This is a genomic window from Acinetobacter sp. UC24323 (assembly GCF_024151445.1).
GTDB classification, from domain to species: Bacteria; Pseudomonadota; Gammaproteobacteria; order Pseudomonadales; family Moraxellaceae; genus Acinetobacter; species Acinetobacter baumannii.
Window position 1 is genome coordinate 173,014 of the sequence record NZ_JAHIBY010000007.1, and the last position, 55,889, is coordinate 228,902.

Annotated in this window: 67 protein-coding genes (2 of these 67 only partly in view); 43 read left to right on the top strand and 24 right to left on the bottom strand. The window is 38.6% G+C overall.

Annotated features, from left to right (window positions below; genetic code table 11):
* Together KNQ97_RS11285 and KNQ97_RS11290 are read right to left on the bottom strand one after the other, a co-directional pair.
* A protein-coding gene (locus KNQ97_RS11285) for a hemolysin family protein (RefSeq protein ID WP_000051871.1) crosses the window boundary here: on the bottom strand, positions 1-559 show its start. Its footprint begins 767 nt before the window's first position; only the first 559 of its 1,326 coding nucleotides appear in the window; its start codon is at positions 557-559; its stop codon lies beyond the left edge, outside the window.
* Positions 560-682: 123 nt separating this feature from the next.
* The gene (locus KNQ97_RS11290; protein WP_001047619.1) at positions 683-1,672 is read right to left on the bottom strand and encodes a LysR family transcriptional regulator; all 990 of its coding nucleotides are present in this window, start codon (positions 1,670-1,672) and stop codon (positions 683-685) included.
* Between the two features lie 588 nt (positions 1,673-2,260).
* On the opposite strand from KNQ97_RS11290, the gene KNQ97_RS11295 reads away from it, so the two are divergent.
* Entirely contained in the window at positions 2,261-3,865 is a 1,605-nt protein-coding gene (locus KNQ97_RS11295; RefSeq protein ID WP_000214787.1) for an isocitrate lyase, read from the top strand.
* Between the two features lie 62 nt (positions 3,866-3,927).
* On the opposite strand, the gene KNQ97_RS11300 is transcribed toward KNQ97_RS11295, so the two are convergent.
* Together KNQ97_RS11300 and KNQ97_RS11305 are read right to left on the bottom strand one after the other, a co-directional pair.
* Positions 3,928-4,407, bottom strand: coding sequence for a copper resistance protein NlpE (locus KNQ97_RS11300; RefSeq protein ID WP_002132529.1), 480 nt, complete (start codon positions 4,405-4,407; stop codon positions 3,928-3,930).
* A 202-nt stretch (positions 4,408-4,609) separates the two neighbouring features.
* Complete coding sequence (locus KNQ97_RS11305) at positions 4,610-4,933, bottom strand: hypothetical protein (RefSeq protein ID WP_000688341.1); 324 nt, start codon at positions 4,931-4,933, stop codon at positions 4,610-4,612.
* A gap of 194 nt (positions 4,934-5,127) precedes the next feature.
* Here KNQ97_RS11305 and KNQ97_RS11310 point away from each other — a divergent pair, with 194 nt between their 5' ends.
* The 10 genes from KNQ97_RS11310 to KNQ97_RS11355 all read left to right on the top strand — a co-directional run bounded on the left by KNQ97_RS11310 (position 5,128) and on the right by KNQ97_RS11355 (position 11,841).
* Positions 5,128-6,003, top strand: coding sequence for an urease accessory protein UreD (locus tag KNQ97_RS11310; RefSeq protein WP_001079965.1), 876 nt, complete (start codon positions 5,128-5,130; stop codon positions 6,001-6,003).
* 101 nt (positions 6,004-6,104) lie between these two features.
* On the top strand, positions 6,105-6,407 hold the full coding sequence (ureA, locus tag KNQ97_RS11315) for an urease subunit gamma (RefSeq protein ID WP_065717920.1): 303 nt from the start codon (positions 6,105-6,107) through the stop codon (positions 6,405-6,407).
* Between the two features lie 12 nt (positions 6,408-6,419).
* Positions 6,420-6,740 carry an urease subunit beta gene (locus tag KNQ97_RS11320; protein WP_000612143.1) on the top strand — a complete coding sequence of 107 codons (321 nt, stop codon included), beginning with the start codon at positions 6,420-6,422 and terminating at the stop codon, positions 6,738-6,740.
* The gene (locus KNQ97_RS11325) at positions 6,730-7,188 is read left to right on the top strand and encodes a GNAT family N-acetyltransferase (RefSeq protein ID WP_002156405.1); all 459 of its coding nucleotides are present in this window, start codon (positions 6,730-6,732) and stop codon (positions 7,186-7,188) included. The genes KNQ97_RS11320 and KNQ97_RS11325 overlap by 11 nt, the downstream gene beginning before the upstream one ends.
* Before the next feature lie 12 nt (positions 7,189-7,200).
* Positions 7,201-8,901: an urease subunit alpha gene (gene ureC / locus KNQ97_RS11330; RefSeq protein WP_253612232.1), complete on the top strand. Its 1,701-nt coding sequence runs from the start codon at positions 7,201-7,203 to the stop codon at positions 8,899-8,901.
* A 69-nt stretch (positions 8,902-8,970) separates the two neighbouring features.
* A complete protein-coding gene (gene ureE, locus KNQ97_RS11335; RefSeq protein ID WP_000708730.1) occupies positions 8,971-9,453 on the top strand; it encodes an urease accessory protein UreE in 483 nt (160 codons plus the stop codon).
* Positions 9,440-10,105: an urease accessory protein UreF gene (locus KNQ97_RS11340; RefSeq protein WP_000103638.1), complete on the top strand. Its 666-nt coding sequence runs from the start codon at positions 9,440-9,442 to the stop codon at positions 10,103-10,105. Before ureE ends, KNQ97_RS11340 begins: the two co-directional genes overlap by 14 nt.
* Positions 10,106-10,128: 23 nt before the next feature.
* On the top strand, positions 10,129-10,743 hold the full coding sequence (gene ureG / locus KNQ97_RS11345; protein ID WP_000140200.1) for an urease accessory protein UreG: 615 nt from the start codon (positions 10,129-10,131) through the stop codon (positions 10,741-10,743).
* Positions 10,744-10,752: 9 nt separating this feature from the next.
* Entirely contained in the window at positions 10,753-11,322 is a 570-nt protein-coding gene (locus KNQ97_RS11350) for a HupE/UreJ family protein (protein ID WP_111850081.1), read from the top strand.
* A gap of 60 nt (positions 11,323-11,382) precedes the next feature.
* Positions 11,383-11,841: a hypothetical protein gene (locus tag KNQ97_RS11355; RefSeq protein ID WP_249668509.1), complete on the top strand. Its 459-nt coding sequence runs from the start codon at positions 11,383-11,385 to the stop codon at positions 11,839-11,841.
* 74 nt (positions 11,842-11,915) lie between these two features.
* Here KNQ97_RS11355 and rsmD read toward each other — a convergent pair whose 3' ends face one another.
* Positions 11,916-12,461, bottom strand: a complete 546-nt coding sequence (gene rsmD, locus KNQ97_RS11360) for a 16S rRNA (guanine(966)-N(2))-methyltransferase RsmD (protein ID WP_253612233.1) — start codon at positions 12,459-12,461, stop codon at positions 11,916-11,918.
* Positions 12,461-14,479, bottom strand: a complete 2,019-nt coding sequence (mrdA, locus tag KNQ97_RS11365) for a penicillin-binding protein 2 (RefSeq protein ID WP_000809155.1) — start codon at positions 14,477-14,479, stop codon at positions 12,461-12,463. Before mrdA ends, rsmD begins: the two co-directional genes overlap by 1 nt.
* Before the next feature lie 236 nt (positions 14,480-14,715).
* Here mrdA and KNQ97_RS11370 point away from each other — a divergent pair, with 236 nt between their 5' ends.
* The 4 genes from KNQ97_RS11370 to KNQ97_RS11385 all read left to right on the top strand — a co-directional run bounded on the left by KNQ97_RS11370 (position 14,716) and on the right by KNQ97_RS11385 (position 17,558).
* A complete protein-coding gene (locus KNQ97_RS11370; RefSeq protein WP_001227325.1) occupies positions 14,716-15,234 on the top strand; it encodes a hypothetical protein in 519 nt (172 codons plus the stop codon).
* Positions 15,235-15,295: 61 nt separating this feature from the next.
* On the top strand, positions 15,296-16,609 hold the full coding sequence (locus KNQ97_RS11375) for a membrane protein (protein ID WP_000895449.1): 1,314 nt from the start codon (positions 15,296-15,298) through the stop codon (positions 16,607-16,609).
* 86 nt (positions 16,610-16,695) lie between these two features.
* On the top strand, positions 16,696-17,349 hold the full coding sequence (gene adk / locus KNQ97_RS11380; protein WP_001220244.1) for an adenylate kinase: 654 nt from the start codon (positions 16,696-16,698) through the stop codon (positions 17,347-17,349).
* A 71-nt stretch (positions 17,350-17,420) separates the two neighbouring features.
* Positions 17,421-17,558, top strand: a complete 138-nt coding sequence (locus tag KNQ97_RS11385) for a hypothetical protein (RefSeq protein WP_253612234.1) — start codon at positions 17,421-17,423, stop codon at positions 17,556-17,558.
* 29 nt (positions 17,559-17,587) lie between these two features.
* Here the strand turns inward: KNQ97_RS11385 and nth are convergent, their stop codons facing one another.
* Both nth and KNQ97_RS11395 read right to left on the bottom strand, forming a co-directional pair.
* Positions 17,588-18,280: an endonuclease III gene (gene nth / locus KNQ97_RS11390; RefSeq protein ID WP_000279329.1), complete on the bottom strand. Its 693-nt coding sequence runs from the start codon at positions 18,278-18,280 to the stop codon at positions 17,588-17,590.
* The gene (locus KNQ97_RS11395) at positions 18,281-19,072 is read right to left on the bottom strand and encodes an RnfABCDGE type electron transport complex subunit B (protein WP_001069886.1); all 792 of its coding nucleotides are present in this window, start codon (positions 19,070-19,072) and stop codon (positions 18,281-18,283) included.
* Between the two features lie 271 nt (positions 19,073-19,343).
* Between KNQ97_RS11395 and gdhA the strand changes: the two genes are divergently transcribed.
* The gene (gdhA, locus tag KNQ97_RS11400; RefSeq protein WP_253612235.1) at positions 19,344-20,747 is read left to right on the top strand and encodes an NADP-specific glutamate dehydrogenase; all 1,404 of its coding nucleotides are present in this window, start codon (positions 19,344-19,346) and stop codon (positions 20,745-20,747) included.
* A 55-nt stretch (positions 20,748-20,802) separates the two neighbouring features.
* On the opposite strand, the gene KNQ97_RS11405 is transcribed toward gdhA, so the two are convergent.
* The 4 genes from KNQ97_RS11405 to lon form a co-directional block, all read right to left on the bottom strand.
* Positions 20,803-21,912 carry an META and DUF4377 domain-containing protein gene (locus KNQ97_RS11405; protein WP_000696025.1) on the bottom strand — a complete coding sequence of 370 codons (1,110 nt, stop codon included), beginning with the start codon at positions 21,910-21,912 and terminating at the stop codon, positions 20,803-20,805.
* Positions 21,913-22,082: 170 nt separating this feature from the next.
* On the bottom strand, positions 22,083-22,859 hold the full coding sequence (locus KNQ97_RS11410; RefSeq protein WP_005129308.1) for a dioxygenase: 777 nt from the start codon (positions 22,857-22,859) through the stop codon (positions 22,083-22,085).
* 112 nt (positions 22,860-22,971) lie between these two features.
* Positions 22,972-23,451: a 23S rRNA (pseudouridine(1915)-N(3))-methyltransferase RlmH gene (rlmH, locus tag KNQ97_RS11415; RefSeq protein ID WP_000702193.1), complete on the bottom strand. Its 480-nt coding sequence runs from the start codon at positions 23,449-23,451 to the stop codon at positions 22,972-22,974.
* 303 nt (positions 23,452-23,754) lie between these two features.
* Complete coding sequence (gene lon, locus KNQ97_RS11420) at positions 23,755-26,184, bottom strand: endopeptidase La (RefSeq protein ID WP_001292274.1); 2,430 nt, start codon at positions 26,182-26,184, stop codon at positions 23,755-23,757.
* Between the two features lie 777 nt (positions 26,185-26,961).
* On the opposite strand from lon, the gene ata reads away from it, so the two are divergent.
* Positions 26,962-33,468, top strand: coding sequence for a trimeric autotransporter adhesin Ata (gene ata, locus KNQ97_RS11425; RefSeq protein ID WP_253612236.1), 6,507 nt, complete (start codon positions 26,962-26,964; stop codon positions 33,466-33,468).
* A gap of 57 nt (positions 33,469-33,525) precedes the next feature.
* On the top strand, positions 33,526-34,305 hold the full coding sequence (locus KNQ97_RS11430; protein ID WP_253612237.1) for an OmpA family protein: 780 nt from the start codon (positions 33,526-33,528) through the stop codon (positions 34,303-34,305).
* Between the two features lie 110 nt (positions 34,306-34,415).
* Here KNQ97_RS11430 and KNQ97_RS11435 read toward each other — a convergent pair whose 3' ends face one another.
* On the bottom strand, positions 34,416-35,000 hold the full coding sequence (locus tag KNQ97_RS11435; protein WP_002057441.1) for a 5-formyltetrahydrofolate cyclo-ligase: 585 nt from the start codon (positions 34,998-35,000) through the stop codon (positions 34,416-34,418).
* Between the two features lie 241 nt (positions 35,001-35,241).
* Here KNQ97_RS11435 and KNQ97_RS11440 point away from each other — a divergent pair, with 241 nt between their 5' ends.
* The 3 genes from KNQ97_RS11440 to KNQ97_RS11450 all read left to right on the top strand — a co-directional run bounded on the left by KNQ97_RS11440 (position 35,242) and on the right by KNQ97_RS11450 (position 36,194).
* A complete protein-coding gene (locus KNQ97_RS11440; RefSeq protein WP_065707872.1) occupies positions 35,242-35,583 on the top strand; it encodes a hypothetical protein in 342 nt (113 codons plus the stop codon).
* A 107-nt stretch (positions 35,584-35,690) separates the two neighbouring features.
* Positions 35,691-35,804, top strand: coding sequence for a hypothetical protein (locus KNQ97_RS11445; protein ID WP_001166305.1), 114 nt, complete (start codon positions 35,691-35,693; stop codon positions 35,802-35,804).
* Positions 35,805-35,876: 72 nt separating this feature from the next.
* On the top strand, positions 35,877-36,194 hold the full coding sequence (locus tag KNQ97_RS11450) for a hypothetical protein (protein WP_000669357.1): 318 nt from the start codon (positions 35,877-35,879) through the stop codon (positions 36,192-36,194).
* 421 nt (positions 36,195-36,615) lie between these two features.
* Here the strand turns inward: KNQ97_RS11450 and KNQ97_RS11455 are convergent, their stop codons facing one another.
* The 10 genes from KNQ97_RS11455 to KNQ97_RS11500 form a co-directional block, all read right to left on the bottom strand.
* Positions 36,616-36,879 (bottom strand): hypothetical protein, encoded by a 264-nt coding sequence (locus KNQ97_RS11455; protein WP_000088975.1) that lies wholly within the window; start codon positions 36,877-36,879, stop codon positions 36,616-36,618.
* Positions 36,880-37,602, bottom strand: a complete 723-nt coding sequence (locus tag KNQ97_RS11460; RefSeq protein WP_253612238.1) for a hypothetical protein — start codon at positions 37,600-37,602, stop codon at positions 36,880-36,882.
* Positions 37,599-37,967, bottom strand: a complete 369-nt coding sequence (locus tag KNQ97_RS11465) for a hypothetical protein (protein WP_253612274.1) — start codon at positions 37,965-37,967, stop codon at positions 37,599-37,601. The genes KNQ97_RS11460 and KNQ97_RS11465 overlap by 4 nt, the downstream gene beginning before the upstream one ends.
* A 2-nt stretch (positions 37,968-37,969) precedes the next feature.
* Positions 37,970-38,215, bottom strand: coding sequence for a hypothetical protein (locus tag KNQ97_RS11470; RefSeq protein WP_000654847.1), 246 nt, complete (start codon positions 38,213-38,215; stop codon positions 37,970-37,972).
* Between the two features lies 1 nt (position 38,216).
* Positions 38,217-39,209 (bottom strand): hypothetical protein, encoded by a 993-nt coding sequence (locus tag KNQ97_RS11475; RefSeq protein WP_253612239.1) that lies wholly within the window; start codon positions 39,207-39,209, stop codon positions 38,217-38,219.
* A gap of 14 nt (positions 39,210-39,223) precedes the next feature.
* Complete coding sequence (locus KNQ97_RS11480; protein WP_253612240.1) at positions 39,224-39,991, bottom strand: hypothetical protein; 768 nt, start codon at positions 39,989-39,991, stop codon at positions 39,224-39,226.
* Positions 39,992-40,002: 11 nt separating this feature from the next.
* The gene (locus KNQ97_RS11485) at positions 40,003-40,326 is read right to left on the bottom strand and encodes a hypothetical protein (protein WP_253612241.1); all 324 of its coding nucleotides are present in this window, start codon (positions 40,324-40,326) and stop codon (positions 40,003-40,005) included.
* A complete protein-coding gene (locus KNQ97_RS11490) occupies positions 40,319-40,609 on the bottom strand; it encodes a hypothetical protein (protein WP_253612242.1) in 291 nt (96 codons plus the stop codon). Before KNQ97_RS11490 ends, KNQ97_RS11485 begins: the two co-directional genes overlap by 8 nt.
* Positions 40,609-41,049 (bottom strand): hypothetical protein, encoded by a 441-nt coding sequence (locus KNQ97_RS11495; RefSeq protein WP_253612243.1) that lies wholly within the window; start codon positions 41,047-41,049, stop codon positions 40,609-40,611. Before KNQ97_RS11495 ends, KNQ97_RS11490 begins: the two co-directional genes overlap by 1 nt.
* A gap of 222 nt (positions 41,050-41,271) precedes the next feature.
* Positions 41,272-42,057, bottom strand: a complete 786-nt coding sequence (locus KNQ97_RS11500; protein ID WP_253612244.1) for a LexA family transcriptional regulator — start codon at positions 42,055-42,057, stop codon at positions 41,272-41,274.
* 129 nt (positions 42,058-42,186) lie between these two features.
* Between KNQ97_RS11500 and KNQ97_RS11505 the strand changes: the two genes are divergently transcribed.
* The 17 genes from KNQ97_RS11505 to KNQ97_RS11585 all read left to right on the top strand — a co-directional run bounded on the left by KNQ97_RS11505 (position 42,187) and on the right by KNQ97_RS11585 (position 51,956).
* Positions 42,187-42,408 (top strand): hypothetical protein, encoded by a 222-nt coding sequence (locus tag KNQ97_RS11505; protein ID WP_009392811.1) that lies wholly within the window; start codon positions 42,187-42,189, stop codon positions 42,406-42,408.
* Positions 42,409-42,416: 8 nt separating this feature from the next.
* On the top strand, positions 42,417-42,773 hold the full coding sequence (locus KNQ97_RS11510) for a hypothetical protein (protein ID WP_000041060.1): 357 nt from the start codon (positions 42,417-42,419) through the stop codon (positions 42,771-42,773).
* A gap of 60 nt (positions 42,774-42,833) precedes the next feature.
* Complete coding sequence (locus tag KNQ97_RS11515) at positions 42,834-43,121, top strand: hypothetical protein (RefSeq protein ID WP_057065241.1); 288 nt, start codon at positions 42,834-42,836, stop codon at positions 43,119-43,121.
* Positions 43,118-44,671: a DNA cytosine methyltransferase gene (locus KNQ97_RS11520; protein ID WP_253612245.1), complete on the top strand. Its 1,554-nt coding sequence runs from the start codon at positions 43,118-43,120 to the stop codon at positions 44,669-44,671. Before KNQ97_RS11515 ends, KNQ97_RS11520 begins: the two co-directional genes overlap by 4 nt.
* Complete coding sequence (locus KNQ97_RS11525; protein WP_253612246.1) at positions 44,668-45,618, top strand: YdaU family protein; 951 nt, start codon at positions 44,668-44,670, stop codon at positions 45,616-45,618. Before KNQ97_RS11520 ends, KNQ97_RS11525 begins: the two co-directional genes overlap by 4 nt.
* Positions 45,611-46,360 (top strand): hypothetical protein, encoded by a 750-nt coding sequence (locus KNQ97_RS11530; protein ID WP_253612247.1) that lies wholly within the window; start codon positions 45,611-45,613, stop codon positions 46,358-46,360. Before KNQ97_RS11525 ends, KNQ97_RS11530 begins: the two co-directional genes overlap by 8 nt.
* A complete protein-coding gene (locus KNQ97_RS11535) occupies positions 46,357-46,824 on the top strand; it encodes a DNA N-6-adenine-methyltransferase (protein WP_032008150.1) in 468 nt (155 codons plus the stop codon). The genes KNQ97_RS11530 and KNQ97_RS11535 overlap by 4 nt, the downstream gene beginning before the upstream one ends.
* Complete coding sequence (locus tag KNQ97_RS11540) at positions 46,821-46,949, top strand: putative phage replication protein (RefSeq protein ID WP_253612248.1); 129 nt, start codon at positions 46,821-46,823, stop codon at positions 46,947-46,949. Before KNQ97_RS11535 ends, KNQ97_RS11540 begins: the two co-directional genes overlap by 4 nt.
* Positions 46,942-47,166 (top strand): hypothetical protein, encoded by a 225-nt coding sequence (locus KNQ97_RS11545; protein WP_001288422.1) that lies wholly within the window; start codon positions 46,942-46,944, stop codon positions 47,164-47,166. The genes KNQ97_RS11540 and KNQ97_RS11545 overlap by 8 nt, the downstream gene beginning before the upstream one ends.
* Positions 47,166-47,558 (top strand): DUF559 domain-containing protein, encoded by a 393-nt coding sequence (locus tag KNQ97_RS11550; protein ID WP_253612249.1) that lies wholly within the window; start codon positions 47,166-47,168, stop codon positions 47,556-47,558. Before KNQ97_RS11545 ends, KNQ97_RS11550 begins: the two co-directional genes overlap by 1 nt.
* A complete protein-coding gene (locus KNQ97_RS11555) occupies positions 47,555-48,052 on the top strand; it encodes a hypothetical protein (protein ID WP_031981199.1) in 498 nt (165 codons plus the stop codon). Before KNQ97_RS11550 ends, KNQ97_RS11555 begins: the two co-directional genes overlap by 4 nt.
* A gap of 114 nt (positions 48,053-48,166) precedes the next feature.
* The gene (locus tag KNQ97_RS11560; RefSeq protein WP_000890354.1) at positions 48,167-48,802 is read left to right on the top strand and encodes a hypothetical protein; all 636 of its coding nucleotides are present in this window, start codon (positions 48,167-48,169) and stop codon (positions 48,800-48,802) included.
* 61 nt (positions 48,803-48,863) lie between these two features.
* Complete coding sequence (locus tag KNQ97_RS11565; RefSeq protein WP_253612250.1) at positions 48,864-49,082, top strand: hypothetical protein; 219 nt, start codon at positions 48,864-48,866, stop codon at positions 49,080-49,082.
* Between the two features lie 134 nt (positions 49,083-49,216).
* Complete coding sequence (locus tag KNQ97_RS11570) at positions 49,217-50,449, top strand: hypothetical protein (protein ID WP_253612251.1); 1,233 nt, start codon at positions 49,217-49,219, stop codon at positions 50,447-50,449.
* A gap of 190 nt (positions 50,450-50,639) precedes the next feature.
* Complete coding sequence (locus tag KNQ97_RS11575; protein WP_253612252.1) at positions 50,640-50,858, top strand: hypothetical protein; 219 nt, start codon at positions 50,640-50,642, stop codon at positions 50,856-50,858.
* A 35-nt stretch (positions 50,859-50,893) separates the two neighbouring features.
* Positions 50,894-51,085 (top strand): hypothetical protein, encoded by a 192-nt coding sequence (locus KNQ97_RS11580; protein WP_253612253.1) that lies wholly within the window; start codon positions 50,894-50,896, stop codon positions 51,083-51,085.
* Between the two features lie 196 nt (positions 51,086-51,281).
* On the top strand, positions 51,282-51,956 hold the full coding sequence (locus tag KNQ97_RS11585; protein ID WP_171073233.1) for a hypothetical protein: 675 nt from the start codon (positions 51,282-51,284) through the stop codon (positions 51,954-51,956).
* A gap of 86 nt (positions 51,957-52,042) precedes the next feature.
* Here KNQ97_RS11585 and KNQ97_RS11590 read toward each other — a convergent pair whose 3' ends face one another.
* A complete protein-coding gene (locus tag KNQ97_RS11590; RefSeq protein WP_065708818.1) occupies positions 52,043-52,378 on the bottom strand; it encodes a hypothetical protein in 336 nt (111 codons plus the stop codon).
* Between the two features lie 28 nt (positions 52,379-52,406).
* Here KNQ97_RS11590 and KNQ97_RS11595 point away from each other — a divergent pair, with 28 nt between their 5' ends.
* The 5 genes in view from KNQ97_RS11595 to KNQ97_RS11615 are tightly spaced (at most 58 nt apart) and all read left to right on the top strand, a layout consistent with a single transcriptional unit that may run on beyond the window.
* The gene (locus KNQ97_RS11595; protein WP_253612254.1) at positions 52,407-52,874 is read left to right on the top strand and encodes a hypothetical protein; all 468 of its coding nucleotides are present in this window, start codon (positions 52,407-52,409) and stop codon (positions 52,872-52,874) included.
* On the top strand, positions 52,843-53,484 hold the full coding sequence (locus KNQ97_RS11600; RefSeq protein ID WP_253612255.1) for a putative metallopeptidase: 642 nt from the start codon (positions 52,843-52,845) through the stop codon (positions 53,482-53,484). The genes KNQ97_RS11595 and KNQ97_RS11600 overlap by 32 nt, the downstream gene beginning before the upstream one ends.
* Positions 53,485-53,542: 58 nt before the next feature.
* Positions 53,543-54,013: a DUF2280 domain-containing protein gene (locus tag KNQ97_RS11605; protein WP_000212566.1), complete on the top strand. Its 471-nt coding sequence runs from the start codon at positions 53,543-53,545 to the stop codon at positions 54,011-54,013.
* Entirely contained in the window at positions 54,003-55,430 is a 1,428-nt protein-coding gene (gene terL / locus KNQ97_RS11610; RefSeq protein ID WP_015451442.1) for a phage terminase large subunit, read from the top strand. The genes KNQ97_RS11605 and terL overlap by 11 nt, the downstream gene beginning before the upstream one ends.
* On the top strand, positions 55,427-55,889 hold the 5' portion of the coding sequence (locus KNQ97_RS11615) for a DUF4055 domain-containing protein (protein ID WP_163049091.1). The gene runs 983 nt beyond the window's last position; 463 of the gene's 1,446 nt are visible here — the first part of the coding sequence; the start codon lies at positions 55,427-55,429; the stop codon falls past the right edge of the window. The genes terL and KNQ97_RS11615 overlap by 4 nt, the downstream gene beginning before the upstream one ends.

Below are 55,889 nucleotides of genomic sequence, written 5' to 3' on the forward strand. Positions count from 1 at the left end.
CCATCACTGCTGAAATATCATCAAAAGTAATATTGTCTTCGCGTGTGGTATTTACTTTAAACAAGCGGAATAGCAAATTGGCAATTGCATTAATTCCCCATGCTAGAGGCTTACAGATTTTGATAAAAATCTGAATAGGGTTAATTACACTAATTGCAATTTTTTCAGGTGCGATCATTGCCAAGCGCTTTGGCATTAAATCGGCGAATAAAATAAACAAAGAAGTTACCAATGTGAAAGATAGGGCGAATCCAATAGTTTGCGTCCAAGGTCCTTCATAGAAACGGTCAACTAAGTTCACAAAAAAAGGACGAAACGCAGCTTCACCCAATATACCGCCTAAGATTGCAACAGCATTTAAGCCGATTTGGGACGCTGCAAAAAAGTCTGCAGATTGTTCTTGTAAATCAAGTACTTTTTGAGCACGTTCTTCGCCAGCTTCGGCTAAAATCTTTAACTTTACTTTTCTGGCACCAGCTAGAGCAATTTCAGTTAAAGATAAAAAGCCTGCTGCGATGATGAGCAGTACGATGATAATGATATTTTGAAAGAGACTCACAAATCACCCGAGGATCATCATTATTATGACTATGTTTTAACACAAAAAAGCGCTGAGGTAATCAGATTGATTGCTCAGCGCTTAAAGATAATGTTTGAAAGAGACAATTAAATTAAAACTTATTTAATAGTGGGAAAATTGTGAATTATTGGTTAGGAATTCACGATTTTCCTCTTCGATCATTTGGCGAGCAACAAATAGAATGAGTTGGCGTAACCAGCGATGAGCTGGGTGATGGTGCAATAATGGACACCAAGCCATTTTAAGTTCAAACTCAGGAATGTAAAACGGTGGATCTTTAATAACTAATTTTGGATTTTGTGCTTGTAAACGCGCCATCCGAGTTGGAAGAGTAGCGATCAAGTCAACATTTTGAGCAAGTAATGCCGGCATCTGATAGTGACGCGTAAATACAGAAATTTTGCGGCGTTGACCAATACGTTCTAATGCTTGATCAATCCAGCCCAAGCCACCTTGTTTATCTGGGTTTACCCCAAAGCCAACACCCATACCCGTTTTAGATACCCAAATATGTTGAGCATCTAAATAGCTTTTTAGATTTAAATGAGTCACAGCAGGGTGTTTGTCATTTAAAATACAGCTAAAGCTATCACGCCAAACCAAAACTTGGTGGAAGCTTTGCGGGATTTCATTGAAGCGGTTAATGGCTAGATCAACTTTACCCTGTTCCATGTCTCTATATGACACATCACTTGGAGTAAGAAAATCGAGTACAACGTTTGGTGCTTCTGAGCGGAGGGCTTTAACAAGACGAGGGACTAAGGTGGCTTCTGCATAGTCAGAAGTCATAATACGGAAAACGCGATTACTGGTATAAGGGCGGAATTCGGTACGCGGTTCCAAAATCATTGAAAGGTCAGAAAGAGCATCACGAATACGCGGTTGTAATTCAAGTGCACGTTCTGTCGGTGTCATCCCTTCAGATGAGCGGATCAGGAGAGGGTCATTAAATAAATTACGCAAGCGGCGTAAAATATTACTCATGGCAGGCTGAGTAACACCAAGCTGTTCGGCTGCGCGAGTAACGTTTTTTTCACGAAGAAGAACATCAAGATATATTAATAGATTAAGATCTACCCGCTCCAGATTCATAAAAAAAATACCGAAAATAAAACCCTAAAATTGTTTCAAATTATGCCATATTTAAAGAACATTGTGTGAAAAAATGATGAGAAAAGCGACATTTTTTGTTGAAATTAAGTATGGGCAAAAAGTATCTCAAATGCTGGATTCTATTATCGTTGATCTATTTTTATTTTTATAATTATTGAACAAAAATATTTTCTTAATATTTAGTACTGTTCTAGCATACTGATTGACATTTTGCATTGGCAAAATTCGCCTAATTTACAATTGACTTTTTATATTAAAAATGAATGGAAAATTTTCAAAAACTGTATAAAAATAAAGCTTGGAGTGTTTTTTAATCAAAATTCTATACTCCTTTAGGATTATTTTGTTTTTATAAACAAAGTGTTATGTTTTTTAGTTTTACTTATAATATCGATTTATTGGTATATTTTTTAAATAAATACTGAAGATTAACGAAGGATATTGGATTAATTGATTGGCTAAGTCTAAGCTGTGTACATGAAGAAGCAGCTGGTGTCATAGGGAATTTTCATAACATGACTCTAGGCTTCGATCGATGAAATCCTAAAATGAATACAGGACAATATCATGACTACATATCAAACAGCGATTGATGCAGTACGTGAATTAAAAGCAAAATTCGGCAACACTTGGGCAGACATTAGCCCAGAAGATGCTGCTCGTATGCAACTTCAAAACCGTTTCAAAACAGGTTTAGATATTGCTAAGTATACAGCTGCGATTATGCGTCGTGATATGGCTGAATACGATGCTGATTCAAGCAAATATACTCAATCATTAGGTTGCTGGCATGGTTTCATCGCTCAACAAAAAATGATTGCTAACAAAAAGTATTTCGGTACGACAAGCAAACGTTATATCTACCTTTCTGGTTGGATGGTTGCTGCTCTTCGTTCAGAATTTGGTCCACTTCCTGACCAATCTATGCACGAGAAAACTTCAGTACCTGCTTTGATCGAAGAAATCTACACTTTCTTACGTCAAGCTGATGCAAAAGAATTAAATGACTTGTTCCGTGCTTTAAATAAAGCAAAAGAAGCTGGTGACTCTGCGAAAGTAGCTGAAATCACAGCTCAAATCGACAACTTCGAAACTCATGTTGTGCCAATTATTGCAGACATCGATGCTGGTTTCGGTAACGAAGAAGCAACTTACTTACTTGCTAAGAAAATGATTGAAGCTGGTGCTTGTGCGCTTCAAATCGAAAACCAAGTATCTGATGCAAAACAATGTGGTCACCAAGCTGGTAAAGTAACTGTTCCACATGAAGACTTCATCGCTAAGATCCATGCACTTCGTTATGCATTCTTAGAAATGGGTGTTGAAGACGGTGTTATCGTTGCTCGTACTGACTCTGAAGGCGCTGACTTAACTCAGAAGATCCCTGTAGTTAAAGAGCCAGGTGATATCGCATCTAAATATATTAGCTACTTAGATACTCAAGAAATTGATATCTCAGAAGCTCAAGAAGATGAGATCTTAATTAAACGTGATGGTAAATTACATCGTCCAACTCGTTTAGCTTCTGGTCTATACCAATTCCGTGAAGGCACTCAGATTGACCGTGTTGTACTTGACTGTATCACTAGCCTTCAAAACGGTGCTGACTTACTTTGGATCGAAACTCCGACTCCAAACGTACAAGAAATTGCACACATGGTTAACCGTGTAAAAGAAGTAGTTCCGAATGCGAAGCTTGTTTATAACAACAGCCCATCATTCAACTGGACTTTAAACTTCCGTCAACAAGCGTACGATCGTTGGGTTGCAGAAGGTAAAGATGTATCTGCTTACGACCGTGCTAAATTAATGAGCGCTGAGTACGACAATACTGAATTAGCTGCTGAAGCTGATGAAAAAATCCGTACTTTCCAAGCAGATGCTGCGCGTGAAGCTGGTGTGTTCCATCACTTGATCACACTTCCTACATACCACACTGCTGCTCTTTCTACTCATGAATTAGCACAAGGTTACTTCGGTGACCAAGGTATGTTAGCTTATGTTGCTGGCGTACAACGTAAAGAAATCCGTGGCGGTATCGCATGTGTGAAACACCAAGCAATGGCTGGTTCTGACATCGGTGATGACCACAAAGAAATCTTCGCTGGTGAAAATGCACTTAAAGCTGGTGACGATGCTAAAAACACAATGAACCAATTCTCAGCTCACTAAGAATTGACTTCATAAAAAACCCGCTCATTTGAGCGGGTTTTTTATTTATATTAAAAAATAGATTAATCTTCTTTTTTCAAAACATAATGTTCAGCTAAAGAACCTTCAACTTTTTTACCTTCCATATCTAAAGCGGTCGCGGTATTTTCACCAATAAAGAATTTACGGCTTTGAGCTTTATCATCTAAGGTAATAACAGAAGTATTGTCTTTATCGAAAGTAAACTTACCATGGGTTTCAAATGGGTTTGCATCACCTTTACCAAGATAGGTTTCTGTTAGCTCATAAGTTTTATCATCTTTTAATTCTAATTCAGTTTTGATGCCTTCACAGTCTGCACAAGGAAGCGTACCTTTATATTTACCATCCCAGTCTAAAGAATTCTCGGCTGTATGTGCTGTATCTACCGCTTCATTATTATTTGTTTGAGCAGTTTGTACAGGAGTAGATGCATCAGAGGTTGTTTCTGTTTTATTTTCATGTTTATTACATGCGACAAGAAGAGTACTCATAAGTGCAATTGCTAATAATGATTTTTTCATAATGAATAAAACCTCAAAAAATAAATATAAAGTACTGACAGGCTAGGAAAAAAGCATCGAAAATAAAAGCTCTAGTATGTAGCTTAATTTTAACAAAAGGTAAAGTGAGTAAAAATTGCACAGATTGGGGCTATATTTTTTTATATTTTAGTTGAGAATTAAAAGTATCCACTAAAGTGATTTAATGAATACTTTTAAAAATTTATGGTTGGGCAGAAACCCCACCTAAAGAATCGCACGCTGCTTTATAAAGTTGATATTGCTGTTCTACGACTTCATCTAAGGGCATTGCAAATAATTCTTCACCATTTTTATAGCTTTCTACATAAGAGGTCGCTTTTTCCTTACTCACCGCTAAAGATTGCTGGTAATAAGAGTTGATTGAACTTGTAGAAATTTCACTTGTTTCAATATTTTTACATTGAAAGTTATTTAAAAGTTTTTCTGCACGTTTGACCTCACTTGATTGGCCAAAAATACACCCAGTTAAAAATACAAACGGTACTAACACGAAAAAGATTTTCATGGGAAAAATTTATAAGAGCGAGGATGGGCGCTATTGTATAAATAATTCCATGCTTTACTGTGGTTTTATGTTAGACATTGATGTTTTTTTGACTCATTAAAATAAAAAAATTGTTTCTAAGTTTGTAATAAGCACTTTTTGCTTTTGGTGCATATTTTGCTTATCAAAAAAGCCATTATCAAAAATGAGCCAAAATGAATCGAATTCAACAAACTTTTCAGACTTCTTCAGCACCATTTTGGTATGCCCAGTTAGAACTGGGGTTTTGTTATGAAAACTCGCGCACCATAATGAGTCACAGAAAGCATTATGGCCCCGTTCGGGTGCAAAAAATGCTCTGGCCCGAAAAAACAGGGGTTTGTCATGCCATTATTGTTCATCCACCGGCTGGAATTGCAGGCGGTGATCATCTTACTTTTCAAATTGAAACAGAAGGGCAGGCGCATGCTGTAATTACCACACCGGGAGCGGGTAAGTGGTATAGAACAAATGGAAAACAGGCTTTCCAGCATATTTATTTGAATGTAAAAGATGATTCTATTTTAGAGTGGATGCCGCAAGAAACAATGCTTTTTGATGGTGCTTTAGCCCACTCTGAAACAGATATCCATCTTGAACAAACAGCAAGTTTTATTGGATGGGATATGCTGGTCTTGGGGCGGCAGGCTCGGGCTGAGAATTTTGTTCAGGGAAGCTATCACAACCAGTTTAAATTATGGCGCAAAAACAAGTTATTAGTTGCCGATACTTTATATTTTGAGGGAGGCGATCGCTGGTTAAGCTCGTGTTTAGGAATGAATAATCAGGCGGTGATGGCCAGTTTTTGGGCCGTGCCCCCTGAAAAATTCCGTTCTTCATTTTATTTAGAGCAACATATTGAACTCATCCGTGAACTTATTATGCGTATGGATGTTCCCGTGACGTTGACCTTATTAGAAGATGTACTGTGTGCGCGTTTTTTAGGAAATGATGTACGACGATGTCATGATGCTTTCGCAGCTATACGGGCTAAATTAAGACGTTATTGGTTTGATTTAGATGAAGAATTTCCAAGAATTTGGAAAACTTAAGTTACGTTAAATTGCGTATTTTAAAAACGATTAAAACCGGTATGCTGCTTTTGAGCACGCATTTTGCTTAAAGAAAATTAGATGCTATTTAGGAAAGAGATATGGAACTCAATCCAACAGAAAAAGATAAGTTACTCATTTTTACTGCAGGCTTAGTGGCTGAGCGTCGTAAAGCACGAGGCTTAAAGTTGAACTATCCGGAAGCTGTTGCATTTATTTCCGCAGCCTTACTTGAAGGTGCACGGGAGGGTATGACGGTGAGTGAACTTATGCACTTTGGAACGACTTTATTAAAGCGTGAAGATGTCATGGATGGGGTACCGGAAATGATTGCTGAGGTGCAGGTTGAAGCAACTTTTCCTGATGGTTCGAAATTAGTCACTGTTCATCAGCCCATTGTATAAAAAGGAATACTTATGATTCCCGGTGAAGTTATTACTCCAGAAACTGACATTGAATTAAATGTTGGACGAGAAACTTTGAAAGTTGTGGTGGCTAATCTTGGCGATAGGCCTATTCAGGTCGGTTCGCATTTTCATTTTTATGAAGCAAACGATGCCTTACAGTTTGATCGTGAGGCAGTCAAAGGTTTTCGGTTAAATATTGCAGCAGGCACAGCAATACGTTTTGAACCAGGACAAAGTCGAGAAGTAGAGCTTGTTGCTTTAGCTGGTAAGCGAGAAGTATATGGTTTTGCTGGTCGGGTAATGGGACGTTTGGATGAAAATGTTGATTAGAAAAGCAACGAAAGATGACACAGATACTATCGTTGCCATAATTGCTCCATATGTAGATCAAGTGATTGCAAATGACGAAGGGCGCTCACGCTTTAAACCAGAAGTCATACAAACAATTTTTGATCGAGAAGATATTCATTATTTTGTTGGAGAGATTGATCAACAGATCGTGGGTATAGTCGCTTATATGCAACCCTCACATTTAATGCATTTTTTTATTAAAAAAACACATTTGAAACTAGGTCTAGGGCGACAGCTTTGGGATTTCATAGAAGAAAAAATTAAAAATGAAAATATAGACATTGAAAAAATTACGGTGAATTCAAGTTTTTATGCTCAAGATATCTATGAAAAATTTGGTTTTATTGTAAGTGGTGATGCTGCTGAAAAATGGGGAATCCGGTTTATCCCGATGACAAAATATTATGCTTTGCCATCAGAAAAATAAGGAACTAATCATATGAAAATGTCACGTCGTGCATACGCAGAAATGTTTGGTCCAACGGTTGGTGATCGTATTCGCTTGGCTGATACAGAGCTTTTTATTGAGGTTGAGCAAGATCTAACGACCTATGGTGAAGAAGTTAAGTTTGGCGGTGGCAAAGTCATTCGTGATGGAATGGGGCAATCTCAACTTTTAGCCGATGAAGTTGCCGACACTGTGATTACTAATGCTTTGATTGTAGATTGGTGGGGGATTGTAAAGGCGGATGTTGGCTTAAAAAATGGTCGAATCTGGAAAATAGGGAAAGCAGGAAATCCTGATATTCAACCTAACATTACCATTCCTTTAGGTGCTGCAACAGAAGTGATTGCGGGTGAAGGGCAAATTTTAACGGCAGGTGGTATTGATACTCACATTCACTGGATTTGCCCACAGCAAGTTGAAACTGCACTTATGTCGGGTACAACAACAATGGTGGGTGGCGGAACAGGACCTGCAGCAGGTACTTCGGCAACGACAGTGACTCCAGGGCCTTGGCATATTGCGACCATGTTGCAGGCGATTGATGATTTGCCTATGAATATTGGTCTATTGGGTAAAGGGAATTTAAGTTTACCTGACCCCATTCGCGAGCAAATTAAAGCAGGAGTAATTGGATTAAAACTACATGAAGATTGGGGATCAACTCCTGCGGCTATTGATAACTGTTTGAGCGTTGCAGATGAGTATGATGTACAGGTCGCAATTCATACGGATACTTTAAATGAAGGTGGTTTTTTAGAAGAAACGCTAGCGGCATTTAAAGACCGTACGATTCATACTTACCATACCGAAGGTGCGGGCGGCGGGCATGCTCCCGACATTTTAAAAGCAATTGGGCAAAGTAATGTGTTGCCATCTTCGACCAACCCAACACGACCTTATACGATCAATACCATTGATGAGCATTTAGATATGCTCATGGTATGCCACCATTTAGACCCTGCAATTGCTGAAGATATTGCTTTTGCAGAAAGTCGTATTCGCCGTGAAACCATTGCTGCTGAAGATATTTTACAAGACTTAGGTGCAATTGCCATGATGTCATCTGACTCTCAGGCAATGGGACGTGTGGGTGAAGTGATTTTAAGAACTTGGCAAACTGCCCACAAAATGAAAGTACAACGTGGTCCATTAGAGGGTGACAATGAGTTTCATGATAACAATCGCGTTAAACGCTACATTGCCAAATATACAATTAACCCGGCAATTACCCATGGTTTAAGTCATGAAATTGGTTCGGTTGAAGTCGGAAAACTTGCTGATTTAGTATTATGGAAGCCTGCGTTTTTTGGCGTGAAACCTTCCATGATCATTAAAGGTGGCATGATTGCGGCAGCGCCAATGGGTGACATTAATGCTTCAATTCCTACACCTCAACCAGTGCATTATCGTCCAATGTTTGGTGCTTATCCACGTGGTGTGCATAACACCTGTATTACCTTTTTATCTCAAGTCGCAATTGATGAAAAAGTTGCTGAGAAGCTAAATCTTAAAAAGTTAATCAGTCCGTGTAAAAACACGCGTTCAATTACCAAAGCCGATATGAAACATAATACATATTGTCCTGTTATGCAGGTTCATCCTGAGACTTACGAGGTGCGGGCCGATGGTGAATTACTAACGTGTGAACCTGCTGACGTATTACCGATGGCACAACGTTATTTCTTGTTTTAATGAATTTATAGAGGTGATTTGCCTCATTACCTTATATATGAAAGAAATAAGTAAGGAGAGAAAAGCTAAATGAAAATTTACACCCAACGTCTTGAAGATATTTCTCCTGATCAGGCATTTGAAACGGTTGAGCTAACGTTTGATACCCGCCAAAAATCACGTTTTCGAGCGGCTTTAGCGAGTGGCGTAGATATTGGTGCGGATTTGCCACGTACCGGCATTTTGCGTAGTGGTTCATATATTGCAACGCAAGAAGGGGATGTATTACGTGTCGATGCCAAACCTGAAAGGTTAATGCAAGTCACTGCTCAGACTGAATTTGATTTGCTTAAAGCGGCTTATCATTTAGGTAACCGACATGTGCCATTAATGCTGACACCAACAGCTTTATATTTTGAGCCTGATCATGTGCTTGCAGAAATGGTGGAAGGTTTGGGGCTTGCTGTGACAGAAACCGATCATCCGTTTGAACCTGAAAGCGGTGCCTATGCACAGCATAGCCATGACCATCGTTTAAGCCCAATCAAAGCTTTACACCATGTCCACTCATAATGCTGCGCAATTACTGCAACTGCTGACATTGTCTTCTACGGCATTGCCAGTTGGAGCATATTGCTATTCGCAAGGTGTGGAAACCGCCATTGATATTGGCTTAATACACGATGAATCCTCGGCAATTGCTTACTTTGAAGAAGTGCTTGAAATGCTGCTAGTACGCTTTGAGTTGCCTGTACTTAAACGTCTTATGCAACATTATGATGACCCAGATCAGTTTCTAATTTGGGCACATTTGTATAAGGCAAGCCGAGAAAGTAGAGAGCTTTTGGCCGAATCTCAGCAACTCGCATTTTCTTTAAATGCATGGATTAAAGATGTTTTAAAGAAAACAGTTGAGGTTAAAAAGCAGTTTGGTTTTGTGCCTGTCTATGCGCAGCTTTGCGGTCGTTTAGAACTTAAAGATGTGGATGTACTTACGGCGTATACCTTTACCGTTTTAGAAAATCAGGTTCTAGCCGCAGTAAAAACTGTCCCATTGGGCCAAATGGCAGGACAAAGAATTTTATGGCATTTGCATGGGCGAGTACCACAAGCTGTAGAGAAGGCTTTAAAACTTAAAGATGAGCAATTGAGTAGTGCTTTGCCGCGCTATGCCATGCTGAGCATGAAACACGAAACTCAATATTCACGGTTATTCAGATCTTAAGTTTAGGAAAAAGGATAAAAATCATGACAGAACGTAGTCCATTACGAGTCGGAATTGGCGGACCAGTCGGTTCAGGTAAAACAGCACTTACGCTTAATTTATGCCGTGCCTTACGTGATAAATATAATATGGCAGTGGTGACAAATGATATTTATACCAAAGAAGACTCAAACTTTTTAACCCGTAATGAAGCGATGTCACCAGATCGTATTGTAGGTGTCGAGACAGGTGGTTGCCCGCATACAGCAATTCGTGAAGATGCTTCAATTAATTTAGCTGCGATTGATGATCTGTGCGAAAAATTTGATGGCTTAGAACTCATTATTATTGAAAGCGGCGGTGATAATTTAGCAGCAACATTTAGTCCAGAGCTTTCTGATTTAACTTTATATGTCATTGATGTAGCAGGTGGTGAAAAGATTCCTCGTAAAGGAGGACCGGGTATTACCAAGTCAGATTTACTGATTATTAATAAAACTGACCTCGCACCTATGGTGGGAGCAAACCTTGATGTCATGGACCAAGATGCAAAACGCATGCGTGGTGAAAAGCCATTTTTATTTTCAAACATGAAAACACAAGATGGGCTTGAAGAAATTATTCAATTTATTGAGAAGCAAGGGCTGTTTAAGGCTTAAGGAGTAACTATGAACTTCATTAAAAAATGGAGCGTTGGGCTCCTTAGCATGTTACCTGCGTTAGCTATGGCTCATCCAGGGCATGACCATGTACATTCAGGTTTTATAGCAGGCTTTATTCATCCGTTTACGGGGTTGGATCATTTAATAGTGGCTTTAGGCTTTGGTGTCTTGCTTTGGTCGGCAGCCAAACAGTGGAAAATTGCTGGCGTCATCACTTTAAGTATCACCTTAGTGATTGGCTTTTTGGTAGGTGCTCAAGGTTTGGTACCCGCCAATGTTGCTGAATACGGTATTGTTGCTTCTTTAATTATTACAGCGATTGCGCTATGGACAAAATCAAATCGGATTTTACCTATCGCTGCCGCTTTACTCGCAAGCTTTCATGGGATAGCTCATGGTGTTGAGTTAGCACATGCAGGGCATATTGTGGCGTTAGTAATCGGTATGGTTACTGGTATGGCACTTATCTATTGTGGTGGGCTTGCACTAGGTGCAGTATTTACACGTTATGTGCCATATGGCAAAAAAATTGTAGGTGCCTGTGCAGCAGTTGTTGCAGTGATTGGTTTGAGTTAATTAAAACTTTGTAGCGAAAAAAGGTAGCTTTAAGCTACCTTTTTTGATTTGCAAAATAAAATGTGTGTGCATAAAAATATTTATACTGTTTTTACAGCGATGGTTATCTTTTATAGTGGAGATGTTCAGGCCTATGATTTTTTTCAACTAGAAAGTGATGATTCTGCTTTATTAAATACAGATCAGTTGTTAGATCAATCAGATTTAAACTTGGAACAAAGGCGGTTGGCGATTGAGCATGATGATGAAGTTAATAACTATAATGTGCTCAAAAACGAATTTTATTCAAATGAGCGTTGGGTGATTTATAATTATACAGCCTATGATACGGGGCAACTTCATAGCAAAAGCATCACTGGTTTAACGAATCATATTAATATTCAAGATTTATCCATTTCAGTTGGGTATGGAGTTAACTATAGTGTTAACCCAAGACTGAAAATTGGTTATGAATATATTTCGAGTTTTCCTTACGATCGAGGTCAACTCATACGATTTTTTACGATCTATCTATTCTGAAATACAAAATTAAAATAATCGAATTCAAATAAGATAGATCAGGTAAAGTAATTCGTTATAAAAATTCTGCATGATTAAATTTTCTGATAAAGACCTGCATGGACTGTACCAGCTTTGGTTGTTTTAACTTGCTGCCATGTTGCAGGAAGGTGAAGCTGAGATAAATCTCGGTCAGCTTCAACATAAATGTACCCATTATTTTTAATATGTGAGTCTGCTAAGTGGGCAAGTTCTTGCCATAAATTAAGACTATAAGGAGGGTCTAAAAAAACGACATCAAACTGTTCTTTTAGGCGTGGTAGAGCTTGTTGAGCAGTTGCATTAATTAAATGGCAATTCTGCGCTTTGAGCAATTGAATATTATCTTTTAAAAATCGTGCCTGCGTCTTATCTGGCTCAATCATATAAACAGATGTAGCACCGCGCGATAATGCTTCAAAGCCTAATGCCCCAGAACCTGTACAGATATCGAGAACATGAGCGTTTTGAATGTCCCACATGAGCCAGTTAAATAAAGTTTCGCGGACACGATCGGGAGTTGGTCTTAATCCTTCAATACTGGCGAATGGTAAAACTCGTCTTTTCCATTCGCCCCCAATAATGCGTAATTGATTTTTCATTATTCATCGACCTCGTTTGTAGCAGGACGAGTTGGTGTTGCCTGTGGAGTAGAGGCTGCTGCGGAAGTCGGAGCAGAGGTCGCTGGAGTAGAGCTGGCACTTTCATTACCACTTGGAAGTTCACCCGGTTTAATCCCAGCAGTCATCAGGCCACCATTGACTTGATGGTTGGCTGGTCGAATCGGATTTTTCTTACGGGTTAATAACCAGTAATCAAACACGGGTTTAGCAAGTTGGGCTGCTGAACCACCATGACGGCCATTTTCCCAAATAACTGCAATAGCGATTTCTGGTTTATCAGCCGGAGCAAAGCCAACAAAAAGACCGTGGTCAAGTTGGCGTTCACTAAGCGCAGCTTCGTTATAACGTTTGCCTTGAGCAATACTTTTAACCTGTGCTGTACCTGTTTTTCCGGCAATTTGATATAGCGGTGTACGGATGCCACGACCAGTACCTGATTGAATTACATCAATCATGGCTTCTCGCATTTTTACCCAATCTTCATCTGTACCATTGAAATTAATTTTTCCATCAGGTGCATTACGTACGGTAAAAGGTTTTGCACCATGGGTTGCACGTAAAACATGTGGAACTACATGCGAGCCGTGGTTTGCCGTAATGGCAGTTGCCATGGCGAGTTGTAAAGGAGTTGCGGTAAATGCACCTTGACCAATACTGACTGAAATCGTTTCACCTTTCATCCATTTGGATTTGCGTGTACGCATTTTCCATTCAGGATTTGGATATAAGCCTTCACTTTCACTTGGTAAATCGACACCTGTTTTTTGGCCAAAGCCGAATTGACGCATCCATTGGTTCATCTGATCGATGCCCATTTGATTGGCCAAAATATAAAAATAGGTGTCACAAGACATGATAATGGCTTTGTGCATGTTCACGATGCCATGGCCGGTTTTTTTCCAGTCACGGAATTTGTGTGAGTCACCCGGTAAATGGAAATAACCAGGGTCGGAAATAGCAGTAGCCCAATCGACAATTCCATAATGTAAACCGCCCATCGCTTCCATTGGCTTAATGGTTGAACCAGGAGGATATACACCTTGTACTGCGCGGTTATAAAGAGGCTGATCTATATTGTCACGTAGAGAACTATAATCTTTATGATTAATACCCGTTACAAATAAGTTAGGGTTAAAACTTGGGCTTGAAACCAACGCAAGAATTTCACCGGTGCGTGGGTCTATCGCAACAATTGCACCACGTCGACCAGCGAGTTGTTGCGACGCGACAACTTGCAAACCATAATCTAATGATAAGTAGAGATCGTTACCACGGGTTGGGTCTTTACGACCTAAGTGACGCAAAATATTACTATGAGCATCTGCTTCTACAGACTCATAACCAGGTGTTCCATGAAGTAAATCTTCATAGCTTTTTTCTACACCAATTTTACCAATCAGGTTTGTTCCAGCATATAAATCTTTATCAATACTTTTTAATTCTTTATCGTTAATACGGCCAACATATCCAATCACGTGAGCAAATAAATCACCATGTGGATAATAGCGCGTCATTTGAGTTTCAATTCTAACCCCGGGGAACTTGTATTTAACTTCACTAAACTTGGCAATATTTGTCTCGGTCAAATTCAGTTTAATGGCCACACGTTCAGTTTTACGTGCTGTTTTAATGCGGCTTTTAAAACGATCTACATCTTCTTGAGTGAGTTCTAAAATAGGCTGTAATTGTTCAATAACGGTATCAACGTTCTCAACATCTGCTTTACTTAATGTCGCGGTAAAAACAGGATAGTTATCTGCCAGTAAAACCCCATTGCGGTCATAAATATAACCACGAGCAGGTGGAAGGGGTTGTAGGCGAATACGGTTTTTATCCGATGCTGTCGAGAACTCATCATAATGAAAAATTTGTAGATAAGCGTATCGGCTGGCTAGTACCAATAAACAGATAATCACAAGCCCTACGGCAAAAAATATACGACCTCGATAAATGCGCTTTTCTTGCTGGATATCTTTTAAAGGAAAGTGCTGTTTCATACGGATCGACTTAATGACATAGGGTGAGAAAAATAGCTGCTTATTCTAACGCAAGCGCACTTAAAATATCGCATATTTTTCAAAGTTTCAGTGAAGAGGCAAATTGGCTTTTTTGACTTTGTAGACAACAAAATTGTAGAGTCTTGTATATAAGAAGCAAAATAATTCTGTTAAAGTCTCTCATTCAATAGAATAGGGTTGTTCTCACCATACGATTAGGGAAAATGGAGAAAATAATGAGAAAAATTTATCCCTTACTTGCAGTTTTGACAGTAAGTAGTTGGGCACATGCTCAAGATTACTCATTTCTTCCAGAAGCAAAATTAGCAGATCATAAAGCATCTACCTGGAATGTAGGCGCCGGTTTTACACAAAAATTGTTACATCTCAATGGTGAGTGGGTAAATCCTTATGGAATTGCTTACGCAAAAGTTGGTGCATTTTTAAATGGCGATAAAACTGCTGGAGGGCAAGTCGGATTCCGCTATCCGTACTACCTTACTGGAACAGATAAAAATGGTTACTATATTGGCTTTTATGCTGGACATCTTGATAGCAAATCGGTAGATGGAGATTATAAATCTCGTTTAGGTGCTGGTGTCGATTTGGCATATGTATTGTTGAATTCAGAAAGAATTAGTACGTTTAGTGTGGGTATTGGCGCAGCGGAAAAATTAACGGACCAGAATGGTGATGTTGCTGCAGATACTAAACCACAAATTCAATTTTCTTATTCTCTAAGTTTTGGTTTATAAAACAAAGCAGTTTATCGTTAACTCGCCATAAGCAGAGCACAAATAAATACGAGAGTCTTACATGTTAGAGTACGTCAGCGGATTGTGGCAGACCTTTTTACACAGACCTGATTTTTGGGCCGTTTTGAGTATCATTCCGGTCACTGCCTTTGTCACATGGGCACATGTGTGGATGGCTTTAAAAATGGTGTTTTACCCAATCAAGTTTTGGGGATTTCATTTAGGTCCTTTACCAGTCGGCTGGCAAGGTATTGTGCCACGTAAAGCAGGACGTATCTCTGGAATTATTACCGATAATACTTTATCGAAGTTAGGTTCTTTGCGTGAGTTTTTAGAGGCAATGGACCCTGAAGACATGGCACGTATTATTGGTGAGCAAGTCGGATTTGAACTTGAGCATTTGATTGATGAAGTGATGATCGATCGTAATGCAGTGCTTTGGGAAAATTTACCCTATTCAATTAAACGCCGTATTTATGCTCAAGCGCATAAGCAATTACCAGGTGTACTCAGAGAATTAGTGACTGAGCTGACTATGAACGTTGAGTCACTGGTTGATATGCGTGAAATGGTGGTGAGCCAAATGGAAGGTGATCGCCGTTTAATGGTACGTATGTTTTTAAAAGTTGGACAAAAAGAAATCAACTTTATTTGGCATATTAGTGCACTAATCGGGATGTTCTTTGGTGTTTTCCAAATGGTGGTCTGGTTTGTGGTGCCTTGGCATTGGACAGTACCTTTTTGGGCGTCTATTTGGGGCTTTTTAACTAACTGGATTGCAATCTGGATGGTATTTAACCCGATTGAACCGCATTACATTCGTTATCCGCAAATATTTAGATTAACAAAAGATCGTAAGTTCCCTTGGATTGTACCTGTTTTACGAATTGGTACTTATAATGTTCAAGGGGCTTTCATGAAGCGTCAAGAAGAAGTTTCAGAAGTCTTCTCTAGCGTAGTGACAGAAGATCTGATTACGTTAAAATCAATTATGACAGAAATGATGTATGGTTCACGCAAGGACAAAACGCGTCGTATTGTTAAACGTCATATTAACGAAATCATGGAAACTCCACTTGTTCGAACATCTTTACAGCTTTCTTTAGGCCCAAGAGAGTATGCAAGGTTAAAGACGGACTTGATTGATCGTTCAATTGAAATTACGATGGGACCGGTATGTGACCCTGCACTAAATGCAAGCCGGGCACAGAAGATTTTTCAAATGTTTAAAGAGCGTATTCGTGAACTAACACCAAAAGAGTTTCAGAATTTGTTACGTCCAGCATTTCAAGAGGACGAGTGGATTCTTATTGTACTAGGTGGGGTAACCGGATTTATTGCTGGTACAATACATTTGTTTGTGGCTTTCTTATAATTCGAAGTCGGGCAGGATCTATTGAAGATCAATGAAACTAAATCTGCCAGACCTCACATTCATTGTTTTAAATGAGGATGTTTTTTATGCGCATTATCTTACTCGGACCACCTGGGGCAGGCAAAGGTACTCAGGCTCAGTTGATCTGTAAGCGCTACAATATCCCACAAATTTCAACCGGTGATATGCTCCGTGCTGCAATTCGTGAAGGTACTGAATTAGGTTTAAAAGCTAAAAGTGTGATGGAATCTGGCGGTTTGGTTTCAGATGAACTCATTATCGGTTTAGTAAAAGAACGTATTGCTCAACCTGACTGCGTGAATGGTTGTATTTTCGATGGCTTCCCACGCACTATTCCTCAAGCAGAAGCTTTGGAAAAAGAAGGGATCAGCATTGATCATGTAATCGAAATTGATGTACCTGATGAAGAAATCGTAAAACGTCTTTCTGGTCGTCGTCAGCATCCAGCTTCTGGTCGTGTTTATCACGTTGTATACAATCCACCTAAAGTGGAAGGTAAAGATGATGAAACTGGTGAAGATCTTGTTCAACGTCCAGATGACCAAGAAGAAACAATCCGTAAGCGTTTAGCGTCTTATCACACTGAAACAGAACAATTGGTTGGTTTCTACCAAGGTCGTGCTGCTTCTGGTGAAAACGCGCCAACTTATGACAAGCTTGATGGCTTGCGTACAATTGAAGATGTACAAAAAGATTTGTTCAACATCTTAGACAAATAATTTAATATTATTTGTAATACCGAGCCCTCTTTGTGAGGGCTCTTTTCTTTCATTAAGTGCAGGAGAATGATTTGAAAATCATTTTGATTTTGGTGGTATTGCTGAGTCTGGCACTATTGTTATTTTTACTGTATCAAAGCTACAAAATGCTGAGAAAAGTACAAAAACAAACGAAAGAAGAAAGAAAACAGCAAAAGCGTTTAAAGTAACTAAATTGGGTATAAGCTATACCCAACTTTTATTCTGCCTCAATGTTTTTAACCGCAATTTGTTTTTGAGCACCAAACTCAAAGCGGTCCGGCCAGTTACATACATCAGCAACCACGCACTCTGAACATTTTGGTTTACGGGCAATACAGCAGTAACGACCATGTAATATCAGCCAGTGATGTGCATCTAAAATAAATTCTTTAGGAATGACCTTTACTAAACGGTGTTCAACTTCAAGAACATTTTTACCTATTGCTAAGCCCGTTCGGTTTCCAACACGGAAAATATGGGTATCGACAGCCATAGTCGGCTGACCGAATGCAGTATTTAAAACCACATTGGCTGTTTTACGGCCTACGCCTGGCAAAGCTTCCAAATCTTTTCGGTTACTTGGAACTTCACCGTTAAACTGCTCCATTAAAATCTTACAGGTCTTGATAACATTTTCGGCTTTTGCGTTATAAAGACCAATTGTTTTAATGTACTCTTTTAACCCGTCTACGCCTAAGTTATAGATTTTTTCAGCGGTGTTCGCAACAGGATAGAGCTTATCAGTTGCTTTGTTGACACTAACGTCGGTTGCTTGCGCCGATAACATAACGGCAATGAGCAATTCAAATGGTGATGAATATTTTAATTCGGTCTGTGGAGAAGGTCTTTGTTCACGAAGGCGTTCAAAGAAAATTTGAATCTGCTTTTTCGTCATATTTTTGACGGCCATTCAGACCTCCTGTAATTGAATGAGTTGCTGTTGTAGTTCATCAAGTTGAAGACGCTTTTTGGCATCTTCTCGAACACTGAGCTGCTTTTCCAACTTTTTAATTTGTGTACGAATTTTCGCTAATTCAATTGTGGTTTTTGCATCGCTTACAATTGCTTCTTTTGGCTTCTCGATGAGCTGAATTGAAGGTAAATCATCAAGTGCTTGAGAGAACTGTGCAAACAGCTGGGTATCGATTTCAGCACGTACAACAGGGCCTTTGCGGTGAATACGGCGTTTTTCTTCACGTTGAATATGCGCGTAATAACGTTGTCGTAAATCATTTTGCTCCGCAATGCGTTGCTGTTCGCTTGGCAATGCTTGAGTGTCTTCGACTAGATCAATACAGTCAACTGGGCAGGGTGGAATACATAACTCACAACCTGTGCATAGATCAGTCAAAATTGTATGCATGAGCTTACCACTACCAATAATGGCATCTACTGGGCAGGCATTAATACATTTTGTACATCCGATGCATTCATCTTCGCGAATAATTGCCTTCATGCGTTGTGGGCGTCCATCCGCCTGTACAGGCCAGACACTCGTTTCAGCAGGTAATAATGGGCGATTTAATAATTGTGCCAGTGCATCGGCCACTGGCTGTCCACCAGGAACACATTTATTTGCTTCTTCACCTTCAGCAATGGACTTTGCGTAAGGTAGACAGCCGTCACGGTGCCCACACAGACCACATTGTGTTTGTGGTAGTAACGCATCAATCTCGCGTATGAGAGAAATAGATGGATTCATAGAGGAAAATAGCTTGCTTAAAACGATGCGATAATGAAGAAAAACCTAAGTAAGGTCAATGGATTTTAACGAATTTATTGGCTTTTTGATTGACCTAAAATGTCGCCAATATTGCACAATAATAGATCAATAAAAGTGAAAAGATAAATGACTATTATTGATTGTTAGACAGTTTTCCTAAAAATAAGTTTATGATAATTAAGAAAAATAAAATAATTTAAAATAACTATTGTTAAAATTGATGGAAAGGGATTTAATATTTTGCTGCTAAATGATGCATTTTAAAATGTATTGCACCAATTTAATTCATTACTATGCTGAGGACCGTGCATTGAAATATAACAACCTGAATGAATTCCTGAATTACGTGCAAGCGCGTGATCCGCATCAACCTGAGTTCTTACAAGCTGTCGAAGAAGTAATGACGAGTTTGTGGCCATTTATTGAAAAAAATCCAGAATATGCCGAGCAGGGGTTGCTAGAACGTTTGGTGGAACCAGAACGTGTGATCCAATTTCGCGTTTCATGGATGGATGATCAAGGCCAGACTCAAGTTAACCGTGCTTTTCGCGTTCAATACAATTCAGCAATTGGTCCATTCAAAGGTGGAATGCGTTTCCATCCATCGGTCAATCTATCAATTTTAAAATTTTTAGGTTTTGAGCAGACTTTTAAAAACTCACTGACGACTTTACCAATGGGTGGGGGGAAAGGTGGTTCAGATTTTGATCCTAAAGGTAAATCTGATGCTGAAATTATGCGCTTCTGCCAGGCATTAATCATTGAGCTTTATCGCCATTTAGGACCCAATACGGATATTCCAGCTGGGGATATTGGCGTGGGGGCACGTGAAGTTGGTTATATGGCAGGTATGATGAAAAAGCTGAGTAATGACACCGCTTGTGTCTTTACCGGTAAGGGAATTTCATTTGGTGGTAGCTTAATGCGTCCTGAAGCAACTGGTTATGGTACGGTTTATTTTGCAGAAGAAATGCTAAAAGCCCGTGGACAATCTTTTGCTGGTAAAACTGTTTCCGTTTCAGGCTCTGGTAACGTCGCACAATATGCGGCAGAAAAGGCGATGTTCTTAGGGGCAAAAGTTGTTACTTTGTCGGACTCAAACGGCACAGTTTATTTAAAAAATGGTTTTACAGATGAGTTGCTTGCTGAAGTTATGGAACTCAAAAATATCCAGCGCGGCCGTATTTCAGAATTTGCTTCTAAGCATGGCTTTGAATATTTTGAAGGGAAGACACCTTGGCATATTCCTGTAGATATTGCCTTACCATGTGCAACACAAAATGAATTAACTGGCGAAGATGCCAAAATGCTCATCGCTAATGGAGTAATTTGTGTGGCTGAAGGCGCTAATATGCCATCTACACTTGAAGCTGTTGAGCATTTTATTGAAGCTAAGATTTTGTATGCGCCTGGTAAAGCTTCTAATGCGGGTGGGGTGGCAACTTCTGGTTTAGAAATGTCTCAAAATGCGATTCGTTTAGGCTGGACACATGCTGAAGTCGATGAACGCTTACATGCAATTATGAAAGATATTCATGCCAATTGTGTTAGATACGGTACTAAAGAAGATGGTACTGTGAATTATGTAGATGGTGCCAATATTGCTGGTTTTGTAAAAGTTGCTGATGCGATGCTTGCACAAGGTATTTATTAAAATATAGAAATAAAAAAATCCGATGCAAAAGCATCGGATTTTTTTAGTCTAAAACTTATTTTTTAGGCTTTTTAACGAGTTCTTGTTCTACAACCATATCTAACACATCTGCTTGGCTAGATTGATCTGCTGCCGGGTTTTTCACTTCAAAACGTTTTACACGTAAGATTACGCGTTGGTTTGGATTGTGTTCAAAACCTTCGATTTGACCGTAATATAATGACCAATTTTTGTCAGCGTAAGTTTTTACGCCTTTGTCATCATATTTAACTTCACGAACTTGCAAGCAAGTTTGTGGTGCAACACCTGTGCAAGATTTAGTTTCTGGCGCTACTTCAAGGAAAACAGTTTTACCTTCAGATTGATATTTTGCTTCAGGTGTCATTTTACCTGTGAAAGTATATTTCTGGCCTTGAGCGTCAGTTACTGTCAATGTTGGTTGATCAACATTTGTTGTATTAAGTTCAAATGGAATCGCACGTTTTTGGAAGAGGCTGCTAGAGAATTGTTCCTGTTTCATTAAAGCAGGTTCACAAGCCATCATAGTTGACATGACATCAGTCGTTACAATCGTATTGTTTTCAACTTTCCAAGTGGTGCCTTGGCGGTTACAACCCGTATCAATTGATAAACGGTCGTTTGTAAAGTTAAGAACAATCGGCTTTTTAGTATTTTCAGGCTGGTATGACCATGAATAATCAGTTAAAGCTTGAGTATTGGTTGCTTTTTCGCCTTGGAAAATATGCTTTTGACCTGCTTTATCTGTCACGCTTAAGATTACCTGACCATTGTTATTACTAATTTCGATTGGCAATTTCGCTTCACTAAAGATGCTATTAGACAATTGTTCTTGTTTCATTAAATCGTCTTGGCAAGCCATCATTGTTGATGCAAGTGGAGAAGTTACAAGTTGGTTGCCTTCAACTTTCCAAGTACCGCCTTGGCCATTACAGCCAGTGTTAATTGCTAATTTACCGTCTGCATTAAAGTTAAGAATAAGTGGCTTAGATGCTTTTACATTTTGATAAGTCCAAGCATATTCACTTAAAGTAGTCGCAAGATTTTGTTGTTGCTCAGATACAATTGGAGCTTGAGTGTTTGAAACTGTTTGACACGCCATCAAAGAAAAAGGTAATAACGCAAGAATTAAATATTTAATTTTCATTTAAAAAAACTTCAAGTAAAAAAACAACAGCACTAAGCTTAAAACATTCTTAAAAAAAGAAAATGTAAACATTTGATTGTTTCGGTTTTTAAAATGTATAAGTTTGTAAATTATTCTATTTTTCAACAAAAATAATGGTATACCCCGCAAAACGGGGTATTTTCCAAAAATTAATCAAAGCGGTATATATCCATACCTAGTGAGCCCATTGTGAAGCTACTATGAACAATCGTAAAACGATGTCCCGTACCCATAGCAAAAAACAAAGGTGCAAAATGCTCAAGTGAAGGATGATTACGTTTCACAAACGGCAGGGTTTGCCACTCCAGTACACCATCATAGTCTTGATGACTCAACTTACTGACCACTGTATTTCTAAAAGTTGAAGCCCATTCAGGTACTTTTGAATTGTCACCTTGCCAAGACAGTTCAGCAAGATTATGAGTAATACTTCCAGAGCCAATCAATAAGATTTGTTTTTCACGTAAAGGTGCCAGCGTTTGGCCAATCCGATAAATTTCCTGTGCAGTTAAGCCCATTGGTAAAGAAATTTCAACAACAGGAATTTCTGCATCTGGATACATATGTAAAAGAGGCATCCATACGCCGTGGTCACGAGGGCGAGTGCTATTGGCATGTGCGACAAAATGAGCATCTGCTAACAACTTCAAAATTTCTTCTGCAAGCTCGGGTTGACCTGGGGCAGTATAGCGAATTTCATACAACTCTGGCGGGAAACCACGGAAGTCATGCCAAGTTTCCGGACGAGTCGAACTACTTACTTCGAGTGCTTTACTTTCCCAGTGAGCAGACATCACTATGATTGCCTTTGGAGTAGGCAGATTTACACTAAGACGATGTAAGGCAGGACCCACTTGTTCTGGATCAAGTGCAAGCATGGGTGAACCATGTGAAATAAACAGTCCGGGAAGGGTTTGTAGTTCCATTTCATTACACCTGAGTTGAAAAGCAGAATAATAGTCATTATGCCAAAATCAGGACATGTTAAAAGTATCCTGATTTCAACGGATTGTTCTTAAAATGAAACGTTTGTTCTTTTTATGCACGGTGGTAGGGATGATTATGATTAATACTCATCGCTCGGTATAGTTGCTCGATTAATAAAATACGTACTAAAGGGTGCGGCATGGTAAGTTTTGAAAGTGACCAGTGCCAAGCAGCGGCTTTACGTACCTGATCTGACAAGCCATCTGGGCCACCAATAGCGAGTGCCACATCATTACCTTCAAGCATCCATTGTTTCATGGTGTCTGCTAGTTTTTCTGTGCTGAGCTCGCGTCCGCCAACTTCTAAAGCAATAAGGGTCTCATTAGGTTTTAAGGCATTTAAAATACTTTCTCCCTCGATTTGGCAGTATTTTAAAATATCTGCTTCTGAATCATTTTTACCGCGTTTTGCCATTGGGAGTTCAATAACCTGAGTTTGAACAAAAGGCTGGATGCGTTTGAAATAATCTTCAAAACCAGTAAGTACCCAAGCAGGCATTTTTTGACCAATGGTCAGAATACGAATTTTCATGGTGTCTATTCAGTCAAAACAGCTGGCACATTATACCTGAGGAGAGGTTAACTGCGGGGGAGTAAGTGGGCATAAAAAACGCAGTCCAAAAAACGGTGTTGGACTGCGATCAAATGATCATCTGTCTGGAGTTCAGATGATCATAGAGAATAAAAACAAGGCTATCTGTGACATAAGATAGACAAGAGCAAATAATAGAATTAATTACTCTTACTTCTTATTATGAGGATGGTTGGATATTTTTCAATCAAATTGTGTAACAAAAAAAAAGAGAGCCGAAGCCCTCTTTTTTTTATATGTGAATTAGTGACGCGCTGCTTTTGAGCCTTCCACCGGTTTTACAATCGGTGTTTTAGGTAAAGGCTTTGGCATCGAAGTTAATGCTAAAGGTAAGATTTCATCAATGCTTTTCACAGCTTTGATTTCTAATCCTTCTTTCACATTGTCTGGAATTTCTGCCAAATCACGAACGTTATCTTGAGGAATAAAGACGAGCTTGATTCCACCACGATGTGCAGCAAGAAGTTTCTCTTTCAAGCCACCGATACGCATCGCACGACCACCTAGACTTGTTTCACCTGTCATTGCAATATCTGGTCGAATCGCAATTCCAGTAAATGCTGATACAAGTGCAGTTGTTAATGCTAAACCAGCAGATGGACCATCTTTTGGAGTTGCACCTTCAGGTAAGTGAACGTGTACATCAGTTTCTTCAAAGCGAGATGCTTCAATTCCAAGTTCATCGGCACGTGTGCGTACTACAGTCATTGCTGTGGTAATTGATTCTTTCATTACATCACCGAGTGAACCGGTTGTAATGAATTTACCTTTACCTTTAACAGCTGCAACTTCAATAGTAAGCAATTCACCACCTACAGAAGTCCATGCCAAGCCATTTACACGGCCTACTTGTGCTTCATCTTCGGCCATACCAAAGTCAAATTTATGTGGACCTAGGTATTCAGGAAGATTGGCAGAGGTAACGTCAAGCTGTAAGTTTTTAGATTTTTTACTTACCGCTTCTTTTACGACTTTACGTGCAATTTTAGAAACTTCACGTTCTAAATTACGTACGCCAGCTTCACGTGTATAGCGTTGAACAATGTCACGAATCGCTTCTTCATGAATAGTTAACTCTTTTGGACGTAGGCCATTGTTCTTAATTGCTTTAGGAACAAGGTAACGCTCAGCAATGTTAACTTTTTCATCTTCGGTATAACCCGGTAGACGAATAACTTCCATACGGTCCAATAAGGCTTCTGGAATATTCATGCTGTTTGCAGTACAGATGAACATCACTTCAGAAAGATCAAGATCAAGATCTAAATAGTGATCGTTGAACTTACTGTTTTGTGATGGATCAAGCACTTCAAGCAAAGCTGAAGCAGGATCACCACGGTAGTCTTGTGCCATCTTGTCAATTTCGTCGAGTAAGAACAATGGGTTCTTCACACCAACTTTTGTTAAAGACTGCACGATTTTACCTGGCATCGCACCAATATAAGTACGACGGTGTCCACGAATTTCTGCTTCATCACGTACGCCACCAAGCGCCATGCGAACAAATTCACGACCTGTTGCTTTCGCTACTGATTCACCAAGTGAAGTTTTACCAACCCCTGGAGGTCCAACCAAGCAAAGGATAGGGCCTTTGAGTTTTTTCACACGTGATTGAACAGCTAGGTATTCAACAATACGATCTTTAACGTCATCAAGACCATAATGATCGGCATCAAGAATCTCTTGCGCTTTGTTCAGGTTAATACTGACTTTGCTCGCTTTGTTCCATGGCGTATCTAGAATTACTTCTAGATAGTTACGTACCACAGCAGCTTCACTAGATGCAGGCTGCATTGCTTTAAGTTTACGGAACTCAGCTTCGGCTTTTTTACGTACGTGTTCAGGTAAATCAGCTTCAGCAAGACGTTTCTCTATTTCAGCAACGTCATCTTCAGCACCGCCATTCATATCGGAAAGTTCACGTTGAATGACTTTCATTTTTTCATTTAGAAAGTATTCACGTTGGTTCTTTTCCATTTGGCGTTTTACGCTGTCATGTAAAGTTTGCTCAATTTGCTGTTCAGCAGATTGATTCATCAAGTAGTTCATCAACTCTTGCAAATGAGCTTCAAACTCATCGTACTCTAAAAATTTCTGCTTAATTTCAATATTTAGAGGCACACGAGTTGCTACGAAGAACATCAATTGCAATAAGTCTTCGATTTTGTTGGCAGCAGCAACCAGTTCACGTGCATTACGTAATTTTGCTTCTGCATATTGAGCAAATAAATTACGTAACTCTTGTAAACGAGTTTCTTGCGTTGCCTTATCTACATTAATCGTCATTGGACTTAATTCATGTTCGGCAGTCAAATAACTATCTTCATCGATAATTTTTTTCAACTTAGAACGATGTAAGCCTTCAATAAGTACTTTAATGCAGTTTTCATCATTTTCATGATTAACTACTTGTACAATCTTAGCGACTGTACCGTACTGGTATAAATTGTCGTGATCAATTTCTTCTGTAAGCGAATCTTTTTGCGCAACTACAAATACTAAATTGTCACTGTTACGAGCCACATCAACTGCATTGATCGATTTTTCACGACCCACAAATAGCGCAATCTGCATGTGTGGATAAACCACCACATCACGTAAGGCTAATAGTGGTAATACACTTGGAACCTGAGGCTCTAAGTCAGTTTTTTCATTCATAATAAGTTCAGACATGGGCACTCCTAATGAGTGACAACGAGGTTGCCATGTTTTTTATAGTGATGTGTATTTTAAAAATTACAAGGGCATGACAATAGAAAATGTTGAAAAAAGGACTAATTTAGTCAACTTTTTTTTAAAAATGTTATGAATCAATAGATTAATTCTTAAGAAGAATAAAATTTTGTAGAGCGGCTACTCATTTTTACTTAATAATTCTTCTTCTCTTACTGGAATGAGACTTGTTTGTAAGTAAAATTATTTGTTTAGTTTTAATTTTAAAATACATATTTTTATTAAGTATATTTAAATATTAATTATTTATATCATTTGTCTGATATTAGAATAATCACACTATAATTTATAATATACACCTGTATTTTTATAATATATTTTAAATAAAATGAGATATTATTTTTTAGAGCTAATATTCTATTTTTTTGAAGTAAAATTGATTTTTTAAAATATTTATATTTAATTAATTTGATAAAAAATAAACATTTATTTAGAGTTATTATTCTATTTTAAAATAAAGTTACTTATTATTAACAAAAACAACACGCAATATTTATAATTTAAATTTTATTAAATTAATTCAAAAACTTAAAATTAATTAAAAAAATATATTTTGTGATTAAAATCACAAATTTTCTTATCATTGTTTCGGTTTTATATTTACCCTTTAAATTTATTCAATTAGGATGCCGCCTCTTTTTTTGGGGCCAAAAATTTTAAAAATGTATTTGTACATTTTTATTGGTCGTTGAGTTCGGTATTTGTCTGAGAAGTTTTATGAATAAAGTTTACAAGGTCATTTGGAATGCTTCGATTGGAGCATGGGTTGCAACCTCTGAAATTGCAAAAAGTAAAACAAAGACTAAATCAAAAACTTTAAATGTATCAGCGGCAGTTTTATCGGGTGTAATTTGTTTTGCTCCAAATGCTTTTGCTGGGACAAATACCGAAGGGGGAATAGGCCAAGGAACATCCATTTCTGGTACAACTTCATGTCGTGAAGGAAACGCTAATACGGCTAATCAAAAAGATATTGCTATTGGCTGCGGGGCACAAACTCAAGACCGAACTGGCTCTAACATCGCAAATCGTAATAATCCATATAATAATTCTACCGGTGCTTATGCTGGCGCAATGAAACAAGGCGGAGCAATCAGTGTTGGTACGGGGGCTGTAGTTGAGAAAGGCCTAGGAACAGCAATAGGTTCTTATGCGACGACTCAAGGTATTTCAGGTGTAGCAATTGGTACGGGTGCTTTATCTTCAGGAAATACTGCTCTTGCAGTTGGTCGTCAATCTGCAGCGACAGCCGACTTCTCACAAGCTATTGGTAATGTTGCTGCTGCGACGGGTAAAGGTTCTTTAGCCATAGGGCATTCAGCCACTGCGGAAGGTTACCGTTCAATTGCGATTGGCTCACCAGATATTGAAAATGCTGACCCTGTTGCTGGACAGGCAGGCGCTGCTTATCAACCAAAAATGGCTACTAAAGCAACGGGTAAAGACTCGATTGCATTTGGTGGTGGCGCAATTGCCACTGAGGAAAATGCTTTAGCAATTGGTGCATTTTCAGAATCTAAAGGTAAAAAGTCTGTTGCAATTGGTACAGGCGCAAAAGCACAAAAAGATAATGCAGTTGTTATTGGGGACCAAGCAGAAGCTAGTTTTGAAGGCGGCGTAGCAATTGGTAAAGGTGCCCGTTCTGAAGCGGAAAACAGTATTGCTTTAGGTAAAGATTCAAAAGCCAGTCAAGCAACTGGTGAAAGTTTCTTGACTAAACAATCAGCACCAACAGGTGTTTTGTCAATCGGAGATATTGGAACGGAACGCCGTATTCAAAATGTGGCAGATGGTGCAGCAGATTCTGATGCTGCAACTGTGCGTCAGTTAAAAGCTGCTCGTACCCATTATGTCAGTATTAATGACAATGGTCAGCAAGGTGGTAACTTTGAAAATGATGGTGCGACTGGTCGTAATGCTATTGCTGTAGGGGTAAATGCTTCTGCTGCTGGTCGTGAGGCAATGGCGATTGGTGGTAGTGCACAGGCAATAGGTTCTGGTGCTATTGCAATGGGAAGTAGTAGCCAAACTGTAGGACGTGGGGATGTTGCTATAGGTCGTAATGCATCGACTCAAGGTGCCGAAGGAGTCAATAGTAATCAATCTGTTGCGATTGGTGATCAGACGAAAGCAATTGGGGATCAGTCAGTAGCAATTGGTGCCGACGTGATTGCAAAAGGAAATTCATCAGTTGCGATTGGTGGCGATGACGTTGATAAAATTGCACGTGATACGGAATTAAGTAATACCTATACGGAAATTACTGGTGGTACTTTACAGGCAGGTAAATATCCAACAACCGAAGCGAATCATGGTTCAACTGCTGTTGGGGTTCAAGCTGTAGGTACAGGAGCGTTTTCTTCTGCTTTTGGTATGACCTCTAAAGCAACTGGTGATGCTTCTTCTGCTTTTGGCGTCATGTCAAATGCTTCGGGTAAAGGCGCCGCTGCATTCGGCGCTGTTGCACAAGCAACAGGTGATGGCGCATCGGCAATGGGTATTAACTCATTGGCATCGGGTACAAATTCAACAGCAATTGGCTCTGGTAATAAACCGGGTGAAGGAGCAAAAGCGACTGGGAACAGTTCTGCAGCAATTGGTAGTGGTGCGCAGGCAACAGGTGATAACTCAGCGGCAATTGGTAAAGGAGCTGAGGCTACAAATGAAAATGCTGCTGCTGTAGGTGGTGGTGCTAAAGCCACGGGTAAAAATGCTGCAGCGATTGGTGGCGGTGCAATTGCCGATCAAGAAAATGCAGTTGCAGTTGGCCAAGGTGCTCAGTCATTAGTTGAAGGTGGCGTTGCTTTAGGCGCACGTAGTAAAGTAGAAGCCAAAAATAGTGTTGCTTTAGGCCAAGATGCTGTAGCGACAGAAGCAACAGGAACTTCTTTCCTGACTAATCGTGATGCTTCTCAATCTAATGGTGTGATTTCTGTTGGGTCGGCTGGAAAAGAACGCCGTATTACCAATGTAGAAGATGGCTCAGCTGACTCAGATGCAGTAACAGTACGCCAGCTTAAAAATGTTGATAGTCGTGTTAATCAAAATACGAGCAATATTGGTAAGAATACCCAGAATATTACTAACCTGAATCAGAAGTTAGATGATACAAAAACGAATCTAGGTAATCAGATCACAGATACAAACAAGAATCTGAATGATGCCAAGAAAGACCTTGGTATCCAGATTACTGATACCAACACCAAGTTAAATACCACTAAAGATCAATTAACAACTCAGATTAACGACACTAAAACTGAGTTAAACAACACGATTGGTAATACGAAAACTGAACTAAATACCAAAATTGACAACACCAAGACAGAGCTTGAAAACAAAGGCTTGAACTTTGCTGGTAACAGCGGTGCAGATGTACATCGTAAACTTGGTGACAAGCTTAATATTGTAGGTGGTGGAGCTGCTTCAACTCCGGCGGCTAAGACCAGCGGTGAAAATATTATTACTCGCACAACTCAAGATGGTATTCAGATTGAACTGTTAAAAGACTCGAAGTTTGACAGTGTTACCACTGGCAACACCACCTTAAATACGAATGGTTTGACGATTAAAGAAGGCCCAAGCATTACCAAACAGGGCATTAATGCTGGTAGCAAACAGATTACCAATGTAGCTGATGGTATCAATGCCAAAGATGCAGTAAATGTTGATCAGCTCACCAAAGTTAAAGAGAACTTAAATGGCAGAATCACTGACACGAATAATCAATTAAATGATGCGAAAAAAGATTTAGGTAATCAGATCGCGGATACCAACAAGAATCTGAATGATGCCAAGAAAGATCTTGGTAACCAGATTACTGATACCAACACCAAGTTAAATACCACCAAAGATCAGCTAACAACTCAGATTAACGATACTAAAACTCAGTTAAACAACACGATTGGTAACACCAAGACTGAGCTGAATAGCAAAATTGACAACACCAAGACAGAGCTTGAAAACAAAGGCTTGAACTTTGCTGGTAATAGCGGAGCAGATGTCCACCGTAAGCTTGGTGAGAAGCTCAACATAATCGGTGGTGCAGCTGCTTCAACTCCGGCGGCTAAAACCAGCGGTGAGAACGTTATTACTCGCACAACTCAAGATGGTATTCAGATTGAACTGTTAAAAGACTCGAAGTTTGACAGTGTTACTACCGGCAACACCACCTTAAATACGAATGGTTTGACGATTAAAGAAGGTCCAAGCATTACCAAAGAAGGCATTAATGCTGGTGGCAAACAGATTACCAATGTGGCTGATGGTATCAATGCCAAAGATGCAGTAAATGTTGATCAGCTCACCAAAGTCAAAGAGAACTTAAATGGCAGAATCACTGACACGAATAATCAGTTAAATGATGCGAAAAAAGATTTAGGTAATCAGATCGCGGATACCAACAAGAATCTGAATGATGCCAAGAAAGACCTTGGTAACCAGCTTACTGATACCAATACCAAGTTAAATACTACCAAAGATCAGCTAACAACTCAGATTAATGACACTAAAACTGAGTTAAACAACACAATTGGTAACACCAAGACTGAGCTGAATAGCAAAATTGACAGCACTAAAACCGAGCTTGAAAACAAAGGCTTGAACTTTGCTGGTAATAGCGGGAGTGATGTCCATCGTAAACTTGGTGAGAAGCTTTATATTGTGGGTGGTGCAGCTGCGTCAACTCCGGCGGCTAAGACCAGCGGTGAGAACGTTATTACCCGTACTACCAAAGATGGTATTCAGATTGAACTGTTAAAAGACTCGAAGTTTGACAGTGTTACTACCGGCAACACCACATTAAATACGAATGGTTTGACTATTAAAGAAGGCCCAAGCATTACCAAACAGGGCATTAATGCCGGCGGTAAGAAAATTACCAATGTGGCTGATGGTATCAATGCTAAAGATGCAGTGAATAAGAGTCAGTTGGACAATCTTGCTGCCAAGCAAAATGCAACCGATGATGCTGCGGTAAAATACGATGATGCTAAAACTAAAGATAAAGTTACCTTAAAAGGTAAAGACGGTACGGTTTTAGATAATGTGAATGCAGGCCACATTTCATCGACTTCAAAAGAAGCAGTAAATGGTAGCCAAATTCACAAGATTTCAAACAGTATTAAAAACAGTATTGGTGGAAATACCGTTGTTAATCCGGATGGTAGTCTGACGACCAATAACATTGGTGGAACGGGTAAAAACAACATCAATGATGCAATCAAGTCTGTAGATGACAAAGTTACAAACGGTATTAAGGATGTTGAAAACAAAGGCTTGAACTTTGCTGGCAATAGTGGGACTGATGTCCATCGTAAACTTGGTGAGAAGCTCAATATTGTAGGTGGTGCAGCTGCTTCAACTCCGGTGGCTAAGACCAGCGGTGAGAACGTTATTACCCGTACTACCAAAGATGGTATTCAGATTGAACTGTTAAAAGACTCGAAGTTTGACAGTGTCACTACGGGCAACACCACATTAAATACGAATGGTTTGACGATTAAAGAAGGTCCAAGCATTACTAAAGATGGCATTAATGCCGGCGGTAAGAAAATTACCAATGTGGCTGATGGTATCAATGCCAAAGATGCAGTGAATAAGAGTCAGTTGGACAATCTTGCTGCCAAGCAAAATGCAACCGATGATGCTGCGGTGAAATACGATGATGCCAAGACCAAAGATAAAGTTACCTTAAAAGGCAAGGATGGTACGGTTTTAGATAATGTGAAAGCAGGCCACATTTCATCGACTTCAAAAGAAGCAGTAAATGGTAGCCAAATTCACAAGATTTCAAACAGTATTAAAAACAGTATTGGTGGAAATACCGTTGTTAATCCGGATGGTAGTCTGACTACTAGCAATATTGGTGGAACGGGTAAAAACAACATCAATGACGCAATTAAGTCTGTAGATGAAAAAGTCACTAATGGTGTAAATGACTTGACTCAAAAAGGGCTAAATTTTGGTGCGAATGACCAGAAAACAACCCAAGGCAAAGCAGTTCACCGTAAGCTTGGTGACACTATCAATATTGTAGGTGGTGCGGACGCAAAAACTGCTGAAGATAAAACTAGTGGCGAGAACATCATTACCCGTACCACAGAAGATGGTGTCAAAATTGAGATGTTAAAAGATGTGAAGTTCGATAGCGTGAATGTCGGGGGCCATGTCTTAAATCAACAAGGTCTAATCATCAAGGGTGGGCCAAGCATCACAGTGAATGGTATTAATGCAGGTGGTAAACAAATTACCAATGTTGCAGACGGTATTAATGCAAAAGATGCGGTGAACAAAGGCCAATTAGATAAGAAAATTAACGAAGTTAAAGATCAAATTGGTAAAGATATTGGCAAGCTTTCTGACCATGCTGTGCAGTATGACAAAGATAAAAATGGCAATGTCGACAAGAACTCAGTCACTTTAGGTGGTGGAGAAAAAGGTACCAATCTGAAAAATGTAGCGGATGGTAAAGTTGCTGAAGGCTCTAAAGATGCCGTGAATGGTGGTCAATTATGGAATGTTCAAAATCAAGTCGATAAGAACTCGAATGATATTAAGAATATTCAAAATAACATCTATAACATTTCTAATGGTAAAGCTGGTTTAGTTCAACAGCAAAAACCAAATGGTGAAATCACGGTCGGTAAAGATACTGGTGGTACTAGCATTAATATGGCTGGTAAAGAGGGCGATCGTGTTGTTCAAGGTGTTAAAGATGGTGAGATTAAAGCTGGTTCGAACCAAGCTGTAAATGGTGGTCAAATCCATAAAATTTCAGAAAGCATCAAAAACAGTATTGGTGGAAATACTACGATTGATCCTAAAGATGGCTCAATTACAACCAACAATATTGGTGGTACAGGTAAGAACAATATTAATGATGCGATTGGGACCTTAAACCAGTCGAACCAAGAATTGGGTAACAAAATTACCAATCTGGGTGATCAGTTACAACAAGTGTTCTATGACACCAATAAACGTATTGATGGCGTTGAGAAAAAAGCTAATGCAGGTATTGCCGCTGCCATGGCCTTAGAAAATGCGCCGTTTGTAGCAGGTAAATATACCTATGCTGTTGGTGCTGCATATCATGGTGGTGAGAACGCAGTCGGTGTGACCTTACGCAAAACCTCTGACAATGGCCGTTGGTCAATTACAGGTGGTGTGGCAGCTGCTTCTCAAGGTGAGCCAAGCGTCCGCGTTGGTATTAGTGGTGTGATTAATTAAGAAACTGGTTGGGAGGGCAATGCTCTCCTTGCTCGACAGATTAAAGAGATTATAGAGATGAACAAAACAATCCAAAGCTTAGTCGTAGCAGCTTTTGCTGGTTTCGCAGTCACAACTTATGCAAATGAACAGGCTCAGCAACAGGAAATTCATTTTCCAGCGATTGAAAAGAGTTATTTGAAACAAGTAAAACGTTATGAATACCAAGATATTGCTCGTTTAGATACAGGACTAAATAAAGATCAAATTCGAGCTTTACTAGGCAATCCACAATTTAGTGAAGGGCTTTTTGCAGTAAAAGTTTGGAACTATGTGCTAGATATCCGTGTTCCCAACACACACCAGTACCAGCGTTGCCAGTTGCGTATTGATTTTGATAAGCACTATTTAGCAGAACGTTTATCTTGGAAGGGTGAAGCGTGTGAAGGTTTAGTTGTTTTGGGAGAAAATAATCAGGCACCAGCACATAGCACTGTGATTGCAGATCGTATAGCGAGTGTCCTATTTGCTTTTGATCGATTTGATGCAAGTGCGATTGAAGAAGGTACTAATAGCGTTGTGAAAATTGCTGAGCAAATTAAGAAAAGTCCAACAATAACTCCAATTATTGTTTCTGGATTCACAGACCCATTGGGTAAGTTTAGTTATAACCAAGAGTTATCATCTAAACGAGCGAATACGGTTGCCAAGTTACTGGTACAACAAGGTGTTGAACCAAGCCGTATACAAATACAGGCGAATAGCCAGACCGACTTATACAAGCAGTGTAGTGATAACAATAGTTCACAACTTATTCAATGTTTAGCGCCAAATAGACGTGTTAATATAAGCTGGTAAAACGGTCTGTCACGGCAAAGTAACCATCCTCAGGGTGGTTACTTTTTCGTTTTTAAGGAGCTAAAAAAGTAAAAGGATATATTGGAGATTTTATAAATTTTATATAAAAATCATCTTTTAAAATAATAAAAGTGCTGTGGAGTCAGTAAAGCATCTAATGGTTGATCCCAACTTTGACGTTCTAAAGTGTGTTCAATAAATTGAAATTGATGTGCCAATCCTAAACGGTAAGGTTTATGCTTAGCACTTGCTAATGTACGATCATAATAACCACCACCCATACCAATACGTGTCCCATAGTGATCGCAAGCTAAAAGTGGCATAAGTAGCAAATCAAGCTGTGATACATGTTTTCCGCGAGTCGCCATAGGTTCTTTCATTCCCAATGGGTGATGAGAAAAACGACGACTTAAATATTGGTTTTTATTTATTTTTACCCATACTAAACGTTGGTTCATCGAACAAATCATGGGTAAATAAACTTGTTTGTTCTTTTTAAAACATAATTTGATAAGAAGATCGGTATGGATTTCACCAAAAGCATGCAGATATAAACCGATTTTTTTTGATGAATGAAAAATAGGAAGGTGATTTAGGTAATGTAAAACATTAAGCTGAGCCTGTTTTTGCTCAAATTGGGTTAAAGCTCGTCTTCTAGATCTTAAATTTTTTCTAATAAAACTTAATTCATTCATGGAGAAATCTAACAAAGATTTGCGGACAGTCGAGCAAAATTATACCTACTTTTCTATGGTTTCACCGAAATTTAAAAATTATTAAAAAGCAGTCTTCTAATGTATTAGACCAAGTAAAAATAGTTTTGTTGTTAGGAGAAGCTATCTACATATAATTTTTTCTTTTTTACGTATTTACAGTATTTATTTACATTTAATCAGGATAAGTATATTTAAAGATGAATATGAAAATGTGAAATCTATGAAGTTAAAATTTTTAACAATGATGTTATGTGTGGCATTGCTCAGCGCATGTACGAAACAGGCAGAATCTGAGGCACCTCAAATTGATTATAAAGCTCAATTTGAAGAGTCGGACCGAAAAATTGGTGAATTTTTAGATCAGTTAGATAATCCAAATACCCCTCAAGAAGTTAAAGTTAAAATTTTATGTCATGACTATCCTGATGTGTATAAAAAACAATACATGCCTGCATTAATAAAAGTTTCACCAAAACCGTATACAGAAGAAAAATTATTGTCAGATTTGAAAAGTGCAACTGACTACTATAAAGGGACTTTGGGGATAAAATGTAATGAATAATATTTGAATTAAATCACGATAAAAATTTAAAAGTGTGAATTGATTGGCATTATTTAGTTGTGCTAAATTTCTTCTGTTAATTACTTAAACTTTTCTCTGGATTTGAAATGCAGATCTTAAAATTTTTACAGAGTTTTAATACAGTCGGCACCTATTTAACACTTGCTTCTATCTTGCTTGTGGTCATGATCATTTATTTTTATGTAATTAATCCTGCATGAACATTTTGAAAGGAATAGGTCTTCTCATCTATTACTTTTTTAAGAACGGAAGATGAATAATAGGATAGGGATATGAAATTTAAAATATTATTATTAAGTTTTATTGCCACCGGTTGCTATGCTAATGAAAGTACAGCTGCCCCGGATATTTGTAATATCGTAAAAAAGGTTGCTTATAACGTAATGGAAGCACGACAGCAAAAAGTACCAGCACAAGATTTACAACAAATTGCCGATGGGTTAGCAGATGAAGAAGCCAAGCAGCTTTATCAAGACTTAATTAGCTCAGCTTATGCTGCCAAAGTATTTAAGACAAGTTTCTTTAAACGCCAAGCAATTGAAGATTTTCAAGCAGGATGGTATGAGGAATGTTTACGTAGAAATGAATAATAATTAAAAAAATAATGAGTATTTAATTTTTAAGAACAACTAATTAGTTAAGAGAATAAAAAAATAGACTGACAGGTCTGTCTAGGTATTTTAATTTGAAAATAAAATTCGAATTTATAGGTATTTATTTAAAAATAAATGCTCCGAAGATGCCGCTGCATGTCGTTACCCTTGAACCCTAAAGTTCAGCGGGTCTTTATCAATTCTAGCAATACAGTGCAATATTAAGCAATACCTAACGATATTAAAAAATCAATATTTTTAGTAATTTATATTAAAACAATACAATGCAATATTACACAATCTTTAGCAATACAAAAATAGTCTATTAATGGTCTATTTTGGTAAATACGGTCTATTTTTCTGGTTTAAGTCTATTAAAGGTCTATTTTAATTGATTAAAAAAGCGGCACTTGGCCGCTTATGCAGTATGTGCCATTTTGTTTTGTTCAATATAAGCCAAAACATCAGCCTTCACATAATTTACTTGGCGTTTATGAGGCTTTGAAAAGGGAATACCTCCACCTTCACATCTTTTCTTTTGCAACCACGGTAAGGATACGTGCATAACAATAGCTACTGTTTCAGGTGGAAAAGTTTGATTATCAGCAGCTTCCCAAAATTCCTTCTTAGCAGCCTCTTTTTCTGCATGTGTCATACGATCTAATTTAGTTAAACGTGACATTTATTTCTCCTTACTTTCCGCTTTAGGATTTGCCCACCAAAGTACAGGGCCATCTTCTGAATCAAATGCTGCAATTAAAAAGAGTCCTTGTTCTGGCGGTTCTGGCTTCCAGTTGGGCCAAACTACTGCATCTTCCGGTATATTTGGTATTTCATCGTAATCTAATAGTTGAGTTTCAATTTCAACTCTAAGATTCATCTGAAGTTGTGCCCACTGTTCTCTTGTATAGGCTTCTGCTCCTTCTTCAATGGTGTCAAACAATTCAATATCTGGATGAAACCAATTGAAAAGGTTTTCAGGTGGTTCTATTGGCTGGATCTGATATTTAAAACCCGTCTCACTAGATCCATAAAATAGTTTTGCTTCATCAAAGCTTTTGGTTACAAGAGGGGCAGAACCTTTCTTGTAGCAAATTACTATTTCATCAAATTTAAAAACACGTTCAGCTGTCTTCAAATCAAAGTATTGGTACATAGGTTCACTAAACCAACTTTCTTCATAAAATAGATTTTTAATATGATCTTTGCGGGAACCGTGCCATTTCTGGACTTTAATAACATCATCGAAGATTTCTAAGAAAAAGTTGTTGCCTTCCTTTTCATGCATTTTTCTATAACGTTCAACAGCTCTCTCAGCTATCTCTTTAGAAGCTGCTGGTGTTTGTCTAAAAGGGCTGTAACCTTCAGGTCGCATTGCAACCGCCCATAAAGTTGATTCACTCATCCCTCAGCTCCCGATTCTTTTTCAACTAGTGCACTGTAAACATCTTTAGCTTCTTTAAGAGTAAGGAACTCTGCACCTGAACCAACAGACCCTAAGCAGACACAAGCCATTGCCATTATAGTTTTGCGATTTGGTTCCTTTGGAATTAGTAGATGAGTCTCCGGCACCGCCTGAGCTTTGGCTTTTTCTTGCCATGCAGCATCCCAAATCAACCAAGCTTCATGACGAGGACTAGTCGGTAAATACCTATGTCCTGTTAGCGCCTCTTGACGATCAAGTTGGCGCTTTAAATCTTCATAACTGCAATTGCATTCTTTGGCATGGAATCTTTCAAAAGCCTCTCTTTCCTTATTCAAATCAAGCATCATTAGGCCCTCAAATATTCTTCTTTAGTCCACTCAACAAACTCTTTATAAAGTTGTTGAGCTGGTTTATTTAACCGGTTGTGATAGTCGATCGTTATGCGGCGCCAAGCGACTGGTACCGCATAATGTTTGGTTAGAAACATCGCTTGATCCATGCCTTGCCGGACTATTACGTAGCCCAGCAATTGCAAGTAGTACATAAAACCAAGCATGTGTTTTTGGCTCACTTTTTTGTACTGATCTTTCATATTAGAAACCGTCTCCTAATAAATAATCAGGCTCAGCCTCTTGAAGTGGCGTAGATGTAGGGTTCTCTAATTCAAAGCGGCGTTTTTTAACAAAATCCATGAGTCGTGATTGAATCTGTGGATCTCGTGCGGCCACATCTATTTCCAAAGCATCCAATGTTGTGAGGTCGGGCGCGTTTTGGATCTGGACCATTAGTGAAGGTGGTTCACTCTCTACAGGCTTTTCATCTGCAAGTTCAGTCAAACGCTTGTGAGTAGCTTTGAGTAAAGGATCCATTTGTTTATCTGACCATGTACGGGTGTATCGATAAACAGCATTTACCTCAGCTGGTGTTTTTGATTCTTTTACACGCTGGAGAAGGGTATCTAATGTCTTCTGATATTCAAGATCTACTTTAGGCTCGTTAGTTTCTGGAACTAACAGATCCTCAGATGTGGTGACATTAGTTTGTTCTGTAATAACAATCGTTGACTTATTATTGGTAGGAAAAACTTCAGAAGGTATTACCTTAGCTGGTGTCTCAGCTTTAGATTTTTTACCACGCTGTTTTTTTGGTTCCTCACCTAGGCGAATAACACTTAAATCGTCACTAACTTCAAAACCTAACGCTTTAGATAGAGCTTTTAATTGAAGCTTGGCGTTTTCTGCATCACGCTGAACAAAGCCACTATTAATAGAATCAATAAGTGCGTTAGTTTTAAAATCTAAAACATAAACCGTATGCGAATATGTACTGATTACAAAAACTTCCTGACCCTCTTCATATTCTTCAATAGTCAATGGTTTTGTGAAAGTAATCCCTGCTAATTCAATTGTTTCAAGCTGAATACAAAACTCGTAATGAGGTTGGCCAAACACAGTTGCAGGCATTTGATCGAGTGTACTGAAAGATTTATCCGCTTTAAGCACACCATTACCCGCATAACGACAAAGAACAGTTTTACCTTTTTGAAGAGCTGCAAATGCTTCAGCTGCAGTTAGTAAATTAGTCATGAAAAGCTCTCCTTTTAGTGATGTAACGACTGTTGTTGCTGAACTTGCTGAGGATTGTTTTTAGGAGCCCAACCCATCTGATCAGCACGTGCTTGGCAAGCTCTATTGATACCCGCCTCATACGTAGTGCCTTTAAACTTCTTAATTGCAGCATTTAAGATGTTAGTGTCAGGTGCATCTTTAATTGCTTTCAATGCATCTTGATATAGTTGGTTCTGAGTACGAGGCGGCTTCTGGTTACCACCCTGAGCCGTTATCTGGTTATTCTGATTTGTATTTTGACCTGCTGGGGTAGAGGCATTTTGCTCTAAATAGGCATAGTCATAGTTGTATAGATATTTACTTCCATCAAAGTTACCGAGGTAAACATCAGCTGCCACACCAACAGCTTTAAAAGCTACACCAAGAGCATCAGTAACGGCCTTTTTATAACCTTCATCAATCGCTACTAATTTGCCTTTGTGAATTTCAGCAATTGCTGAACCACCGTTGCCGAAAAATTCCTCACCCCAAACACCATCAATCTTTGTTTTTACTGCTACTTCAGCAAAAGCCATCATGGTTCCATCTGGAGCAGTTTCAGACCATAAACGAACATGTCTATAAGTCCAGCCATGACCTACAGGACCAAAGGCCTGTGTCATAGCCATTAAACGCCATTGAGGGTTAATATCTGATTTACCTTTTAAGTAGCCAATCTCAATCTTTTTAAGAAAATTGGTAGGCGTCTGCTTAACTGCATTCCAGATATGTAAGTTGTCTTTTGAGTTTTCAGTTGTCATTTTTCTTATCCTCATCTAGAGCCGGTGAAGCCGCGTTTTTGCTTGTAAGCCTTGCGGTCATAAGTAGGGATATTTGTTTCACGTAGTTTTATTGCGAGCTGCTTTCTGCGCTGAAAATCGATTTCTTGTGTGAGTTCATTCCAAACTTTTGGATAGGCGGTTTTGAACTTTTCAAGGTCCAAAGGTGTCTTAACTTCGCCCTTAACTTTGTAAAGAACTGAGCCATTAGCATTAGATGCGTACACTTGCCAGCCAATACGAACAGAGTAGAGGCCCTTATCATCACGGCCTAAAAATGACTTGTAGCCGTCGGGGTGTTTTTTGAAATTAGACATTTTCAGCCTCCTTACATTCGCATGTACCAACAAAGGCATAGGTAAGCGGGCTTGGAGCATCAACTGGAGAAACGTCCTTTACATTTAAAGGAATAATTTCTTGACGGTATTTAACTAAAACCACATCACCTTCACGGCAATCGACAATTCCTTCTTTAGTTGAGAACCGGGCAGACTTAGATGTTTGGATCGTTTTGCAAAATGAGACAGTATCGCCCGCTTTAATTTCTGAGCGGTCAACAGGAATCATTTTCTTGCAAGTAGGGCAGTTGTAATCTTTCATTAGGCTGCCTCCAACCATTTATTACGGTCGATATAGCCAACCAATAAAATATTTATGTTTTTATGGTCGTCATGATTGGTGAAATCATTCCAAGGTTTGCCGCTTAAGTCTGTTACTGACTCAATAGCAAGGTTAGTAATTTCAGCCGCTGTAAAGTCAGATCCAGCTACACCATAACTATCTGCTACGCCGTCAAAATCGAAGCTCACGTTTAGTTTGAAGCCGTCTATGCGGATAATTCCTTCACCAGATTTATCACCAGTTTTCTTAACAGCTAGAAGTTCATATTCAGAAGCAACTACTTGATCGCTTTCATATGAATAATTAGAAGGGACGCTTGAATTAGCAGTTCGATATTCACAAGAGCCCAAGGCTACAAGTACAGCAATTGCTGTAACTCCAGTTACCTTGTGCTTGTTTGAAAAGGTTTTTACGTTCATAATTAACCTCATGTAAGTGGAAAGCCCTGATTGCCGTGGAAAGTTGTCAGGGCTTTTTGCTGTTCATGAGAAAAATATACCTGCAAGGTAAAATAAAGTAAATACCTGTGGGGTGAAATTATTCTTATTTTTTTCCACTCATAAGGTGGAATACAAATGTCAGACAATAAAAAACCCACACAAAGTGGGTCTAATATTTCAAAATAATTAAGTTATTTGCTACTAAATTGCTTTCGGATGATGCTGTTTATGCTGACTAGGAGGAACAATATCTGTAATAGCAGTGATACTTTCAACCTCTTCCATATCAAAAGTTAGTCTTTCTCCGCCATTTACAGCTAAAAGATTTAAAACTCCATTATGTATTCCAATAAACTCTTTGATTGTGCATCTACCATCTTTTAAACAAACTTGAACAAATTCGCTTGGAGTCAATTCTGCATCCGGATCACAAACTACATACCAACCATTTCTGATAGCTGGATACATAGAGTCTCCAGTACCTTTTATTGCATACGCACGATCCCCCGCAGTATGAGTAGGGACATAACCATCCCCAGCATTTCCCTCATAACCCATGTCTGTAAAATAACCGTCCATTCCCATCTTGCTATATGCCTTAACTGGAACCCATCTTTTTGAAATAAATAAAGTTTTTTCAATAATATTTGAGAAGATAACAGCATCTTCACTATCAGGAATATTATATTTTTTCTTAAATTCTTCTATGTCGAATTGCTTGAATCCTACAGAGCTTTTTTGATTAGTAGATTCATTGTGAAAATCTGATTGGTCTAAATACCCACGTGGCTTATTAAATGCTTCTTCAATTTTTAAGGCAGTTTCATCACCAATATTCTTAGTTGGATTTTTACCAATATATTGACTCAATAACCCATAAGCCATTTCGATTTTATCGGCGAATTCAGAACGAGATAGCCCCGATTCCTTTATTAATTTCCTTGTATTAGCAAGTCTAATTTCATGAATAGTCTTTAATTCACTCATTTTGTAATTCACCTCTAGCGCTGAACTCAAAAATACCTAATGGGTAGAAAAAATAAATAGCCTAACAGGTTGTATTTTATTTACCTTGTGGGTATATTTATTAAATATATTTACCAGTGAGGTGTATTAATGCTTACTCTTCATAGCTATTGGCGGGGATTAAGTGAGAGTGAACGTATCAAGTTCTGCAAAGAAGCAGAAGTTACTTATGGATATATGGAAACTCACCTTATCCATGGCCGAAAAAAACCAAGAATGGAAACCATTCAAAAAATGGTTGATGCAAGCAATCAAAAACTAACTCACAAAAGCTTATTTGAATTCTTTTTAGGAACATCAAAAACAGCTTAGGAAACAACATGAGCAAATTATCCGTTGATATATCTGCAAGTGCCAGAAATGACGTCTCTCGTATATTGCATGGCCTTGATATAAGCAATCAAAAAGAGATTGCTGAACATTTAAAGGTTGATCCAAGCACTATTACTCGGCTTAAAACAGACAAGAAAAACAATGGCTTGAATGAGATTGAAATGTTTTGCGAGCTATTGAGTTTGCTTGGATTAAAAGTCGTTCCTAAAGATTATCAGAGTATTGATAAAGAACGTGTTGCTGCACTTTTAGTCATGTCTAAAAGTTGGATGAACCGTATAGAAACAGTTGATGACTTATTTCATGACGAAATCAGTGGTCAAAAGGAAAAGCTTGGATATTAAAAAAGCCTGATCTCGGAAATCAGGCTTAGTTAATTCAATTACTGGCTAGAGGAATCGAATATGCAAACTAATCTATCAAATCAAGAGCAAATAATCCAGAGCTGGTTTGAACCGGCTCTCCACACACTTAAAGCATTAATCAAAAAGTGTGAAGAGAACCTAGAGCGAATCAAAGCTGATACTAAAAATGCAGCTGTAAAACGAGATGACTTTAAAGAAAATTTAGTCCTTCAGCATCGCATTACATATAACCATGCTGAGGAAATTATCAAAAGCCTTGGTCGTGCTGGGCGTATTCGCTACTTAGGTAGCACATACATTCAGATTAAAGAAGGCGGTGAAGCATGAATACATTTGTTGATGCTGCTCGTTCTTTTAGAACTCAATTCGACTTAAATTTTTCTGAAAAAATCATCGTAGATTTCTTTGCAGGCGGTGGTGGTGCAAGCACCGGTTTAGAGATGGGGTTAAACAGGCCTGTTTATGTTGCTGTAAACCATAATCCAAAAGCAATTTCTATGCATGAGGCTAATCATCCCCATGCAAAGCATTATGTTCAAGATGTATTTGCAGTAGATCCGATTGATATTTGTGATGGTCATCAAGTCGGTTGGTTTCATGCAAGCCCAGACTGCACACATCATTCGCAAGCTGCTGGCGGACAACCACGTAAAAAAGAAATACGTGACCTTTCATGGGTAGTTCTTAAGTTTGCAGGTAAAGTTAAACCTGATGTGATCAGCTTGGAAAATGTTAAGCAGATCTTAGGATGGGGGCCTTTAATTGCAAAACGAGATAAAGCAACAGGTAGAGTGATTACGCTCGATAAAATTGAAGTTAATGGCAAAAAGGTAAATCGAATTGCAGAACCTGGTGAACAAGTTCCTCGGCACAATCAATTCTTAGTACCGAACCCAAAAAAGAAAGGGAGAACTTGGAAACACTTTGTCCGCAGTCTTGAACAACTTGGTTATGAAGTTGAGTGGCAAAAAAATATTATTGCTGCTGACTTCGGAGCGCCAACAAAACGTGAGCGGTTATTTCTGGTTGCTCGCTGTGATGGGCAACCAATTGTATGGCCAGAAAAATACTTCTCAAAGAAACCTAAGGGCAATTTAAAAAAATGGCGCTCAACAGTTGAATGTGTTGATTTTTCAGATTTAGGAAATTCTATTTTTGATAGGCCGCAAGGTCCTCTAGCTGATGCAACTCTAAAACGCATAGCTAAAGGTATTCAAAAATATGTCATTGGAACTAAAGAGCCATTTTTTGTTAATTCTGCCACACCTTTTATTGGCCGTGATTTCCGTACAAGTTTTGGTCATGACATTCGTGAACCATTAGCAACAACTACAGCAGGTTATGGCGGACATAGTTCTTTAATAAGTCCAATCCTTGTTCCGTTTATTACAGAGTTTGCTAACGCATCTCAACAGCGAAATTGGTCAATTGATGAGCCTCTATCAACCATATGTGCACAAGTGAAAGGTGGACATCATGGATTAGTTACTGCCAAGTTGAGCAAAGATAACTATAAGGGCGCTCTTCGTGTAGCTGCATTTTTAATTAACTACTACGGCAATGGAGACGCAAGAAGTATCACTGAGCCAATGGATACGATCACTACTAAAGATCGTTTAGCTCTAGTTACTGTTTGGATCAAAGGTGAACCTTGGGCAATTGTTGATATCTGTATACGCATGCTTAAACCACGTGAACTTTTTAGAGCGCAGGGGTTTCCAGATTCATACGTAATTGAATACGGGAGCGATGGAAAGCCTCTATCTAAAAAAGATCAAGTCTTTATGGTTGGTAACTCCGTTTCTCCATATCCAATGGCTGCCATCGCCAGAGCAAATAATCCATTTATTACGCAACAAATTAAGGGGGCCGCATGAATTATTACCAACACCATATTGGTGACTTTAACAATGCGACTCGCCACCTCAGTTTAATTGAGCGTGCGATTTACCGCGACTTATTAGACATGTATTACGACACGGAGAAGGCGATTGATGCATCAAGCATTGATCGTTTAGCACGTCGTTTGCAATGTACTACCGAAGAGCAAAAAGAAGCTCTCAAATATGTACTTGATGAGTTTTTCATTCTTGAAGAAGGTGTTTATCGCAATAATCGTTGTGAACGAGAAATTGCTGAATACCACGGGAAAAAGAAACAAGCGAGTGAGGCTGGTAAAGCGTCTGCTGCAAAACGTGCAGCGAAAAAGAAAGGTTCGTCCAACAGTGGTTCATCAAAAGATGATCAATCGTCTAACGAAAATTTAACGGTCGTTGAAAATCCGTTAAACGAGGAACAAATGGGCGTGCAACCAACCAATAACCATAAACCATTAACCATAAACCAAGAACCAATTATTGATAGTAGTAGTAATGCGCGTGAAGAAAATTCGCAATTTACACCAATTCAATTTGCTCAGTATCAGATCGATGATCACAAGCGTTATTCAATGCGTGAATTCATTTCTGAATACAGCGAGTTTCAATACGACTTCATCTCACTTGCTCAACAAAGATTTGTTTCGGTATCTGAAATCGACTTGAGAATCATGATTCAAAATTTCGGTGACTGGTACTTTGCAAACGAATCAAGTTCGTTGAATACACCAAGCATCTGGTTGGTTAAGTGGTTCTCTTGGGTTCAAAACAACGAGAAACAAGTTGCTGCTAACCGCAAGAAACAAGAGCAAATCAATTCAGCTGGTCAGAAACCACAAGAGTCGGGTTACTTCGCTAATCTTTTTGAAGAACAGAGCGAATCTCAAATCGTGGATGTAACCCCGGCAAAAAAGTTTCCAATGATTGAGGAGGTAGGTCATGCATGAGATTACCTTGAACGAAGTGCGTCAATTAATCGCATCTCTTCGCACTGTTTACGCTGCTCAGTTTAATAAACAATTTCCAACAAGTGGAGAGAATGCAATACCGCTGTCAGTAGTTGAACAGATCGCACTTAAAACACTTGTGGGCGTTCAACAAAATCAATTTAACAACGCTCTTGCTCGTTTATTAACAGCAGGTGGACGTTTTATGCCGTCATTTGCAGAGTTTCGCACCTGGTGTATCGGTGAAAGTTGGATGTCTCCAGAGGAAGCTTGGTCACGTGCATGTAAGTTTACGACTGACCGAACTGTAGTTATTACCCAAATTACAAAGTATGCATTAGACGAAGTGATGTATTTGATTGAAGCCGGCCAAATGCGAGCAGCTCAAGATAATTTCTTCGGAACCTACAACGTGATGGTGGCTAAAGCGCAGTTAAAGGGCCGTCAGCAAGAGTTTTACACTCCACCGCTACAACTAGAACACAAAGAACCTAAACACGTTCCTGTGAGCAATGACGAAGCACAAAAGCATCTCAAATCTTTGATGGAACGGTTAAAGATTAATGGTCGTAAACCAGCACCAGTACAAAAGCTTAAGCCCAAGGAAAAAGAGCCTGAGCTTACAAAAGAATTAGGACCAGATCCTTTCGACAATCCGCACGAATACGCAGAGATGTGCCGCCGTGAAGGTATGCCTATTCCAAGAAATATTCTTCAGCTAATTGATGGGGCGAATGTATGAACACTATGACTAAAAACAAGTTATTTGGATTAGCTGAAGAACGGACTGATGTGTGGGCAACGCCTCAAGATTTTTTTGAAAAATTGGATCGAGTATTTAACTTTGATTTAGATGTTTGTGCTTTACCAGAAAACGCCAAATGTGAGCGATATTTCACACCTGAAATTGATGGTCTAAAGCAAGAGTGGACAGGGACATGCTGGATGAATCCACCTTACGGCAAAGAAATCATCGATTGGGTTGCCAAGGCAGCGGAAACAGCAAGTAAGGGGCATACGGTAGTTGCACTAGTTCCAGTTAGAACGGATGCCCGATGGTTCCAAGATTACTGCTTAGGCAGGGAGATTCATTTTATTCGTGGCCGCTTAAAGTTTGGTGGTTCTAAAACAAATGCACCTTTTGGATGCTGTGTTGTGGTGTTCAGACCAAGCCTCATAGACGTCAATTGGGAGAAATCCGCATGAACAAATACGAGATTTTAGCGTGGGGTTTACTCATTTCATTTTTTACATCAGCTATTAGCGGTGCGGTGGTTTTGTGGTGGTTGGCGCGTAAAGAGCTAGATGAGAAGGGAGCCAGACATGAGTGAATTTGAGGGTAAATCTGGAAAGTGGGCTTGGGAGATTCAAAAAGAACAACAAGCGAAAGTGGAGGAGCTGCAAAAGCGTTTAGATGGGGCATTAAAAGAGACTCAATATGCTTTGCAGTATGTTGAAGAAGACATGCGCGGCAATCATGAATTTCTACAAATGGCAATGATTCGAACCCTTAAAGCTATAGAGCAAGTGCTCAAAGGTGGTGCTTGATGTCATCAGTCAGCATTGCTGAATACCGCAAGTTATTTCCCATAAAGAAAAATAAAAAGCGCCGTTCAGCAAAGCAAGCACGAGAGCCAAGTGTAGGGGAGGTTTTATTAGCAACGCATTTAAGAGCGTGCAAGATTGGTTTTGAACAGGAATATAAGTTCCATCCTAAACGTAAATGGAGGGCAGATTTTTTAATAACGGGTACAAAGATTTTGATTGAGGTAGAAGGCGGGATCTGGAGCGGAGGCCGTCACACAAGAGGCAGGGGCTATATAGGGGATATGGAGAAATATAACTCGGCGGCAATGATGGGTTTTACAGTTCTACGGTTCAGTACAGAGCAAGTGAAAGCAGGCGTGGCGATTAAACAAATTGAGCAATTGGTGGGATGAAAATGAATATGCCAGTACAACACATTTTACAATCGGTCGATTGGTCTAAATATAGTTTTGAAGAGTGGTGCCGCCAGCTTGGAGCTTGGCTTAACGGCGATACCGAAACAATGGTCAAAATTGTTAAGACGATGCCAACAAAACGCATTACTCAAAAACAACGTGAAAAATTAATAGCAATGTATATGAGCGATGAAAATTTAAAAGATCGCTTATGTATTCGCCGTAAGGGTACTTGCTGTGAGTTAAATGACAATGAGGCACGTGCAATCCATAGATTGATTATTGATATTAAATTAATCGAAGACAACATTTTACAAGAATGGATTTCAGCAATTTGGTCACATCATGTTATGGGTAATTCATTACGTGATATTGCTCAAAGTAACGACACTTCAGTTAATCAAATCAGACAGGATTTAAAATGTGGTATGGCTTATATCAAAAGTCGAAATCCGCATTTCAGATTTGAAACTTTTGAAAAAACCACTTGAGTGTGCGCACGGGGTATGGCATATTTGTGATAACTTGGCGATTTTGCATTTATTTGCCAAAGAAATGGCTCGCTTTTGCGAGCTTTATTATTTCTAAACTATTAAAAAGTAATAATGTTAGAAAAAATTAAAAAAGCATCTCTTGCTGATTGGGTTCTTATAATCTCTAGTGGACTTTTAATTACGGGTCTTTGTTATCAGTTTGGTTATTACGGGACAGTTGGACTTCAAAGTCCTTGGATTATCAATCTTTTAGGGACTAAAGAATTATTTATTAGTAATCTTGGTCTTTGCATTCTATATGCAATTGCAGCTCTTTATTTGTCTTCGTATGTTGAAGAGCAAACGAAAGAGAGATTAATAGAGTTGGCAGTGCTTGCAAATATTGTTTTGATTGCAATTATATTAGTGGTGATTGTTGAAGATAAGCGAATAAACAATATTGTCGATTGTATTTCAATTTTCTTAGCCTTTAACTCTTTTCTTATAGTTCTTAAGCAAGGTTACTATTTAAAAATTATTGGTGTAATTGTCCTTTTTTTAGTTATACCTTTTTTAAAAGGCGTAGCAGATATACAAACTAGTATTTCAGAAAAACAGTTTAATGCAGTAAAACTAGCGAAAAGCGAACAAGAATGGTTCTTGGTTAATACTTTTGGAGATAAGGCTGTTTTGGTTGATTCTTATGAAAAATCTCGAAAAGTAAAGGTTGTGGAAATTAAAGAACTTGAATTCGTTCAGACTCAATAAAGTAATTTTTATTTAATTTTTTTATGTTAAATTCCAGTCTAATTAAAAACTGGTTAGCAAAATGAATATCTGCGTTGGTGGTGAACTTGATGGGCAAAAGATAGAAAAAGAAGGGCGATTGCTTAAAGCTTCTGATTTAGACCCAAGTTTTTCAACAGAATACTACAAACAGATTTTTAACCGCGACAATACGGTGTTCCATTTCTGGTTACCTATTGGATCAGACTTGCATGAAATGTCTGAGAAAGTTCTAAATATCCTTAGATCACCTAAAAACTAGTTTTATCGTTTGCCGGACGTATTACGGCACAAGAAGCCCCGCTTAATATCGATTATTGGCGGGGCTTTTATTTTTCTATCAGTTGGAAGGCATATACTGTATAAAAGCAAAATCTTTTGCAGAGATTGAATTCCATGCCAATATTTACTTTAAATAATAATGAACTAAATGCAGTTGAGACCACCTCTTTTAAAGAAGAAGCTATTCTGGAAAGATTGCATCTTCAGCAAGCACTTAAGAAAAATATCGGAGTAATCGCTGAGGACTGTCTTGTGATTGCTGAAGAGTATGCTGAATGGGATGGTTCAAAGAGAAGAATTGATTTACTGGCAATCGATAAAAATGCAAATCTTGTAATTATAGAGCTGAAGCGTACAGACACTGGTGACCATATGGAGCTTCAAGCTCTCCGGTATGCATCAATGGTTTCTACAATGACTCTGGATATAGCGATAGATATCTATCGTCGATATAAAATAAATAATGGCTATCCTTCTTTTGATCACGACAATGCACGTGAAGAAATTTCAAATTTTGTAGATATTGATAATCTGGATGAAAGTAATTTTGCGGATGACGTGAGAATCATTCTGGTCTCATCAAACTTTTCAAAAGAACTAACCACCTCAGTGATCTGGCTTAATGAGCGTGATCTGGATATTACTTGTATAAGAATGCAGCCATATATTCACAATTCTCAGATTCTGGTAGATATTCAACAAATCATCCCTTTACCGGAAGCAAAGGATTATCAGATTAAGGCACAGAAAAAATCAGAAGAAAGACGAGAAGCTAAGCTTACGAATGCAAGGGATTACTCAAGCTTCATGTTCAATGGTAAGACTCTCAATAAACGTTATCTGGCTCTGGAAATTATTAAATGCCGGTTTGATGAAATTGATAATAAGAATATCGAAGATCTTAGAGCAGAGTTTAATGAATATCCGAATCTGGATAGATTGCTGGTTAAACTTAACCAACTGGATGAGCAAAGATATGACCGTTATTTTATTGAGAAAGAACATCAGTTACAGATGAGTAATGGAGATATATATGTTATTTCTAATCAATGGGGCAAAGGTAATATTTATCAGTTAATAGAAATTGCAGCCAGCTTTAACTATGAAATTATTAACACTTCAAAGGATCAGTTGAAACGTTCAGTTGAATATGGCGACTATTTGATAGAACAGTTGGAAGATACCACTATTCTAGTTTTTAAAAATGGCGAGAAAGTATCGGCTTATGGAGTATTACTAGAGTTGGCCTCTTCTATAGGAATAAGCCATTTAAATAGTAAAGGTGGTAAAAAGAACACAAGACAACTTGGGAAAGACTTGATTGATCAATTAGATACTAGCTCGTAGATCTAATAAATTTGAACTAATAAATGGATGCATTAAATACAAAAATAACCCTGTACACGGAAAATGCTATTTTTGCGCTATAGTGGTTAAAGTATAAGTAAAGATCACGCATGATATTTAAAAGCTCATCGAAAGGTGGGCTTTTTTGTTTTGTGCTATAGTCCAGTCTCATTAAAAACTGGTAAGTAAAATGAATATCTGTGTTGGTGGTGAACTTGACGGGCAAAAGATAGAAAAAGAAGGTAGATTGCTTAAATCTTCTGATTTAGACCCAAGTTTCACAACAGAATACTACAAACAGGTTTTTAACCGCGACAATACGGTGTTCCATTTCTGGTTGCCGATCGGGTCTAACTTGCATAATATGTCTGAGAAAGTTTTAGGTATTTTAAGAGCACCTAAAGACTAGTTTTATTCTTAATTAAATTTTATTGGTTTAAATTAATGCAAAATCAAAATGATCCAATTAATAATATTGAGCAATTAGATGCAGAGGATGCGCAAAAACAAGAAAACTCGGTGCTTAATTCTGTGAATCCTGATCCAGTTGATGTGACAGACTTAATTGTAGAAATTGGAAAAGATGTAGTCGATTTTGCATCATCGATTTTAGACAATATTGATATAAATTTTTGATTTAAAAGTTCCTCAAGTTGGGGGCTTTCATAGACTCTGGAATGTAAATTTGTTGTTGTGTATATATGAATATCCATATATGATTCATTTCAAATACTGCGCTGAAAGTTTTTGTTTTTGTGACCCGTTTCTTTTTAGAAGCGGGTTTTTTAATTTATAATTTGATTTCATTAGAATAAATTAGAAAAGAAGTTTTATGGAGCGGGGAATCCTTTTAGAAAAATCATTAAATATGATTTTGGAACTTAAAGAAGAGATCAGAAATAGTACAGTAATCGATTGTGGGCCACGATTAGATTTGGTTGAGCAATGTATTTATATTTCATTTGAACATGGAATTGGGGTTAACACCTTATTAACATTAGACATGCCAATTCAAGCAATGGTTTTATCTCGTGCTCAGTTCGAGTCTGCCGTAAGAGCCTATTGGTTATTGTTTTGCGCATCTAATTTTCAAATTTCAAAATTAAGTTTTGGCTATACTTTTGAAGAGCAGTTTGTCAAAGATACATGCCCATCCTTAAGTGAAATGTTAGAAATGCTTCATAAAGCTGATTTGCCAGCTAAACCTGTAATTAATATGTTTGTTGAGTTTAAAAAGTATCATCTCAACCAACTAAATTCATTTGTCCATACAGGTAAACATTCTTTTACTCGTGATGTAATGGGCTTCGATGTAAATCTAGTTCTGACTTTGATAAGACAATCTAATAATTTAATTACAGCATCTGCACAAATTATGTTGGCACATACAGTTCCAGATAAACAAAAATTCATCCATTTATTGATTAAAAAATATCGCGAATGCTTTTATTTGCAAGAAGATGTCGATTCAATTTTGAAATCAAAGTTGGAAAATTATTTTAATTAACTTTTAATTTGCCGGACGGATTACGGCGCAAACGGCCCCGCTTCATACTAGTTATTGGCGGGGCTTTTTATTTTTAAGAAATAATTTTAACTCTCATTTTTTGAGTATTTAGGCTGAATTTGATCCAAGCTATCCTCTGGGTCCTTTTCGCGTGTATGTGAAACTTGAGTATTTTCAATATGGATAATTCGATTATGCTCAACATCTTTTAAATGCTCCGGTGCCAATTCCGGATATGACTTGTAAAAATGCATTTTTATATTCAGAGCATGATCAAGTAGAAAAGCGGATTCAATACTATAGTATTGATCATTATCAAAAAATTCATAAGTTGACTCTAATAATTCTTTTATTGAGTCATCAAGATTTTTAAGTTTTTCATTTATTACATTTAAATCATTTGCTGATGGTTGTTTTTTCATTTCTTATCTCGCATTAAAAGGGTTAAATATGGAAGTTGTTGACTACACTTATTTAACTAATAAAAAGCTTTATAAGAAAAAAGCACGCAATAAAGCTTTACCTAAGGCTACTGAAAAGTTTCTAAAAGCTGAAGAAGAATTTACTGAAGCTTTAGATAATCTGGAAATTAAATACGAAAAGAAATTCCAGTTTAAATCTACAAAGCATTGGCGGTTTGATTTTCATTTAATTGAACATCGTATTTTAGTTGAAATTGCTGGTGGACCGTGGTCTGGTGGTCGCAAAGGAAAGCTTTCTACAAAGGCGTGGAGTTTGGATCGATACGATGTGGCTGAAGAAATGGGTTATACCGTGGTTCGTTTAGAAGCAGCACCGAGATTTAAGATTAATGAATCTGGACCCTTACAGATTCAGGCTCATTTTGCCAGTCAGTGGCTTAAAAACTTAAAGAGGCAAATTTTTAATGGATCAGATCAGACCATTCCCACCAACTGACTTTATTGACCAAGCTGAAGAAGAGGAAGCAATTCGTTTAATACCGGCACCAGACCTAAAGAAATGGGTTATCGCTAATTATTTAACGATTGGTGGACCACTTCATAACCCGGATCATGATCATATAGCTGAGCTACTTCACGACAATGAAGAGTTTTTAGCATTTGCTTGGGCTTCTTCTGCATATAAAAGCAAGCAGGCTATGGTATTAGGCCAGTGCGAAAAAGTAATGTTTAATGTTGGTGGCTGGCGTAAAGCTCGCCAAGAGCAACAAATGCGCGACTGGTTTGGCGCAGTTCCAACTTATTTAATTACTGTCGATGCTTCTTTCTGTGAACGTGCCAATGATACTGAATTTTGTTATTTGCTTGAACATGAGCTGTATCACATTGGCGTTATGAAAGATGAAGATGGTGAAATCATCTATAGCGATAATACAGGCTTACCTAAGCACTATCTTGCTGGTCACGATGTTGAAGAGTTTATTGGCGTAGTTAAACGTTATGGACCAAGCAAAAATGTTAAGCGACTTATTGAAGTCGCAAAGAATCCGCCGTTTGTTTCGAATCTTGATATTTCAAAATGCTGCGGCAACTGTGTAATCAATTGAGCCTAATGGCTCTTTTTTTTGCCCATTTTGTTATACGTAGTTATACGATGAGGAAGTTATGGCGACACTAAAAGAGCCTGTGAAAATCTTTATAGTTCAGTCTCTTGCTTGTCGTGATACACCTCAAGAAGTGGCTGAACTCGTAAAACAAGAATTTGGCGTTGATATAGATCGTGTTCAAGTTGCAACTTATGACCCTACAAAGGTTGCTGGTAAGAACTTAAGCAAAAAGTATGTCGAACTATTTGAAAAAACCAGAGATGAGTTTGATAAAGGCTTAATTGATATTCCTATTGCTAATAAGTACTACCGATTGAAGCAATACCAAAGACAGCTTGAGAAGACTAGAAATGTCAAAACAGCCTTAAAAATTCTTGAGCAAGCCGCTAAAGACATTGGTGGTCAATTTACTAATCGCCAAGAAATTACAGGCAAAGACGGCGGACCAGTCCAAACGGTTAATTCTGAAATTCCAGTTCCAATGGAAGATTACTTAAAAGCGCGGAGGGAAGTCTTAGATGAGTACTGATGCGGCTCGGGATAAAGCCATCCGGATCGAGGCGCAAGAAGATTTATATTTCTTCACAAGGTACATGTTTAAGGAGCGCCGTGGTTATAAATGGATGCAAAATTGGCACCACTTAGAAATCTGTGAAGCTTTAATGAAAGTTTATCGCGGAGAGATAAAGCGGTTAATTATTAACGTTCCACCACGATATTCTAAAACTGAAATTGCTGTAATTAATTTCATGGCTTGGTGTTTTGGTAAGAATCCAGACTGTGAGTTTATTCATATCAGTTACTCGGCTATGCTTGCCGCAAATAATGCATTTCAGACTCGTAATATGGTTCAAGAAAAGGCTTATAAAAAGGTCTTTCCTGATCTTAAGTTACGTGAGGATAGTAAAGCTAAGGATTTCTGGCGCACAGATGCAGGCGGAGTCTGCTATGCGACTGGTACTGGCGGTACCATTACAGGTTTTGGTGCAGGCAAAATGCGTGAAGGCTTTGGTGGTTGCATCATCATTGATGACCCGCATAAGGCCGATGAAGCCAAATCAAAAACTATCCGTGAAGGTGTAATTGACTGGTTCCAAAATACTCTCGAGTCTCGTACTAACTCACCGGAAACACCAATTATTGTCATTATGCAGCGTCTTCATGAAGATGATTTGGCAGGATGGCTGCTAGGTGATAGAAAAGACGGCGTTCCTGTAGCTGGTGGTAACGGTGAGGTTTGGGAGCATCTATGTCTTTCGGCTATTCAAGAAGACGGATCTGCATTGTGGCCAGCAAAGCACAATATTCAAAAGTTGAAGCAAATGGAGCAAGCTGCGCCGTATGTTTTTGCCGGGCAATATCGTCAAATGCCATCACCGCCAGCAGGCGGTTTTTTTAAGCCTGACAATATTGAAATTGTGGATGCTTTACCTGCTGATGTAGTGAAGCAAGTAAGGGCATGGGACTTCGGTGCTACTGAGAATGAAGGCGACTTTACAGCAGGTGTTAGAGAAGCTCTTGGCGCAGATGGCTTTACCTATATCGTTGATGTAACCAAAGGGCAACTTGGTCCAGACAATGTCAATAAGCGCTTAAAACAAGTCACAGAGTTAGATGGGATGGGCGTAACGGTAAGGATTCCTCAAGATCCTGGTCAAGCTGGTAAATCACAAGCAAGTGCATTCGTAAAACTTCTTGCAGGATATGACGTCAAAGCCAAACCAGTTTCGGGAGACAAACTCACACGTGCACAACCTTTTGCGGCGCAAGTTAACGTGGGTAACGTGAGAATGCTTAGAGGTGATTGGAATAAAGACTTTATTGAAGAGCTTCGCAATTTTCCAAATGGAACGCATGACGACCAAGTTGATGCTGGTTCAGATGCATTTAATGAATTGAATGGAGGTTTTGAGGCCTTCTTTGCTGATATGGGATTTGCTCGATGAGTGACGTAACTTTTAAACATCCTGAATATGTTAAAAACTTGCCATATTGGCAGAAGCTAGATGATGTGTGTGAAGGCGAGGATGCTGTAAAGGCTAAAGGAGAAAAGTATCTTCCGAAACCCAATGCTCATGATCAATCACCTGCAAATAAAAGTGCTTATGAGGCTTATCGTACTCGGGCAGTCTTTTATGAAGTAACGGGGACTACATCTAATAGTTTAGTTGGTGCAGCTTTTGCAACCGATCCAAGTTTTAAATTTCCTCCAGAACTAGCTCACTTAGAACGCAATGCTAACGGCGCGGGATTAAGTGCTTATCAATTGGCACAGAACGGGATCCGACATTTATTAAAGCATTATCGTTGTGCTTTATATGTTGACTATCCTGCAGTTACACCGGCTCGAAATCTTGCGGAGTTTAAACAGCAAAAAGCCTACCCGATGATTCACTTATTGAATG

Bases quoted from the DNA above. Each gene is read 5' to 3' on its own strand.
- terL (WP_015451442.1), top strand. From the start codon at position 54,003: ATGAGTACTGATGCGGCTCGGGATAAAGCCATCCGGATCGAGGCGCAA.
- KNQ97_RS11565 (WP_253612250.1), top strand. From the start codon at position 48,864: ATGAATATCTGCGTTGGTGGTGAACTTGATGGGCAAAAGATAGAAAAA.
- KNQ97_RS11525 (WP_253612246.1), top strand. From the start codon at position 44,668: ATGAATTATTACCAACACCATATTGGTGACTTTAACAATGCGACTCGC.
- KNQ97_RS11590 (WP_065708818.1), bottom strand. From the start codon at position 52,378: ATGAAAAAACAACCATCAGCAAATGATTTAAATGTAATAAATGAAAAA.
- adk (WP_001220244.1), top strand. From the start codon at position 16,696: ATGCGCATTATCTTACTCGGACCACCTGGGGCAGGCAAAGGTACTCAG.
- KNQ97_RS11290 (WP_001047619.1), bottom strand. From the start codon at position 1,672: ATGAATCTGGAGCGGGTAGATCTTAATCTATTAATATATCTTGATGTT.
- KNQ97_RS11320 (WP_000612143.1), top strand. From the start codon at position 6,420: ATGATTCCCGGTGAAGTTATTACTCCAGAAACTGACATTGAATTAAAT.
- KNQ97_RS11605 (WP_000212566.1), top strand. From the start codon at position 53,543: ATGGCGACACTAAAAGAGCCTGTGAAAATCTTTATAGTTCAGTCTCTT.
- KNQ97_RS11495 (WP_253612243.1), bottom strand. From the start codon at position 41,049: ATGAACGTAAAAACCTTTTCAAACAAGCACAAGGTAACTGGAGTTACA.
- KNQ97_RS11460 (WP_253612238.1), bottom strand. From the start codon at position 37,602: ATGAGTGAATCAACTTTATGGGCGGTTGCAATGCGACCTGAAGGTTAC.
- KNQ97_RS11600 (WP_253612255.1), top strand. From the start codon at position 52,843: ATGGATCAGATCAGACCATTCCCACCAACTGACTTTATTGACCAAGCT.
- gdhA (WP_253612235.1), top strand. From the start codon at position 19,344: ATGATGCATTTTAAAATGTATTGCACCAATTTAATTCATTACTATGCT.
- KNQ97_RS11410 (WP_005129308.1), bottom strand. From the start codon at position 22,859: ATGGAACTACAAACCCTTCCCGGACTGTTTATTTCACATGGTTCACCC.
- ureA (WP_065717920.1), top strand. From the start codon at position 6,105: ATGGAACTCAATCCAACAGAAAAAGATAAGTTACTCATTTTTACTGCA.
- KNQ97_RS11455 (WP_000088975.1), bottom strand. From the start codon at position 36,879: ATGTCACGTTTAACTAAATTAGATCGTATGACACATGCAGAAAAAGAG.
- KNQ97_RS11515 (WP_057065241.1), top strand. From the start codon at position 42,834: ATGCAAACTAATCTATCAAATCAAGAGCAAATAATCCAGAGCTGGTTT.
- KNQ97_RS11490 (WP_253612242.1), bottom strand. From the start codon at position 40,609: ATGAAAGATTACAACTGCCCTACTTGCAAGAAAATGATTCCTGTTGAC.
- KNQ97_RS11475 (WP_253612239.1), bottom strand. From the start codon at position 39,209: ATGACTAATTTACTAACTGCAGCTGAAGCATTTGCAGCTCTTCAAAAA.
- KNQ97_RS11580 (WP_253612253.1), top strand. From the start codon at position 50,894: ATGCAAAATCAAAATGATCCAATTAATAATATTGAGCAATTAGATGCA.
- ureG (WP_000140200.1), top strand. From the start codon at position 10,129: ATGACAGAACGTAGTCCATTACGAGTCGGAATTGGCGGACCAGTCGGT.
- rlmH (WP_000702193.1), bottom strand. From the start codon at position 23,451: ATGAAAATTCGTATTCTGACCATTGGTCAAAAAATGCCTGCTTGGGTA.
- KNQ97_RS11305 (WP_000688341.1), bottom strand. From the start codon at position 4,933: ATGAAAATCTTTTTCGTGTTAGTACCGTTTGTATTTTTAACTGGGTGT.
- KNQ97_RS11450 (WP_000669357.1), top strand. From the start codon at position 35,877: ATGAAATTTAAAATATTATTATTAAGTTTTATTGCCACCGGTTGCTAT.
- KNQ97_RS11465 (WP_253612274.1), bottom strand. From the start codon at position 37,967: ATGCTTGATTTGAATAAGGAAAGAGAGGCTTTTGAAAGATTCCATGCC.
- KNQ97_RS11325 (WP_002156405.1), top strand. From the start codon at position 6,730: ATGTTGATTAGAAAAGCAACGAAAGATGACACAGATACTATCGTTGCC.
- KNQ97_RS11545 (WP_001288422.1), top strand. From the start codon at position 46,942: ATGAGTGAATTTGAGGGTAAATCTGGAAAGTGGGCTTGGGAGATTCAA.
- KNQ97_RS11355 (WP_249668509.1), top strand. From the start codon at position 11,383: ATGTGTGTGCATAAAAATATTTATACTGTTTTTACAGCGATGGTTATC.
- KNQ97_RS11300 (WP_002132529.1), bottom strand. From the start codon at position 4,407: ATGAAAAAATCATTATTAGCAATTGCACTTATGAGTACTCTTCTTGTC.
- KNQ97_RS11370 (WP_001227325.1), top strand. From the start codon at position 14,716: ATGAGAAAAATTTATCCCTTACTTGCAGTTTTGACAGTAAGTAGTTGG.
- KNQ97_RS11350 (WP_111850081.1), top strand. From the start codon at position 10,753: ATGAACTTCATTAAAAAATGGAGCGTTGGGCTCCTTAGCATGTTACCT.
- ureE (WP_000708730.1), top strand. From the start codon at position 8,971: ATGAAAATTTACACCCAACGTCTTGAAGATATTTCTCCTGATCAGGCA.
- lon (WP_001292274.1), bottom strand. From the start codon at position 26,184: ATGTCTGAACTTATTATGAATGAAAAAACTGACTTAGAGCCTCAGGTT.
- KNQ97_RS11550 (WP_253612249.1), top strand. From the start codon at position 47,166: ATGTCATCAGTCAGCATTGCTGAATACCGCAAGTTATTTCCCATAAAG.
- KNQ97_RS11445 (WP_001166305.1), top strand. From the start codon at position 35,691: ATGCAGATCTTAAAATTTTTACAGAGTTTTAATACAGTCGGCACCTAT.
- KNQ97_RS11555 (WP_031981199.1), top strand. From the start codon at position 47,555: ATGAAAATGAATATGCCAGTACAACACATTTTACAATCGGTCGATTGG.
- KNQ97_RS11530 (WP_253612247.1), top strand. From the start codon at position 45,611: ATGCATGAGATTACCTTGAACGAAGTGCGTCAATTAATCGCATCTCTT.
- KNQ97_RS11485 (WP_253612241.1), bottom strand. From the start codon at position 40,326: ATGTCTAATTTCAAAAAACACCCCGACGGCTACAAGTCATTTTTAGGC.
- nth (WP_000279329.1), bottom strand. From the start codon at position 18,280: ATGGCCGTCAAAAATATGACGAAAAAGCAGATTCAAATTTTCTTTGAA.
- KNQ97_RS11310 (WP_001079965.1), top strand. From the start codon at position 5,128: ATGAATCGAATTCAACAAACTTTTCAGACTTCTTCAGCACCATTTTGG.
- ata (WP_253612236.1), top strand. From the start codon at position 26,962: ATGAATAAAGTTTACAAGGTCATTTGGAATGCTTCGATTGGAGCATGG.
- KNQ97_RS11340 (WP_000103638.1), top strand. From the start codon at position 9,440: ATGTCCACTCATAATGCTGCGCAATTACTGCAACTGCTGACATTGTCT.
- KNQ97_RS11560 (WP_000890354.1), top strand. From the start codon at position 48,167: ATGTTAGAAAAAATTAAAAAAGCATCTCTTGCTGATTGGGTTCTTATA.
- KNQ97_RS11575 (WP_253612252.1), top strand. From the start codon at position 50,640: ATGAATATCTGTGTTGGTGGTGAACTTGACGGGCAAAAGATAGAAAAA.
- KNQ97_RS11480 (WP_253612240.1), bottom strand. From the start codon at position 39,991: ATGACAACTGAAAACTCAAAAGACAACTTACATATCTGGAATGCAGTT.
- KNQ97_RS11375 (WP_000895449.1), top strand. From the start codon at position 15,296: ATGTTAGAGTACGTCAGCGGATTGTGGCAGACCTTTTTACACAGACCT.
- KNQ97_RS11510 (WP_000041060.1), top strand. From the start codon at position 42,417: ATGAGCAAATTATCCGTTGATATATCTGCAAGTGCCAGAAATGACGTC.
- KNQ97_RS11540 (WP_253612248.1), top strand. From the start codon at position 46,821: ATGAACAAATACGAGATTTTAGCGTGGGGTTTACTCATTTCATTTTTT.
- KNQ97_RS11500 (WP_253612244.1), bottom strand. From the start codon at position 42,057: ATGAGTGAATTAAAGACTATTCATGAAATTAGACTTGCTAATACAAGG.
- KNQ97_RS11430 (WP_253612237.1), top strand. From the start codon at position 33,526: ATGAACAAAACAATCCAAAGCTTAGTCGTAGCAGCTTTTGCTGGTTTC.
- KNQ97_RS11435 (WP_002057441.1), bottom strand. From the start codon at position 35,000: ATGAATGAATTAAGTTTTATTAGAAAAAATTTAAGATCTAGAAGACGA.
- rsmD (WP_253612233.1), bottom strand. From the start codon at position 12,461: ATGAAAAATCAATTACGCATTATTGGGGGCGAATGGAAAAGACGAGTT.
- KNQ97_RS11570 (WP_253612251.1), top strand. From the start codon at position 49,217: ATGCCAATATTTACTTTAAATAATAATGAACTAAATGCAGTTGAGACC.
- KNQ97_RS11295 (WP_000214787.1), top strand. From the start codon at position 2,261: ATGACTACATATCAAACAGCGATTGATGCAGTACGTGAATTAAAAGCA.
- KNQ97_RS11470 (WP_000654847.1), bottom strand. From the start codon at position 38,215: ATGAAAGATCAGTACAAAAAAGTGAGCCAAAAACACATGCTTGGTTTT.
- KNQ97_RS11535 (WP_032008150.1), top strand. From the start codon at position 46,357: ATGAACACTATGACTAAAAACAAGTTATTTGGATTAGCTGAAGAACGG.
- ureC (WP_253612232.1), top strand. From the start codon at position 7,201: ATGAAAATGTCACGTCGTGCATACGCAGAAATGTTTGGTCCAACGGTT.
- KNQ97_RS11405 (WP_000696025.1), bottom strand. From the start codon at position 21,912: ATGAAAATTAAATATTTAATTCTTGCGTTATTACCTTTTTCTTTGATG.
- KNQ97_RS11595 (WP_253612254.1), top strand. From the start codon at position 52,407: ATGGAAGTTGTTGACTACACTTATTTAACTAATAAAAAGCTTTATAAG.
- KNQ97_RS11395 (WP_001069886.1), bottom strand. From the start codon at position 19,072: ATGAATCCATCTATTTCTCTCATACGCGAGATTGATGCGTTACTACCA.
- mrdA (WP_000809155.1), bottom strand. From the start codon at position 14,479: ATGAAACAGCACTTTCCTTTAAAAGATATCCAGCAAGAAAAGCGCATT.
- KNQ97_RS11520 (WP_253612245.1), top strand. From the start codon at position 43,118: ATGAATACATTTGTTGATGCTGCTCGTTCTTTTAGAACTCAATTCGAC.
- KNQ97_RS11585 (WP_171073233.1), top strand. From the start codon at position 51,282: ATGGAGCGGGGAATCCTTTTAGAAAAATCATTAAATATGATTTTGGAA.
- KNQ97_RS11505 (WP_009392811.1), top strand. From the start codon at position 42,187: ATGCTTACTCTTCATAGCTATTGGCGGGGATTAAGTGAGAGTGAACGT.
- KNQ97_RS11440 (WP_065707872.1), top strand. From the start codon at position 35,242: ATGAAGTTAAAATTTTTAACAATGATGTTATGTGTGGCATTGCTCAGC.